The following is a 57,671-nucleotide window of genomic DNA, read 5'->3' as shown; positions in this document are numbered from 1 at the left end:
GGCGAGCCGTCGCGGGCGCGGTAGTGCCCGACGGTCACCGAGATCCCGGCCCGCTTGCCCGGGCGGGTGAACCGCATCACCCCGTTGGCCTGCCCCGCCGGCGTGAACCCGGCCGGCTCCAGCACGTCCCGGTACCAGTCCGCGTCCCGGTTAAAGTCCTTCCCTTCGAGGAACGCCTCGCGGGCGCCCTGGTCGGTCCACTCCGGGCTGTTCGGCCGGCACATCTCGGCGATCAGCCAGTCGGGCATCGGGGCCACCGGGCACGCGGCCAGGTCCCGCCCCTCGACCCACTCGTAAAAGCTCCCGCTCGGGTGCAAGCTGGGCGGCATCACGCACTGCCCGCCGGTGCTCTGAAACCGCACCGCCTCGGACCCGCCGAGCTGCACCACGCGGGTCACCGGCGGGGCCGGCAGGTCCGCCGGGACCGCGTACAGCAGCCGGTGCCCCTTGCCCGTCCGGAACAGCACGGTCCGCTCGACCGCGTCGCCGGCGAGCTCCTTGACCAGCTGCTCGCCGGCCTTCGTGTCCACGTCGATGGCGACGACCCCGGACTCCGGGCCGAGCGCCACCCCGACGTTCGCCTCGGGCCACGCCGCCCACCACGTGCCCACCTGGGCCGGGTCCGCGGACGCCTCCTTCTGCCACGCCTTGAGCCGCGGGTGCTTCCCCTGGCTGCCGCACTCCGGGTTCCCGCACGAGCACCCGATTGCTCCGTCGGTGCGGCGCTCGTCGGCGACGCAGGCGTGCAGCGGCACCACCCGCCAGCCGCGGCCGGCGTAGTCGAGGGCGGCGGCGAGGAGCGGGTTCTCGGCGTGCGACACGGCGGGCCTCGGCACGGAAGTCAGGTGGGCAAAACGCGGGACGCGGTCAGAAGAGCGGGCGGTCGGCGCCCAGGTCGTCGCCCTCGTCGCCGTCGTCCAGGTCGAGGTGGTGCCTCGGCCCGCCGCTCACGTCGATCGCGCTCGCCGCGGGCAGCTGTTTCGGCAGCTCCCACGGGCGCACCGGCTCGTGCTCGTTGGCGGCCGCCACGGCCCGGGCCGCGGCCTCGTCCACGAACGAGATCGCGTACACGCTCGACCCGTGGAACAGCTTGGTCGTGAACCCGTCCGCCGCCGGGATGTCGAGCCGGCCCATCTTGGTGCCGAACATCTCCACCTCGGACAGGCGGCCCGCGAGCCGCACGTGCCCCTTCAGCTCGACGACCGCCCACTGCTCCGGCGCGGTGGTGGTGGTGGTTTCGTTGCTCATGCCCGTCGTGCCTCCCGATCGAACGCGGCCCGCGCCGCCGTGACCTCGAACCAGAACTTCGCCGCCGCTTCCAGGATCCACTGCTGGCGGTCCGGGTCGGGCGGGACCGGCACCACCGCCAGCCACTCCGCCGGGCGCGGGGGGCGATCATTCACCGGTTTGTTCGACCACTTATTCCACCGGAGAGCGTTGCCCGGAGTGAACCGCTTCCCGGGGTTGAAGCTCGCGAAGTCGCACCGGGCGAGGCCGCACACGAACATCTGCCACTGGCACTGCACCTCGAAGTGCTCCGGGACGATCCCGTTCAGCGCCAGGTCGTGCGTCTCCCAGCCCGGGCACTTCAGCTCGAGGATCCACTCCTCCAGCTGGCTCGGGATCCGGGCCCCGTTCCCGCACAGCCCGTCGAGGCTGACCCGCGCCCACGGCAGGTCGGGGCGCTCGACGCACACCGGCGGGGCGTTGCACCGGCAGCGGTCCATGTACGCGGCCCGGGCGTGCGGCTCGAGCACCGTGCCCCGGTACATGGCCCCGTTCTGCGGCCGCTCGATCCCGTGGACCTTCGCGTTGAACACCGCCTCGCGGGTCGCGTCCTCGTACGGCGAGATGCCCAGGATCGCGGCGATGTCGCTGCCGCCCAGCCCCTCCCGGCGCCACGCGAGCCACTCGGCGGAGCCCTGGCTGAGGTTGAGCCGCTTCATTGCGGGCGCTCCTCGGGCGCGTTGATCGACTCGATGACGCCGCACCGGTGCAGCGTGTCGACCAACTGGGCGGCCCCGGAGAACCGGCCCACGTCCTCGCACACCCGGGCCACGAACGACCGGCAGCGGGCGACGAGCGCGGGGGCTTCCAGGTCGACGGTGCCCGCCGCGCCCACCGGCCCGAGCCGCAGGGAGCCGCAGCGGGGGCACCAGAACACCGCCTCGACCACGGTCTGCATCGTGTGCGCGCAGGTCGGACAGCTCACAGCGCCACCGCCTCTCTGGCGGCCTTATTCGCCGCCCGCTTCGCGGCCCGGGACTTCTTCTCCGCGACCCGCACCTCGAGCTCGGTGCGGAGCCGGGTGCGGAGCGACAGCGCCAGCTCGGGCAGCACCAGGCCGGGGGTGCCGTAGATCCCGCACGCCGCCGCGATCTCCTCGCCCTTGCCCTCGGCCCGGTCGCGGATCTCCGGCCACGACAGGTCGAGCTGGTGCATGAGCGCGAGCAGCTCCGCGACATCGGCCCCCGGAGCGGGCGGCGCGGTGAACCGGCGGCCGAACGCCGGGGCGGGTTTCGGGGCAGGGTCAGTCGTTAGGGTCGTGGGTTTGGCCACTGCCGTCGTCGAGTTCAGCGGGGCGTTCGGGGTGGCCGCCGTCGTAGTAGGCGTCCTCGTCGCCCCCGTGGTAGGGTCCGAGCGATCCTCACCCTCCACGTCGTCGGTCGCGGCCGGCAGGGGTGCGGGCGCCGGCACCGGCCCGGGAGGGGGCGGCGGGGGCGGGCTCGCCGGCGGCGGCGGGGGCGGGGCGTCGGGCTGGTTCCCGAGCCACGCGGCGTACAGCGCGACGTGCTCCGCGGACACGCTGGCGAAGTCCGGCTTCGCTTCGAGGTGGGTGGTGCCGAACGACTTGTCGATCCAGCTCAGCGCGTTGCGCCACGTCTTGCCCTTGCGGGTCAGCAGCGCCGAGAACTCCTCCTTCGACCACTTCCGGGCGGTCACGCCCCGGGCCTTGGCCTTGCGGTACTCGGCGTCGAACGCCCGGTACAGCGCCACCGCGTTCGGCGCGCTGGTGACCTCGTCGGGCAGCCCGTACCGGTTCCCGGCCACGATCGCCGCGGACGGCTGGACCCGCAGGTACCGCTCCTCCTTGTACGCCTTATCGTCCTTGTTCACCTGCACCCGCAGCCCGTAGAACCCGATCACGTCGGCCCACTTGTGGGTCAGCCCCCAGAGCCGCTCGTACCCCTCCGGCTTCCACTGCTCGTAGTCCTTGCCGGTCGGGTTGTTGAACTGCTTGGCCTTCGAGTGGTACAGCAGCACCACCGCCATCCGGCGCCGCACCCGCACCTGGTCGAGCAGGTTCAGGAAGCCGGCCCAGACCGGGGCGCACCGCCGCTCGCCGCGGCCGAACGAGTTGAACTCGCCCCAGTTGCCGAGGAACTCGGTGTCCGTGTCGCACACGTGCTGGGCGAGCAGGTTCTCGGCCCCGTTACCCGTGTCGACCAGCAGCGTGCGGTAGTCGTGCGGCTCGTTGATGACGGCCCGCACGGCGTCGGTCAGGTCGTCCCACTTCAGGAACCCGGTCGGGTTCTCCTCGGACGACGGGAGGTGCGCGGTCGGCCCCACCTGGCCCGATTCGATGAGGGTGAGCAGCCCGGTCTCACCGGCGGTCATCAGGAACAGCGGGTTCTCCCACTGCGCGCCGAAGCTGGTTTTGCCCGCCTTCTCGGGGGCGTACATGACGAACCGGGGCGGCAGGTTCGGCGCGGTCGTGGTGACGGACGAGAGGATACCCATGACAGGGCCTCGGGACGTGGAAACGAACTCACACACCACAGTCGCGGGGGCAGGAGTCGAACCTGCGACCTGCGGGTTATGAGCCCGCCGAGCTGCCACTGCTCCACCCCGCGAAACCGAGCGGATGCGCCCCGCCCGGCCGAACCGGTCACGTCTTCGCCTGAACCTGTGCGACCTTGGCGAGCACCAGGTCGAGGCCGGTGGTGTCGCCGGTGACCGCGGCCCGGAGCGTCTCGCTCAGCAGGAACGCGCTCACCCGGGCCTGCTTCGCCAGCAGCAGGCACTGCGGGCACCGGCACGCCTCGAGCGCGGCCGTCTTGGCGTGCATCACGTTCGCGCTCACGGCCACCAGCGCCAGGAACGCCGGCTCGGCGGTCGAGCGGTCCGGAGGGTGCGGGGTGCCCTCGGGCTTGGGCGCGTCGGCGTTCGGCATCACCATGAGGCTCTCCGTCGAGGGTTGAAGGGGAACGCGGGTCAGGCGGACGCGAGCTGCGCGTCGTCCGGGGCGGGGACGAACGGGATGGCCTCGGTCTCGGAGACCAGATCGCCCTCGGTCGGGTCGAACACGTAGCCGCCGGCGCGTGAGCGGCACGTACGGGCCGTCGTACCGCGACTCGGCGTCCGGCTCCCACACCCGCAGCCGGGGCAGGTCCAGGGCGACCCGGGCCGCCTGGAGCTCCTCCGCCCGGTACCGGCGGCGCTCGTCGGCCGGGCGGTGGGGCGGTGGGGCGGCGGGGGCGAGGATCTCCGCCCGCTGCTCCGGGGTGCATTGCGAGAGGATCGCGCGCCCCACGTCCACGAGGTCGCCCTCGGCCAGGGGGTGCGTGTCGGACGAGTCGGTGTACAGTTGCACGAGGCGTGCTCCGGTGAGCGGCCGGTCCGTGCCGCGAGGTTCTTAGGAAAAGCTCCCGTTCTGCGCCCCGCAACGCTCCGTGCGGGCGGGTCGCACCGACCACGAGCAGGCAGCGCCAACCCGGCGCTTCGAGGTGCCGCGAATCAGGTGGCGGCATCACCCTCCCGACGCCCGCCGTCCCTAGCGGGAGAATCAGCACCCGGCGGGCGCGTGTCTCAGTTCTGGTTCGTTCCCCACAGGTGCTGCTGCACCTGGGCGGCCTGGGCTTCCAGTTCCCGGAGCCGCTTGTTCTGGTCGCGGAGCTGCCGGTGCGCCCGCTCCAGGTGCGGCACCAGGTCGCTCGCCCGGCGCTCGGCGCGGTGGTCGGACCACGCGGCCCAGACCCACAGCGCGAGCCGCACGTCGATCAGCGCGCCGCCGGCGATCGCCAGCACCAGCACGGCCACCAGCAGCGTGTTCACGACCGCGCCTCCTGCGCCCGCCCGGCCTCCCGCCGGGCCGTCTGCTCCGTCTCGATCCCGCGCACCGCCACCTGCAGCTCCCCCAGGAGCAGCCGGGCCTCGTCGAGCGTCAGCCACCCGATGCCCTGGCCGGTCGCCATCCGCGTCAGCCGGACGACCGCGCCCGGATTCCGGCTCGTTCGCCCGGGGACGCCGCGGTCCGCCCTCACCCGCCCGAGTGCCATGGCCGCGCTCCTTAGTGTTTCGTGTGTCAAACCGGGTCGGGGCCGCCGTCTGCGGGTGGAGGGTGCGGCGACCGACGCCGTGGAGCACCCGCAGTTGGCACCTCGCTCCCAGCTCGGGGCGCGTCCGTTCGCGCACCCCGGCCCGGTGTGTCTGGCCCGCCCGGGGGAGTCACGGCCGGTCGCCCAACACGGCGGACTCGACCCCGGACGGGTGCTCTCAGGTGACCGCGCCTTCTTGGCGCGCTCGAGTCGCGAGGTACGCTCGTAACCCAGCAAGGGGGAACACGCGGTCGCGACCCTCTTTCCAAGAGGGAAACGCCTTCGCTCGGATCAACTCATGCAAACGCGTCTCGCCGCACGCGAGAAGTCGCATCGCTTCATGCTTCTTCACCACACCATCCGCAACCAACTGGTCAGGGGTGAGAGCCGCGGGTGTGGGATCAACCGGCGTGAGAACAGGGGCGCGGCGTGGCATGGTTATTCGCCCCCAACAGCTACTTCGGCCGCCTGCCCCAGCTTTGGAAGCGATGCGTGGCGCTTGCGAATCTGGTCGCCGAAAAGCACCGCGAGGACTTCACCCACGCTCTTCACTGGCTTTTCGCGACTGCCAATCTCCTGCGCCATTTGCTTGAGCCAAAACGGGAGCTTAGCGGGCACCATTCGCCCTTGGTCGTTGACGCTCATCGTCATCGCCCCTTATCGTTTACTTTGCAAAAGTAACTTTGCCACAATCATCAACGTCTTCACGTATACGATTAACACTTGTGACGCAAAAGATCAAGCTTGGAGTTGCGAACTAATAGGAAGTGGCGTGGGGAAGGGTATTCATGTAGACTTGTAGACAATGCCCGAAAGCGTTTCGGGTGAGGGGGATACGTGGCGAGGTTACCCGTGGCTAAACAGCCCAAAAAAACTGCGAACAAATCCTCTGGTACGCCGCCGTCGACAGGGCAGAAAGCAAATGTCCCCGACCAGGTCGTCGGTAAAACCGAGAGCGTTGCCAGCAACATGGTGCGGCTGAAACCTGTGTTTCAGAAGAGGTTGAAGCGAGTCGCGGAAAGCAAGGGAATGAAAGTCGGCGAGTTCATCGAGCACCAACTTGGCGAGATGGTAAATCGCGAGTTTCGCGAGATCGTTGAGCGCGAACTCGCCGAGCTTCGAGAGCAGGATGGGGAGTAATCGCCTATGCCCCCGAAGAAGAAAGGCCGCCAGCGGCGACCCAAAGGCACCGGCGGGTTCTTCTGGTCTGAATCGAAGCAGGTCTACATTGCGCGAGTGATTGTCGGCAAGAAGCCGGACGGTAGCCCTCACTACGTCGAGCGGTCCGACCCCACGGAAGCCGGCCTGGTCAAGAAGCTCGAAGAGGTCGCGCCGCCCAGCTCGGGAATTACGCTGAAGGCGTGGCTGGAACGCTGGCTCAAGAGCCTCGAAGGCACGGAGCTGCGTCAGCGTACCAAGGACGTGCGCAAAACTGCCACCGACTTGTACTTCGTCCCCACCCTGGGGCACATCCGCCTGACGGACCTGACGCACCTCCAAATCACCGAAGCCGTCAAGAAGTGGACCGCCACCCTCAAGAGTGCGAGCACCCGGCGCACCTACCTCGCGGCGCTCAGCACCGCTCTGAACGCCGCGAAGTACGAAGGGCTCATCACGGACAATCCGATCCTGAAGGTCAAGCGCCCGCCACAACCCAAGGCGGTGTTCGACCCGTTCACCGTTGCGGATCTTAATCGGATCATCGCCGACGCGGTCCAGCGGCCCGCAACGTACCCGTGCGCGCTGTACGCCGCGACCGGGTGCCGGATGGGAGAGGCCTTGGCTCTTGATGTCACGAGCTTCGATCCCGCCGCAGGCACGATCGCCATCACCCAAACGCAGGACGCACGGCGCGAACGCGGACCGGCGAAGACGTCAAACAGCATTCGCGTAATCGAGGTGCCGGCGGACGCCCGCCCTGCCCTAGTGAGCGCGATCGGCACGCGGACCGACGGCCCGCTGTTCACCACCCCCGCCGGGCGCCGACAGTCCAAGTCCAACGTCCGTAAGGCGTGGATTCGGCTACTCAACCGGTTGGGCCTGAAGTACCGCGCGCCGCACAAGTGCCGGCACACGGTGGCGACGCGGATGCTCGCGGCCGGCTACGGCATCCCCGACGTTGCGGCTTACCTCGGGGACACGGCCGAGACGGTGCTGCGGATCTACGCGCGACCGAGTGGTGCCAGTGTCGGGGCCGGAATGCAGGCCCTTCTTGATGCGGCGAAACCAGTTCCGTAAAGTGGCGATAAGGTGGCGAGATGCAGAAAGCCTATCGCAACCGCATCAATTGAAACGCTTTGCAACTAAGGGAAAAACTCTTCCCCAGAGTGCCGCCCCGGCGGGAGGTCCGCCGGGGCATTTTTGTTTGCACAGCTATTCAACGCACACTCACTATAACAAAATTGCGATCGACTGGCTAATAAAGTGATAAGGCAAAGTTCTGCGGGCGGTGATTGGGTGGCCAACTTCTGCTACCATCGATTGCAGGAATGACGCGTTAGACACCACCCAAATGACATAAAATGCGATCGCACAATTGATTCGATAAGCGATATACTTTTACGCAAAGATCGTTTCCGCTTGCGATCCGCAGCCGGGCCAGTCCGGTGATCCGGCTTGCGACGGAACAGATGCCGTAGCCACGCAAGCGGAGCGTGGGTGGCCGCCACGGTGGCAGGTGTAATTGCCTGCGAACTATCTAACCACAACCGCAAACCTGAACCCAGGGTTCGGACCCTCCGAAGTTGCCTCATGCACCACAGCCGCCAGGAGGAACGAACTCGGCCCCCATGGCTACAACCCCATTCGTACCCGACGACAGGAAACCAACTCAAGACCGGGCAGCCTCACTTCTTCAACGTGCAGGGCTTTGCCATCACCGCGATGATGAGTTGTTCGCCCGCTTTCGTGCGGTGCGGCGTGACCACCGGGAAGAACTTTTCACACGCGCACGCATAGGTGACCGAGTCCATAGCGGGCGGGTTGAGGGTCATACTGATCCGCCCGTTCGCGTCCTTCGCCTTGTCCACTTGGATCTTGAGTTCCTGCTTGTCGGTTAGCGTGATGACCTCGGACCCACCGACCGGGATCGACTTGCATTCGGTCGCGACCAGTTTGAAGCCGGTCAGCTTCGGGTCGCGTTTCTGCACTTCCTTCGCAAGGTCCTTCAGCTTCGCATCGACGACCGCGTTCTGGTTCGTCGCCAGAACGATCACGACCGTGACACGCACCGGCGGCTCGGCCTGGCACGTGACGAACAGGAGCGCGGCCAGCACGGCGGACATGAGTCACCTGGGCTTTGATGCGAAAATCACCGGCGCGTCTCCGGGCGATGGCGTCACCTGGGACCACGTCGAATCGGGATCGTCCAGTTCGATGTCCTGGTTGGTTGCCAGAACAAGCGCCGCCGGGAGGGGGTCATGTCCGACGGGGAGCCAACCGGAACCGGGCACACGGTGCAGGTCCACCTCTTCGGCACTCGCCAACGGCAGTACATCGAACCCTGCCAGGGGGTCGGCCGGCGGTTCCGGCCCGACCGGAACCACAGGTCCCGACTTGGTGACGCCGGCCGGGTTAACCACAGGCGCGAACGGAACCCACACGACCGCGGCGGCTACCGCCGCGAGTGCCACCGCACCGGCCACGAGCGCGGTGCGGTGCCAGCGCGGGGGCGCGGAACGAGCCGGCTCGGTAGCGGCGGCGAGCCCCACGCGCACACCGCCCAGCACAGCGCGCCACTGGTCCTCGCTGGGCTCGTCCGGGCGAACGGCGTCCACAGCCTCGCGCGCGCCGGCAATGTACCCGCCGAACGGGTCCGGGCGGTTCGGGTTGTCGTTCGGGAGGGTGGTCATGGCTGTTGGTAACCCGCGAGCAGTTCCTTCAACTTCTGGCGTGCGTAAAACAGGCGGCTCATCACGGTGCCGATCGAGATCCCCAGCGCGTCGGCCACTTCACGATAGGTCAACTCGCCCTCGACATGCAAGACGAACGTCCGCCTTTGAACCTCCGGTAGCCGGGCGAGCGCCGCATCAAGGATGCGGCGCAAATCGGCCCGAACCAGTCCGCCGTCGGCGGGGGGCGGGTCGGCCGCCCGGAGCTCATCGAACGAGAACTGAGCCGGCGCTTGAGGCATCCGCTCGTTCCGCTTGCGCTGTCGGCCGATGTCGTGGGCGGCGTTACACACCACCCGCAGCAGCCACGTCTTGAAGGAGCTGCGGCCCACGAAGCGATCGAGGTGCGTGAGCGCGTTCACGAACCCGTCTTGGACCGCGTCGAGCGCGTCGGCCTCACACCCCAGCAGCCGATACGCCACCCGGTACGCCACACCCCGGTACCGACGGAACAGGTCGTCGAGCGCCGAACGGTCGCCGGCCGCGAACCGCGCCAGCAGCGCGTCGTCGGTCGGTGCGATCGCGGGGGCGTGGGGCGCGGCGGGTGCCATGTCGGGGGTACGCGTGCGGGCAAGGTCGGACCGGACGCCGCGTATTCTACCCGCACCAGAGCGGCGACTTACAAGGCGCTTCTCGCGCCCGCGCCGTTCCCCGCGCCGCTCCATAGGAATCTAGACGCAACCCGGGCCGTGCCGATTCAGTTATTCGCATCCGGAACCCCATGATCACCGTCCGCCGTTGGAACGGCTCGTCCTGCAAGGAAACCGGCCCCGAGGGGCTGCCCGAATCGGCCGCCGGCATCGCCGCGGACGAGTTCGTTTGGGTCGACCTGAGCGACCCCACGCCCGAGGAAGAGGCCGCGGTCTTCCAGAAGTTCCTGCCGGTTCACCCGCTGTCGCTCGAGGACGTCACCCGCATCCGCCGCGAGCCCGACCGCGGCGCGCACTTCCCGAAAGTCGAAGAGTTCCCGGACTACCTGTTCGTGATCGTGAACCCGCTCCCGCCCGGGCTGGTCGCGATGGCCGCCGGCGCCGGGCGCCCGCCCGGCGCGGAACGGCTGCCGTCGGCGTCCCGGCTGCTGCACCGGCACCGCCCGCAGCTCAGCGCGGTGCTGTCGCACAGCGTCCTCATCACGCACTCGCTGGAGCGGCTCGCCTGTATCGAAACGGCGCACCGGTACCTGTCGCGACACGGCGACTCGGCCCGGCGCGGCCCGGACTACGTGTTCCACATCGTGCTCGACGCGATGGTGGACGAGTACGCCCCGGTGGTCGAGTGGGTGGCGACCAAGCTCGACCACCTGGAGGCGCGCATTTTCACTAACCCGTCGCCCAAGCTGATCCACCGCATTCTGCGGCTCAAGCGGGTGGTCACCGGGATGCGGAAGACGCTCATCATCGAGCGGGAGGTGCTGGCCCGGCTGATCCGCGGCGAGTTCGAGCTGGTGGAGGCCCGCGAGATCGTCTACTACCGCAACGTGTACGACCACTTGGTGCGGTACACGGAGCTGATCGAGGCGGCCCGCGAAATGGTGAGCGACATGGGCGAAACGCACCTCGCGGCGGTGTCGAACCGGCTCAACGAGGTCATGAAGGTGCTGGCCATGATCTCGACCACCATACTGCCCCTCACGCTGATCTCCAGCGTGTACGGCATGAACTTCAAGCACATGCCGGAGCTGGAGTGGGAGTACGGATACCCGGTCGCGCTGGCGGCGATGCTGGCCACCGGGCTGGCGTCGGTCGTGTTCTTCCGCTGGAAGCGGTGGATCTGACCCGCCCCGGCGGGGGGGCGAACCTTGTCAGTTCCCTCACCGTCACTTAGCTTAACGGTTGCAATACGCATTTCGTTCGGAGGGGCGCACATGGCGAGGGGTCGGAGCCGGAAAGACCTGCGGCGCGAGGCCGAGGCGCTGGAGGCGCGGCAGCGGGAGGAAGAGACCGAGGGCACAGAGGTCGAAGAGGAAGAGGAAGACGAGGACGAGGACTCTGAGGACGCGGAGGTCGACGCCGAAGCGGAAGTCGATGCCGACGCGGACGTTGACATAGATGCGGATCTCGACAGCGACGCCGGCGGGGACGACGACGCCGGGGACGATGACGACGAAAAGCCGAAGAAGAAGAAAAAGAAGGTCGCCAAAAAGGCCGCCACCAAGAAAGCTCCGACCAAGCGCACGCGGGTCGCGAAGGAGGTCCGCACCCGGGCCGTGTGGGTGGTGTTCGACAACGGCAGCAAGGTGGTCGAAAAGTTCCCGTACAACCAGAAGGTCGAAGCCGAGGCCCTGCTGGCCAAGAAGGTCGAGGAGAAGAAGGGTACTTTCTACATCAACTTGGTGAAGGAAGAAATCAAGGAGTAGGTTAAGGGAGCAAGCAGAGCGGGCGGTTAACAAACACGGGCGGCGCGACCACGATCGCGCCGCCCGTGTTCGAGTTTCTGGCCGGCCTCAAGCCGCCACCGTGGCCTTCTCGGCGAGCAACTGCTGGACCTCTTCCAGCCGCCAGCCGATCCACAGAACGTTCGGGAGCCGGATCGTCTCCTTTTCGGCACCGGACGTCCGCACGATCAGGTCACCGGAGAAGAACCCGAGCAGCCAGTGGCGGAACATGTCGTCCCGCTGCTTCTCGAACGACAGCCCGGTGGTGTCGAAGGTGCGGATCGACGCGCCCACGTGCTCGCACACACGGATCTGTCCCGGGGTCACGATGATGTAGGTGCGCTGGTCGAACAGGAACACCGACACGGCCCACAGGATGAACACCACCGTCGCGATGAACAGGTACCCGGCCATGTTGATGTAAATGTGCAGCCCGTTCAGCGTGCTCAGCAGCTTCTCCCAGCCGTCCGGGATCAGGGTGATCAGCAGCGCCACCACCAAGATCAGGAGCAGCACGAGGAACGACCACAGGCCGCGCAACTGCACGTTGGTTATGACCACCGTCAGCAGCAGCACCACACAGAACAGCGGCCCCATCCACGCGTGCCGCGACACGCGGGTGCGGAACGACGGCTCGGCGCCGGCCTTCTCGGTCGCATCGCGGGCCTTCTCGAGCGACTGCGTGGTCGGGTTCTTCACCGAGATCTTGTACGCCGTCGTATCGGATTGTGGGCCGCCCTCGACGATGGTGACCTTCGAGCCGGGCGGGACGATCGCCAGCCGGTGGTCCTCGTTCCACGTCCAGACGGCGAACAGGAACCCGAGCAGCCAGATGGGCCACCAGTAGAACAGCATCGAGTGGCTGATGAGCTTGATCTCCCGCTTCTTGGGGACCGGGCGGGGGAGCGACCCGACCGGCGGGGAGGATTCCGGGTTCGTGGAGCTGGACATCTTGGGACGGCTCTCGGTTTGGGACTGGGGTGCGCGGGGCCGTGCGGCGACTTGCAGATACTTCGCCCGCGACGGGACCGAATTTTGGCCTCGGAGCGCGCTCAAAGTAGGATGCCGGCAACCGCGTGTCAAGCAGCCACCGCTACCGGTCCTCCGGAAACGGGTCCACCCGCACCCCCACCCGGAACGACTGGTGGCACCGGTTGCACGCGTTCGCGACGCCGGCCAGAGCGGCCCGCGCCGGGAGGTACTCCTTCGCCGCGCTGGCTCTGGCGAGCGCACCCGCCTGTTCGCGGAGGTCCGCGGCGTGCGCGAGCCACGGCTCCAGGCCCTTTTTCGTTCGCGGCGGGCGCATGAGTAACAGGTTGCCCAGTTCTGCCAACAGCAGCGACTGTCCGCGGGCGAACGCCCATGCTTCCGCGTCCTTCGGCGTGGCCGCGAACAGCTTTCCGAGCGCGCGAACGTTGGGGTCCGCCAGACCTTCCATAAGCAATTTGGTGTCGGCAACCGGTTCGAGCTTCGGCGCCGCCTTTTTGAACTGAGCGGGTTGTGCCGGCTGTGACTGCGCGACCGGCACGAACGCGCACGCCGGCCCGAGCAGTACCGCCGCGAACCAAAACCGTGCGCGTCCCATGTGTCGCCCCCCCTTCGGTCACGAACAAGAGCTGGTCAATCCGGCAGTTCCAGTTGCACGCTGTCGCCGTCCACGTGAACCGGGTACGCCCCGAGCCTCACCTTCGGGTTGTCGGCCCAAGCACCGTCGGCGAGTTTGAACCGCCAGTAGTGCCACGGGCACGTCACGCACCCGTCCTCGACGAACCCGCCCGACAGCGAGGCGCCCATGTGCGGGCACAGGTCGTCCACCGCGAAGTAGGCGCCCTTCACGTTAAAGATCGCGATGTCCGTCTTGCGGACGTTCACGACGATGCTGGAGCCGTCCGGGATGTCCGCCACTTTCGCGACGCTGATCTTGTGTGGCACGCCTCACGCTCCTGCGGTTCGCGGATGTCCGTCCCTACTGTACCACTAATATGTTAGCCAGCGGGAGCGCCCCCAGAGGCTTGAAGGGTCACATGCTCGAAGTCGAAGTGAAGTACCGGAACGCCGACCGCACCGCGGCCGTCGCCACGCTCCTCGAATGGGGGGCCACGCTCGCCCAGGACCGCACCGACCTGGACCTGTACTTTCAGGCGCCCGACCGCGACCTGAAGGCGTCCGACGAGGCGTTCCGGCTGCGCCGTATCGGCCCCAAGAACTGCCTCACTTACAAAGGGCCGCGGCGCGACACCGAGACGAAAACCCGGCCCGAGATCGAGGTCCCGCTCGGGGACGGCGACACCGCCGCCGCGGACATGCAGCGCCTCCTGGTGGCGCTCGGCTACACGCCGGTTACCACGGTGAAGAAGAAGCGCCGGGTGTACCAGTTCGCCCGCGACGGCTTCGACCTGGAAGCCTGTTTCGATACGGTCGACGGGGTGGGCGCGTTTGTGGAGCTCGAAATTCTCGCCGACGAGGCGCAATACGACGCGGCCAAAACCGTTCTGCTGGCTGCGGCGACCGAACTCGGGCTAACGGAACAGGAACCGCGCTCGTACCTCTCAATGGTTCTCCAGACGCAGGGCTCGCCGCTCGCCTGATCGAATCGCGCACGGGACGGCCCGGGCCACGAGGCACAAACCATGCTGACGCCCATTGCACCGACCATCGCCGACGTGCGGAACGCCGTCTCCGGGGCTCGCGCCGCCGGCAAGACCGTCGGGTTCGTGCCCACGATGGGCGCGCTCCACGAAGGGCACGCGGCCCTGGTGCGTGCGGCCCGCGCCGCGACCGACTTCGTGGTGGTGTCGATCTTCGTGAACCCGACCCAGTTCGGGCCGAACGAAGACTTCGCCAAATACCCGCGCACCCTCGAAGCCGATCAGCGGGTGTGCGCGGGCTCCGGCGCCGACCTGATTTTCGCCCCGGGCGTCGCAGAGATGTACCCCGCAGGGGCGGTCACGTCCGTGGACGTGGCCAAGCTCGGCGACCACCTGTGCGGAGCCGCCCGCCCCGGGCACTTCCGCGGCGTGTGTACGGTCGTGCTGAAGCTGTTCAACATCGTGGCGCCGGACGTGGCGTTCTTCGGCTCAAAAGACTACCAGCAGGCCCGCATCATCGTGCAGATGGTCCGGGACCTCGACGTGCCGGTCCGGGTCCGCGTCGAGCCGACCGTGCGCGAGCCGGACGGGCTCGCGCTCAGTTCCCGCAACCGCTACCTGAGCCCCGCCGAGCGCGCCGTCGCGCCGCGCATCCAGCAGGCGCTTCGGGTGGCGCGTGAGCGCGTCCGGGCCGGCGAGGTCGACGCCGCCCGGCTCGAATCGGCGCTTCACGCCGAACTGTCCGCGATACCGGGCGCGCGGGTCGATTACGCGCGCGTCGTGGACGCCGAAACGGTCCAGCCCCTCGCACGGTTGGACCGCCCCGCGGTCGCGGCGGTCGCGGTGTTCCTCGGCACCACGCGGCTCATCGACAACCTTTCGCTCGCGGAATGCGGGACGCGGGACGTGGAGTAAGGAACCGCACCCGACCCGGCCTTCGTTCCGAGCCCCGCACTCCGAACTCCGCACTGGTGCCCGATGGTTCACCCGCTGTTCAGCCCCGAGATCCGGATGATGCTCGCGGAGAAGAACGCCATCGGGTTGCGGGAGTTCTGCGAGGAGTTGCACCCCGCGACGGTGGCCGAGGCGCTCGACGACGAGTTCAGCCCGGAGCAGATCTGGGAGGTCATCAGCAACGCGAACATCCGGACGCAGGCGTCGGTGTTCGAGTACCTCACCCCGGCCCAACAGGTCCTGATGGCCGAGAAGGCCCGCCCGCAGATGGGCGAGTTGCTCTCGAAGATGTCGCACGACGACCGCGTGGACCTGCTCCGGCGGCTCCCGGGGCGGGTGACGGAATCGGTCATGCGGCTGGTGGCCGAGGCCGACCGCAAGGACATCGCGACGCTGTTCCAGTACGGGGAGAACACGGTCGGCGCGCTGATGACGACCGACTACGCCTGGCTGCCGGGCACGCTCACCGCCGCCGAGGCCATCGACCAGCTCCGACAGGAAGCCCCGGACCGCGAAACCATTTACTACATCTACGTCCTGGACGACCCGAACCGGCGCGGCGACGGCTCACTCGCGCCGCGCCGGCTGCTAGGTGTGGTGTCGCTGCGGGACCTAATCCTAGCCCCCCGGCACGCCCTGATCCGCGAGCTGATGGAAACGGACCTCGTCACGCTCCGGCACGACGAGGACCAGGAGCAGGTCGCGCAACTGTTTGCCCGGTACGACTTTCTGGCCGCGCCGGTGGTGGACGAGCAGTTCGGGCTCCTTGGCATCGTCACCCACGACGACGTGCTCGACGTGGTGCGCGAGGAGGCCACCGAGGACTTACAGCGCCAGGCGGCGGTCGGGCCGATCGAGAGCGACTACCTGAACGCAAGTTTCTACCGGGTGTGGCGGAGCCGCGTCCAGTGGCTCGCGGTGCTCTTCGTGGCCGAACTGGCAACGTTCACGGTGATGGAGTTTTTCGAGGAACTGATCGCGACCGTAGTGGTGCTCGCGCTGTTCGTTCCGCTCTGCATCTCAACCGGCGGCAACTCGGGCACCCAGGCGGCCACACTGGTGACACGGGCGATGGCGCTCGGCTTCGCCCGCCCGCGCGACTGGAAGCGGGTGCTACGGCGCGAGCTGCTGATGGGGCTCGCGCTCGGCCTCACACTTGGGGTCATTGCGTTCGTGCGCGGGTCGCTCACTCCGAGCGACACGCGGAGCGGTCCGCGCAAGGTGAAAGAGGAGTTCACTGTTCGCGTGCCGGCGGGCACGGAACTGTCAGCACAAGAGGTCTCCTCCCTTTGGGGCGGTAAGAGTTGGGACGTGTCGCTCGCCAAAGGCACCCCGCAAACCGTCACGCTCGAAAAGAACGCCCGCGTGCGGCTCCCCGAGGGGGTTAAAACACTCACGCCGCCCGAACCGGTCGGGGGTGAATGGGTGTACCGGTTCCCGACCGAGTGCGAGGTGCGCACCGAGCCCGTGAGCCGGTGGCGGCTGGGGCTGACGGTTTCCATCGCGGTACTCGGCATCTGCTTGTGGGGCACGCTGATGGGCTGCCTCATCCCGCTCGTATTGCAGCGGTTCGGGCTCGACCCCGCGGTCGCGTCCGGCGCCCTCGTGGCGACGCTCGTGGACGTGAGCGGCATTTTCATCTTCTTCTCGGCTGCCTGGCTCATCCTGCTCTGAACATCGCACCAGTAATCTGGTCCGCACAATGTCCGGGGCAAACGGATCAGAATCGCGCCCTCTCTGAACGGCGCAGTGCCAGGAACCGAACCTTCCCTGAACCCAATTTCGGCCCTTCGGCATCGAATATGTACACAGGGCCGGTGTGCAACCGCGCTCGGGAAGGAAATCACCACTATGTTTAGCTCCTTAAAATTAGGAAAGGTACTCGGCATCGACCTGTACGTTCACGGAACGTTCTGGCTGCTGCCGCTACTTGTGCTCTTCTCCGGCCTCGACAGCAGCGTCGGGGAGCTGGCGTTCGAGTTGCTGTTCGTGTTCGCGGTGTTTGGTTGTGTGGCGCTCCACGAATTGGGTCACGCGCTGGCGGCGGCGGCTTACGGCATCCGAACGCGGGACATCACGCTGTACCCGGTCGGTGGGGTCGCCTCGCTCGAACGGATGCCGGAACGCCCAGGCCGCGAAATTGCTGTCGCGCTGGCGGGGCCGGCCGTGAACGTGATCATCGCGTCCGGGCTCTTCGTCGCGCTGGTGGTCGGCGGCTCGATGTTCGAGTTATCCTCGGTGTCCGGCGGCGACGTGGCCGGCGCGTTCTTGGGCCGCTTGCTGATCGCCAACGTGTTCCTGACCGTGTTTAACCTGCTCCCGGCGTTCCCGATGGACGGCGGGCGCGTGCTGCGGGCGCTGCTCAGCACCCAGATGCCGCGAGTACGGGCTACGGAAACGGCCGTGGGCGTGGGCACCGTGATGGCTGTCGTTTTTGGTGTCGCGGGCCTGTTGCTCCCGAGTCTGAGCCTGCTCGCGGTCGCCGTCGTGGTGTGGATGCTGGGTCAGGCGGAACTGGCGCACGTGCGCGCGGACGCGCGCCGGCGGCGGATCGAGCGCCAGGAGCGCGAGTTCTTCGGCGAGCCGGCGCGAGCGGATGCCGACAGTGACCTCGCCGAGCGGCGATTCACCGGGCTGGCGTGGAACGCGAACTACGGGGTCTGGGTGCAGTGGGTGAACGGCGTACCCGTTCGTGCCCTGCCCCGCTAACTGTTCTGCGGGTTTCAGGCGAGCGGCGGTGTAAATCGACCGCCCGCTGACCCGCTATTTGACCTGCCCTTTCGGTCTCAAGCGCGTTACAGTCGCGTTCATGTCTTTGCTCCCGTCACGCACGCAACTGTCAGCCTGGGTCGAGTGGGGCACCGAAGCCTCCATCGCGTTCGGCGACTGGTGGCTGTTCGCGTTCCGGTCGCTTGCCGGCATCTTCGGGCGCGCGTTCCGAGCGGGCGAGTTCCTCCGGGTCGCGGTCGAGGTGGGCACCAACAGCGTCGGGGTGGTGGCCATCACCGGGACGTTCATCGGGATGGTGCTGGCCGTTCAGGCATACGGGCAGTTCCACACCATCGGGATGGAAACGTCGCTCGGCGCGGTCATTCACATCTCAGTCGTCCGCGAACTCGGGCCGGTGCTGGCCGCGGTGATGCTGGCGGGTCGCGTCGGCTCGGCGATGGCTGCGGAACTCGCCACCATGCGCGTGACCGAGCAGCTTGACGCGCTCGCGTGCCTCGGCGTGGACCCGGTGAAGTACCTCGTCGGCCCCCGGTTGCTCGCGTGCTTTCTACTGCTACCGCTGCTCACGGTGCTGGCCGACGTGATGGGGCTGTTCGGCAGTTCGCTCATCTGCCTTCACGTGTATCACATCGACAGCCACCACTACTGGCGACACACACGCGAGTTCGTGAAACTGTGGGACGTGTCGGTCGGGCTCATGAAGGCGTTCGTTTTCGGCGCGGTGCTGTCACTGATCGCGTGTCACCGCGGGTTCAACAGCAAAGCCGGGGCGGCGGGTGTCGGCCGGGCCGCCACCGAAGCGTTCGTAATCGCGTTCGTCGCGATCCTCATTATCGATTTCTTGCTCGCGATGCTGGCGAACTCGGCTTACGCTCTCCTGTGGCCGCCCGCCGCCGCGAAGGTGATGTGAGCGGTTCCAAGTTGGCTACATTCCGGTCACCGGTTCTGAACAACCTGGGACTCGGCAACTGGACCCCGGAACTTCCTCATGACCACCCCAGTCTACTCTCCCGGCCTTGAAGGTGTCATCGCGGGCGAAACGGCCGTTTCGACCGTTGAAAGCGGTTTGAACTACCGCGGGTACGGTGTCGGCGAATTGACCGAGTATTGCTCGTTCGACGAGGTGGCGTACCTCCTTCTACACGGCGAGCTGCCGAACGCCGCTCAGCTCCAACAATTTCACGCCCGCGTCGCCGCGGCGCGGCAGCTTCCCGCTCCGCTCATGGGGCTGTTTGCCGCGCTACCCCAGAGTACGCTTCCGCTCGACGCGCTCCGCACGGCCGTCAGCGTGCTGGGGCACTTCGACCCGGAAGCCGCCGACTCCTCGCACGACGCGAACTTACGGAAGGCCGAACGGCTACTCGCCCAGATTCCGGTGGCCATCGCGGCCCACCATCGAGTTGTGAAGGGTCAGCCGGTCGTTCCCGCGCGCCAGGACCTCGGCCACGCGGCCAACTTCCTTTACATGCTCCGCGGGTCGGAGGCCGCACCGGCGGATGTCAAGGCGCTCGACGTGTCGCTCACTCTGTACGCCGAACACGAGTACAACGCGAGCACGTTCGCGGCCCGGGTGATCGTGTCCACGCTGTCCGACCTCCACAGCGGCGTGACCGGCGCGATCGGCGCGTTGAAAGGGCCACTGCACGGCGGGGCCAACGAAAAGGTGATGGACATCCTGCTCGCCGCGGGCGGCCCCGAGAACGCGGAAGTCTGGGTCCGGTCGGCGCTGGCGCGGAAAGAGCGGATCATGGGGTTCGGACACCGCGTCTATAAGGCCGGCGACGTGCGGGCGGGCATCCTCAAGAAGTACGCCCGCGGGGCGGCCGACACGGCCGGCACCCAGAAGTGGGAAGAGGCCGCCGACATCATCGAGCGGGTGATGGCCGCCGAGAAGAACATGTACCCCAACCTTGACTGGCCGGCGGGACGACTGTACCACGCGATGAAGCTTGAAATCCCGCTGTACACGCCGATCTTCGCGATGGCCCGTATCGCCGGCTGGGCGGCACACGTCGTCGAGCAACTCGACAACAACCGGCTCATCCGCCCACGCGGGCTCTACAAGGGACCGGCTGCCCGGAACGTGGTGCCTTTGGCCCGCCGCTCCTGAGCGAACCCTGCTCGCCGACCCCTCCATAAAGATGTGATGCCATAGGCCCTCGTCTCGGGCGATACGCACCGGGCGGAGATCATTCCGCTATAACTTCTTAAAATGTCCGGGTATCCCGGGCGAACAACGAATACGGACAGCCCGACGAGCCGGGCTCGTCGCCGTCCGGCCGCCGGCCTGTGTCGGCGCGTTCGCGCAACCGCGGTCACGAGGGGCACGATTCCTCGATACCTGTCGCACGGTATTCCAGCGCGAGTCGCGAGCCACGCCGGAACCCCGGCGAGTTCGCATCTCATTTGGGACTTGGGCCGGAGGCGTTTGGAAAGACGTTGTGGTCGGGCTGGAACGGTTGGCGCCTTCGCGATATTGACCAGTTTAAGCCACGCAGGACTGACGGTTAAATTGATACAGCGGGGGGATCGCAATGCGGTCTTTCAGACCGAGTGATAATGCACGTGGTCAGTTGGCGAGTTTGGGCGGGAGGACGAAAGCGGACACGAACCGCACGCCGGTCCCCAGTTCCCGTTGGATCGGCAGCGGCAACGCGTGGGAGGGCCGGCTGTGAGTGAACCGACGGCCGCTCTGCCGCTCTCGCACGCGGCCCCCCACCACGCCGCGCATGCCGAACATGCCGACCACCATCACGCGGCGCACATGCCGCCGTTCCGCCGGTTGCTGGGCCTGCTCCGGCCCGAGCGCGGCGAGTTGTGGCTGGTGCTCCTGTTCGCCGTGTGCGTCGGGGCGCTGACGCTCGCCACCCCGGTCGTTGCGATGGCGGTGGTCAACACGGTGGCGCTCGGCACACTGATCCAGCAACTAGTTGTGCTCTGTGTGGCGCTGTTCGTCGCGCTGTCGCTCGCGGCCGGGCTGCTGATCCTCCAAACGGTCGTGGTGGAGTTCATCCAGCGCCGCGTGTTCGTGCGAGTCGCGGCCGACTTGTCGTACCGGCTGCCGCGGGTCGACCTCAGGGCGTTTGACCGCCAGAACGGGCCGGAACTGGTCAACCGCTTCTTCGACGTGCTGACCGTGCAGAAGGCGTCGGCCACCCTTCTGCTTGATGGCATCACGCTCGCCCTCCAAGTGTTCATCGGGCTGCTGCTCCTCGGCTTCTATCACAGCTACTTGCTCGGCTTCGACCTGATCCTCATCGGCGCCCTCGCGTTCTTGTTCCTGGCTCTGGGCCGCGGGGCGGTGCGGTCGGCGGTGCGCGAGTCGGTGGCGAAGTACCAGGTCGCGGGGTGGATGGAAGAGGTGGCGCGGCACCCGATCGCGTTCAAGACGGCGGGCGGCCCCGCGCTGGCCGCCGCCCGCACCGACGAGCTCACCCGCGAGTACCTGGACGCGCGCGCCGCACACTTCCGGGTCCTCATGCGGCAGATCGGGTTCGCGCTTTTGCTCCAGGCGGTCGCCAACGTCGCTCTGCTCGCCGTCGGGGGCGCGCTGGTGATCCGCGGCGAACTGACCCTCGGCGAGTTGGTCGCGGCCGAGATCGTGGTGGCGCTGGTGGTCGCGACGTTCACCAAGCTGGGTAAGCAGTTGGAGGCGTACTACGACCTGCTTGCGGCGGTGGACAAGCTCGGTCACCTGCTCGACCTGCCTCTTGAGGCCGACGGGGCGGAGGCGCAGAGGCCCGCCGGCGGCGGGGCCGCGGTCGCGGTGCGGGACGTGTCGTTCGCTTACGACCAGCAGCCCCGCGCCGCCCTCGTCGGGCTGTCGCTCGAGCTGGCGCCCGGCGAGCGGGTCGCGCTGGTCGGGCCGAACGGGGCCGGCAAGAGCACGCTGGCGGACCTCCTGTACGCCCTGCGCATGCCGGACCGCGGCTGGATCGAGTTCGACGGCGCGGACATCCGGACGCTCCGCCGGGAGTCCCTCCGCGAGCAGGTCGCGCTGGTCAAGGGCGTGGAGGTGATTGAGGCCACGGTGCTGGAAAACGTTCGCGTCGGCCGGGCCCACGTGACCCACGCGGAGGCCCGCGCCGCGCTCCAGACCGTCGGACTTCTCGAGCCGGTTCTGGCGCTGCCCAAAGGCCTCGACACCGTCATGTGGTCCGGCGGCGCGCCGCTCTCGCTGGGCCAGGCGAGCCGGCTGATGGTGGCCCGGGCCATCGTAGGCCGGCCGCGGCTGATCGTACTGGACGAGGCCCTCGACCACATGGATGCCGACGTCCGGGCGACCGTCCTGCCCGCGCTCCTCGGCCCCGGCGCCCCGTGGACGCTGCTTGTGATCACCCACTCCGACGAAGTCGCCCGGTCGTGCGACCGCGTCGTTCGGTTGGACCGTTCGCCGGAGGTGCCCCATGGGAACGCCTGATGTGACCGCACCCGCGCTACCGTCGCTAAACGCCGCCCGCACGCCACGGCTCGTGCGGGTGCTGGCGTTCGCACTGCTCGCGGCGCTAGTGCTAGCGGTCCCCGCGCTGGCCGTCAGCCCGTGGACGCAGACGGTACACGGCACCGGCCGGGCGATCGCGTTCAACCCGGTGCAGCGGGCGCAGTTCGTCATTTCGCCCATTGAGGGGCGGGTCAAGAAGTGGCACGTGGTCGAGGGCGACCGGGTCAAGGCCGGGCAGTTGCTGGTCGAGTTGGTGGACAACGACCCGCTGATTCTGGAGCGATTGCGCGAGCAAGAGACGCTGGCGCTTCAGCGGCTCGCCCTGGCCGACGGCCGGGTGCTCGACCAGCAGAACCGGCTGGAGTTCGTTAAGGGCGAGCGCGAGGTGCTGGTGGCGGAGGCCGGGTATCGCGTCGAGCAGACCGAGGCGCAGGTGCTGGTCGTCAAGCAGGAGCTTCAGCAGTCGGCCTTCAACCTGCGGCGCGAAGAGCTGGCTTACGAGCGGCTGAGGAAGCTCAGCAAGAGTGCGGTCGGCGAGGTGGTCTCCGGGGACGCGGTCGAAGAGGCCGAGCGCAAGCGGGACCTGGCTAAAGCGCAAGTCCCCTTGGTCGAGGCGCGGCTGAAGCTGGCCGAGCGGACGCTCGACGGCGCGAAGGCGCAACGTGAGGCGACGGACAAGCGCACCGCCGGGCTCATCCAGACCGAAGAGGCCGCAGTCAAGGCCGCCAAGAGCGAGCAGGCGTCGGTCCGCCAGCAGTACAACGTGATCCGCACGCAGGTGGAGCGACAAACGAATCAACGAATTCACGCCGCCGTCGACGGCGTGATCTTTCGTGTCCTGGCGAACGCCGAAGCCGGTGGACAACTCGTGCGCGCCGGCGAGCGGCTTGCGGTACTTGTGCCGGACGTGAAAGCGGTCACTCCCGACTTGACGGGCGATTACCACCCCGGTATTGTCGCTGAACTCACGATCGATGGGAATGATCTACCGCTCGTTCGCGTCGGCGACCGCGTGCTGCTTCAGTTCGAAGGGTGGGCGGCCGTGCAGTTCGCCGCGTATCCGGAGGCAGCGGCGGGCACCTTCGAGGGCCGCGTGTACCTTGTGGATCCGACCGCGGACGGGGCCGGGGGCAGGTTCCGTGTGCTGGTCGAACCGGCGGCGGGAGCGGCATGGCCGGAGGAGCAGTTCCTGCGCCAGGGGGTGCGCGCGCAGGGCTGGATCGTGCTGAACGAGGTCCGGCTCGGCTACGAGGTGTGGCGGCTGTTAAACGGCTTCCCACCGGTGCGCGAGGTAAAAGCGCAGGACAAGCCGGCGGGGCGGCCGTTCGGTCCGGTGGCGAAATAGGTCGCAAACGGTACGGGGGAAACGAGATGCGGCCACGGACGGCCCTTGCACTAGCGCTTACGTTCTCAGGGGCCGGATGCGCCACGCGATCACCGCTGCCCGACGGCGCGTTCGTTCGCGAGCCGCTTCCGGCACCGCAGCTCCCGGCGGCTCCCAAACCGCAGCCGCTTCCCGCCCCCCCAGCGATTGCCCCGAGCGCCGGCTCGCCGCTCCAACTGACTGAGGTGCTCAAGAGCATCGACGCCGCGTTCCCGCTCCTGTACGCCATTGAGCAGGAGCGGGCGATCGCGGCGGGTCAGCGGCTGGCAGCGGAGGGTCAGTTCGACCCGACAATTCGGGCCGGCGCGGTCGACCAGGCGGGCACCTTTTCCAGCACCCGGCTCGACGCCGGCGTTCAGCAGGCCACCCCGTTCGGCGGGGTGACCACGTTCGCCGGCTGGCGCCAGGGGTTGGGGAACTTCCCCATCTACTACGGTGAGCGGAAGACGGCCGAGGGCGGCGAGTTCCGCGCCGGGGTGAACGTACCGCTGCTCCAGAACCGCGACATTGACGCGCGCCGCGCCCGCTTGCGGGCCGCGCAGATCGCCGAGCGCGCGGCCGACCCGACGATCCGCCGCGCCCGGTTGGACGCGTTCCGGGCCGGGGCGCAGGCGTACTGGGCCTGGCAGACGGCCGGGGCGCAGTATCGGATCGCCAAAGACCTGCTCGCACTGGCCCAGAAGCGCCAAGCCCTGCTCGACGAAAGTTTCAAAGCCCAGAACATTGGCGAAGCGGTGCCGACGCTCAACCGCCGGCTGGCCGCCGGCCGCGAGGAAACACTACTCGCCACCGAGCGCGCTTTGCAACAGGCGGCCCTCCGCCTGTCACTGTTCCTGCGCGACCCGGCCGGGGACCCGGTGGTGCCGCAAGCGGAATGGCTGCGTCCAGATTTTCCGGAACTGGTCCCGGCAAGCCCGACCTCGGCCCAACTGGGCGCCGATGTGGCCGCGGCGCTCGCGCAGCGTCCGGAACTGGTCCAGTTCCAGTTGGAAAAGGAGCGCCGCGCTGTCGAATTGCAACTGGCGACCAACCAGTTACAGCCGGCGCTGAACGCCTACGCACAAGTCGCACAGGACGTGGGCATCGCGAAAAAGACGTTCACCGGGAGCGGGCCGTTCGACACCGACCGCACGGCGGCCGAGGTCGGGGCCACGTTCGAGGTGCCACTCCCGTTCCGCAACGCCCGCGGGCTGAGCGCAACCGCCCGCGCGCAACTCGCCCAGCTCCTGGCCCGCGAGCGGTACGCACGTGACGACGTGACCGCACAGGTTCAGGACGCGGTAAGCGAGCTTCAGCAGGCGTACCTCCGGGTCGGCAAGGCGCGCGAGGAACAGCGGCAGGCGCAGCGGGTGCTGGAGCTGGACACTGAATCGTTCAAGGCCGGAAATACGAGCCTGATCGACCTGAACATTCAGGAAATCGCTGCTGCCGAGGCGCGGGTGAAGGTCGTGACGCTGCTCGGCAACTACTACCAGGCGGTCGCCAACTATCTCGCCGCGCTTGGCCTGGATGCAACCGGTCCGCAGGGCGGCGCGGTGCTCCCGAACACCGCACCACAGGCAGCACCGAAGCCGTAAGGGCTCGGTGTGAACGCAGAGCGCCAGCGTATCCGATAGACCACGTGCTGAGCCGTTCATGCGTCCGAACGGCGAAACGCGAACGTCCTCATCATCGGAATTCGTCCCGGCGTGCGAGGAGAACCGCGAGAACACAACCCGCTGGGACACCGAAATAAATTGCCCCACACGGGCTCCGCACTCCGAGCGCGAGCCCGTAAATGAGCGTGAGACTGCAAATGACCAGCGACGCATACCACGCACCGGCCCAGCGCATCTGGATGCCCAAGCCGACCCCGGCCCAAATAAACGTTCCCACAACCACGATAACCAAAAACGCCAGAGCCCGGAACGTTACACCAAGATCTCCGGCGACGGACGCGAAACCCGTACCGACACAGATCCCACCCGCGGCCATCAGGAAGTGAAGAGCCGCGACCACCGAGACGACCCGGCTCCGCGCACCGGTTGGTTCCGCGCGGGGGCGCACCGGCTCCGGTTCGAGCGGCGTCGGCGTGTCGCAGTTCGGACACCGCGGGACATCCGGGGGGAGCACGTGCGGCGGCACATACGGGGCGCCACAACCCGGACAACGAATACGCATGAACAACTCCCAATGAGTTGGGAGTATCGGCCCCCGCCGAGCTGGTGTCAACCGCTTGATTCGACACCCGGTTGCGGCTAACTTGTCTGATGACCGGACACGCTCCTCACGTGCGGGTCACCCGTCACATTTGGATTCCCGCAATGGCGTCCGACGCAAACCTGACGAACGAGTTTTTCCAGGTGAAGCGCCACGGCGACGTGGCGGTGATTGTTCCTTCCCCACAGATTGAGGACTTACCTGAGACGCTGCTGCAACCTGCGGCGGAGATGGTGCTGGCGCCGCTCAAGGAAGACCCGCCGAACAACATCATCGTGGACCTGTCGGCGGTAACGTATTTCGGCTCGGCGTTCATCACGTTTCTGCTACGTTGCCACCACTTGCTCGCGAGCCGCGGCAGCGAACTGGTGCTTGCCGGTGTGAACCCGAACATCCGCGAGTTGCTGCGGATCACCAACCTCGAAATGTACTGGGCACTCTACGACAACGCTGCTGAAGCGATCTCTGCCCTTAGCGGCACGGATTGAACTGAACGAGAGGCGTGTTGCTTCGCGGGCTGTTGCCGCACAACACGCCGTTTCTTTTCCTCTGCGTCACTTCACGCGCTCGAACATGACGGCCCTTTTCCCGCGGCTCACCTCTCGCCACTTCTCCGTTGCGCTCATTAAGTACTGCTCGATCGGCGGTTTATCCTGAGAAGGCGGGTTCGACAGCACAATGGCGCGATCGAACTTGTACCGCTCGGCCCATCCCTCGAACACCGGTCCGAGTTTTTCCGGCGTTTCGCCCAATGCGTCGGAGTACGCACGAATCCAGTCGTCGCCGTACAGTTCGCACCGGTCGTCCATGAAGATCTTGAGCCGCGGCGCGTGGTAGATCAGGTAGCCACCGAGATTCGCGTCGTTGAAGATCGGTGTTCCGGGGGGGACGTTCGCCGAGTATTCGGTCACCTCTCGCGTCAGGTCGGACGGAACGAAATCGGGATCGAGCCGCGCCCACCCGCAACCAACCACCGGCGCCTCGACACCGCGTACCTGGAGCGTGAACGCGGTCGCGACCAGCGCTACCGGCAGCACGCACGCGGCCCACAACGGCCCCCGGCGGCCCGCCGCCTCGGTCGCGTTTGCAGTGTCCCACGCGGTGGAACCGTCGCCGTGTTTCACCAGCAACCGGTGCCAGACGGTGTGCTGCCACAGGTCCGCAATGGCCACCCCAGCGCACACTGCGAACAGCGGCCCTTGACGGATGCCTTTGAAGCTCAACACCAGCCACACGAGCGGGACCAGCCACGACACACGCATCGCACGAGGCAGAGCCCCCGCCAGCAACACGAGGTAAAAAATGCCCAAGCCGATCACCGCCAGTCCGAGCGCCGACGAGGGGTCAAGCGGCATGTGCTCGTTGACGACTTCCGGGAGCACCTTCGACGCCACGATCCGCTGCCAGATGCGAATCATCTCCATGCCGTGCGGGTTCACGAACGGCGTGAGTCCGCAGGCGGCCACGATCGCGACCAGCAGGAACGCGGTGCGCCAGGAACGAATGGGGGTCGCCAGCGGGAGCTGGGTGCCCTGACTCGGGACTTGCGACTTGAAGACCTGTGACTTCAGAAAGACGAGTCCCCACCCTGCAACTGCCAAACCAAGTGTCATGGTGCCGCCGAGGACACCGCCGTGCAGGTTGGTCCACACAATGAAAAGCGGAATCAGTCCCGCGAGCCGCCACTCAGTGCAGCGCCCGCGCTCGTAGTCGATGACGCACATCATCGTCCAGCCGATGAACGCGATGGTAAACATGTGCGGCCGAACGAAGTAGTGGAACGCGCCGACAAACAGCACGCCGCCCACGATCAGGCCGGCCAGAATCGCCCCCATCCCCCCCTGCACCGCCCGCCGGAAGATGAGGGCGAATAGCGTTGCAACACCGGTCGCGAACCCGAGCAGCATCGCGTCGAGTCCGCCGCCGCGGTGCGCAAGGGCCATTAGCACTTCGGCCCCCCACTGCTGGGGAACCCAGCGCTGCCCCTCAAACGTGTAGCTGAACGGATCAGTTTGCGGCATTCCGCGGTCGATAATGATCTCACCGACTTTAACGTGCCAGAGCGCGCCGGGGTCGTAGAACCCGCGGTCACGGAACGCGACCATCAGGCCGAGCCAAGTGAGCAGGAAGAAAACCGTTTCGGGACGGACCAGCCGTTTCATATCGCGCTTCCGACCTCCGGATGTCTGCCGCTGGAAGCTTAGAACAGATTTCAGGCGGGGGTTGAGACGTGAGAATCGGGCTTCCCAAGCCTGGTCTGTGAAGCCGGTGCCAAGTGCTGCTCGTGCTATTCGAGACGTGGTTCGACAGTAAAGTTCTTCAGTTAGAGGCGTCCTGCGCCGATTAATCGTTACATGTCCCCGTTTCATAACAGCCCGATCTTCTCGAAACGCCTCTGGTTGTCGAACGTCTCATGAGTGCGTCGAGTACCTTCACGGGTCCGTTGTGAGTTTCGCGAGGTTGCGAAGGGTCCGCGGCCAACAAAACGGTGACAAGATGCGGAGCTTGGGATGAGTGTACGGTGTGCGACGCTGACGCAGATAAGCTCGAAAGTACAGCACCAGCGGGACACTGCACGAGGTTTTCATTAAGAGCCCTGGGTCGTCAGATCGGTTACCGGCGCCGCCCGCCGGACCGAACCACGTGGCCCGACCGTGGAGCCCTATGCGAGCGGTGGTATTACTCCTGGCTACGTGTCTGTTCTGCGGTTGCAGTCGGAGCCATTATCGCAACGCCGCCGATCGGGAAACGTACCCGATCGTGGCCGAGCGGTCCGCGCTCGGGCGCGGGTACGACATTGGCCGGCTCCGGTTGGAGCCCGCACCGGGATCGCGTCTGGCCGACCCGTTCGATCCGGACCGCCCGCCCAAGCCCCCGGACGACCCGGCGGCCGCGATCCTGATGGACCACCCGTACAAGTTCCGCGGCTCGAAGCGCTGGGGCAAGGACGGGTACGCAGACAGCATCGAACCGATCGGATGGGAGACGGCCCTCGCCCCGGACGACAAGGGCGTTGTCAAACTCGACCAGAATAAGGCCGTCGAGGTCGCGCTGCTCAACAGCCGCGAGTATCAGTCCGCCCTTGAGGACGTTTACCTGACGGCCCTGGGGCTGACGCTCAACCGGTTCGAGTTCGACCTCCGGTGGTTCGGCCGCAACGCCACCACCTACACCCACTCCGGCAACAGTTCGCTCCCGACCGAGTCGAACCGGCTGGCCTCGACCACCGACGTCGGGTTCGAACGCAACCTCGCCGCCGGCGGGCAGTTGCTGGTCGATTTCGCCAACAGCATCACTTACGAATACACCGGCGGGGCGGTCGGCGGGGTGCGGTCGAACCTGCTGCTCAGCCTGACCCAGCCGCTGCTCCGGAACTTCGGCCGCCAGGTCCGGCTCGAGGGGTTGACCCAGGCGGAGCGGGACGTGCTGTACGCGGTCCGCGACTTCGCCCGGTTCCGCAAGCGGTTCTATGTGTCCGTCGCCACCCAGAGCGGCGGGTACCTCGACCTCCTGCTGGCCGTCCAGACGCTCCGGAACTCGGAAGCCAACCTGAAGCGGCAGGAGGAAACGTACCGGCTGTATAACGAGCTGTTCCGCGGCGGCCGGGCGTCGGTGGTCGAGTTGGACCAGTTCTACCAGGGCGTCCAGGCGGCCCGGCAGGGCGTTATCGACACCCGCACCTCGCTGGAGAACGCCAAAGACCAGTTCAAGCTCACCTTGGGCCTGCCCCCGCGGCTCCCAATCGATCTGGACGACAGCCCGCTCGACCAGTTCATCCTGACCGACCCCGCGCTCGAACGGCTCCGGGAGCAGTTGGAGGAGTTCCAGCGGGTCCGTCTCCGCGAACTGGGCGCGCCGCCGTCGCTCGACGCACTCCGGAAGGCGTTCACCGACCTGCGGGAACTATCCGGGCGCGGACCAGCGGCGGTCCAATCGGCGGCGGCCGATCTGGACGCCTTCGGCCGGCAGTTCGACCGCCCGGCCCGGCCGGGGGATGACCCGGAGCAGCGGGACCGGGACAAGGCCACGTACACAAGCCTGAAAACCGCTCTGACCGAAGCCGGTGACGACCTGGCGAAGTTCACCAAGAAGATTGAACAAGACAGCGCAGCCGTGACCGAAGCAACCCGCAAGGAGGGGTGGGAGGCGGTGGTCCAGGACGCCAAGTTCCTGCTGGCCGCCCTAGACGGGGTGATCAGCGTCCAGACGCAGTCGCGGATCTACCGGATCGAGCTGCCGGAGATCGACATCCTGGAAGAACCGGCAATGGCCTTCGCGAAGGCGAACCGCCTCGACCTCCAGAACCGGCGAGCGCAGGCGACCGACGCGTGGCGAAAGGTGACGGTCGCCGCGAACGCCCTGCGCGGCGGGGTGAACGTGGTGGGCACCGCCAACCTTGTCACCGACGCGGACCACGACAAGCCGTTCAACTTCGCGGGCGAGGCCAGTTCGTACAGCGTCGGCCTCCAGTTCGACGCCCCGCTCAACCGGCTCGCCGAGCGGAACGTGTACCGCGCGAGCCTCGTCTCGTACCAGCGTGCCAAGCGCGCGTACGTCGCGCAGTCGGACCAGGTGGAGCTGCAGATCCGTCAAGACCTGCGCGAACTGGCGCGGCTGCGGCCGTCGTTCAGCATCGCCCGGCAGCAGGTGCTGTCCGCCGCCCGGCAGTACGAGAACACCCGGCTCACACTGCTCGGCCCGGGCGGCCGTAAGGGCGCAAACGATGCGACCAGCTTGCAGCTCCTCCAGGCCCTGAGTACCCTGTTGACACAACGCAACGCGCTGGCCGCGAACTTCATCCAGTTCGAGCAAAGGCGGCTCCAGCTCCTCCTGGACCTGGAAGAGCTACAGCTCGACGACCGAGGCTTCCCCACCAATGCGCAGCCCAGACCCCCTGCCCGCTCCGACGACCGCAACGGCCGCGGAACCGCTGCCCCCGGGCTCCCCGGCGCCCCAGCCCCCCGGCCGATCACTGCCCCCGGCCCGGTCGGCCCGTAAGTCCGGCCGGCTCGCGCGTGCGGCGCGATACGCGGCGGCGGCCGCGGTCGTCGGAGCCGTCGGGTGGCTGGCCGCCCGGCAATTTCTGCCCGGCCGGCACGTCGACGACGTGCTGACCGCCACCGCGACCGTTGGGGATCTGGAAATCGCGGTGGCCGACAAGGGGGAGCTGGAAAGTTCCGAGGCGGTCCAGGTGATCTGCGAGGTCGAGGGGGGCGGCAAGATCACCACCATCCTGCCCGAAGGGACGGTGGTCAAGCGGGGCGACGTGGTGGCCCGGCTCGACACCGACGCGCTCCAGAAAGCCATCAACGAGCAAGAAGTGAAGTGGGAGCAGGCCGAGGGAAAGGTGAAAGCCGCGATCAGCGAACTGGAGGTGCAGCGGAACAAAGCCGAGGGCGAGATCGCGAAGGCCGAACTCGCCCACGTTCTCGCGGACATCGACCGGGAGTCGTTCCTGGACGCCGAATACAAGGGCGAGCTGGACAAGAAGAAAGGTGCTCTGGAACTCGCCAAAAAGGAACTCAAGGAGGCCGAGGACAACCTGGAGTTCACCCGCGGGATGGTCAAAAAAGGGTTCGCCCAGTTGGAACAGATCCGGATCGTCGAGCTGACCCACGAGCAGAAAAGGTACGCCGTCCAACAAGGGGAGGCGGACCTGCTCCTGTTCACCAAGTACACCAAGCGGCGGAAGACGACTGAGCTGGAAGCCAAGGCGAAGGACGCCGTCCGCGACCTCGACCGGACGAAGAAGAGCCAGGCCGCGGCGACCGAGAAGGCGGCCAGCGAGGTGACCGCCGCCCGCAAAACCGCCGACCTGGAGAAGCGGCAGTTCGAGCGCCTCCGGGACCAGCTCGGAAAGTGCGAGGTGAAAGCCCCGGCCCCCGGCATCGTCATCTACTTCAAGCGCCCGTGGGACGAATCGGCCCGGATCCGCCCGGGCGGGCAGGTGTTCTTCCAGCAGCCGATCTTCACGCTCCCGGACCTGAGCCAGATGAAAGTCAAGATGAAGGTCCACGAGACGGTGGTGAAGAAGGTCAAGGCCGGGCTGGGCTGCACCATGAAGATCGACGCCCTGCCCGGTCAGGTGCTCCGCGGCAAGGTCATGTCCGTTGCCACCCTGGCCCAAGGCGACGACTGGCGCGGCGGTGGGGTGAAGGAGTACGAAACGACCATCTCAATCGAGGACATGCCGACCGAAGCGGGTTTGCGGCCGGGGATGTCGGCCGAGGTCAAGATCCTGGTCAAGACGGTGCCCGGCGCGCTGACCGTTCCGGTCCAGGCGGTGACCGAGGTCGGTGGCCAGCACGTCTGCTACGTCGCCACCGGCAACAAGGTCGAGCAGCGGGAAGTGACTATTGGGGACGGGAACGATCAGCTCATCCAGGTGGTCACCGGACTGGCCGCCGGCGACCGGGTCGCCCTCGACGCCCGCAACCGAGCCGCGGCCGAGTTGAGCACCGGGTCCGGGTCCGCACCCGCGCCAACCGCCGCGCTCGGATCACCGGCCCCGAAGTGACGGCCCCGGGCGGGCACAAAGAACCGCGGAGTTTACACCCGCCAGCCCACGCAGGCCGGTGTAAACTCATCAACGAGACTGCGTGCGAGATGGAAGCGGCTCCCGCGCAATGGGTTCCCTGCCGTTCTCAGTTGTGTGAACTGTTCGGCTCCGTCTCTCGGGTGGCCCGAGACGCGACCGAATCGCGTTGCAACCTCCGCGTGCCCTCGCGTTGAGCCGCCCTTATGCTCCCCTCCCGGTTCACCCACCCGCTCAAGCTCGGCCTCAGAAGCCTCGCCGCGCACCGGCTACGGACGCTGCTAACGACGCTCGGCATCGTTCTCGGGGTGGCGTCCGTGATCGTCATGCTAGCCGTCGGCGAGGCGGCCCGGTATCAGGCGATCAAACAGCTCGAAGACCTCGGGGCGACCACCATCCTTCTGCGGAGCGTGAAGCCGACCGACGAGCCGACCCAGAGACAGGGAGTGGACCTGCTCGCCTACGGGCTCACGTTCCGGGACCTGGAGCGGATCCGCACGACCGTCCCGACCGTGTCGAACGCGACCCCCATGCGGGAGTACCGAAAGACCGTCCGCCACCTGGACAAGAAAATGGAAGCCCGGGTGATCGGGGTGACCTCCGATTTTCTCCGTCAGCACAACATCCGCATGGCGTCCGGGCGGGGCGTCGAAGCGGCCGACGAAGAGGCGTTCGCGCCGGTCGCGGTCCTCGGGTCCGCCGCGGCCGAGGCCCTGTTCCCGGCCCAGAACCCCCTGGGTCAAGCCCTCACCGTGGAGAGCCCCGATCGGCAACGGTCGTTTACCGTCATCGGGGTGATCGCCCCGAAAACGCTGGCCGCCGGTGCCGACGGCGGGGACGCCGATTTGAACAAGGTGGTGTTCATCCCGTTCCAGACCGACCGGGTCCGGTTCGGGCGCGAGCTGATGACCCTCAAGGCCGGATCGTACTCGGTCGAACGGCTCGAGATCAGCCAGATGACGATCACGGTCGGGAACGTGGCCGACGTGCCGCGGACGGCCAAAGCCATTCAGTCCCTGTTGGACCAGTACCACCCGCGGAAGGACGTGGTCGTCACGGTCCCGCTCGACCTGCTGCGCAAGGCCGAGGAGACGCAGCGGCTGTTCACGCTAATCCTCGGATCGATTGCGGGCATCTCGCTGGTGGTCGGCGGCATCGGGATCGTGAACATCATGCTCGCCACGGTGACCGAGCGCACACGGGAGATCGGCATCCGCCGCGCGCTCGGCGCGAAGCAGCGCGACATCGCCGCACAGTTCCTGGCTGAATCGGTCCTCCTGTCGTGCTGCGGCGGAATCGTCGGGGTGGTACTCGGGGTCGGGCTGTCGTTCGCGATGAGCGGGCTGATCGGGCTACCGGCCATCATTCGGGTCTGGTCCCCTCTGTTGGCGTTCGGGGTCTCGCTCCTGGTCGGGCTAATCTCTGGTGTCCTTCCGGCCCGCAGGGCGGCCCGGCTCGACCCGGTAGAAGCCCTTCGACACGTCTGACGGCGTCTGGCCTTTGACGCACTCCGACCACATGTTCTGGTGCGTGCGCCCGATCACGGCGATAACTCTCAGGGTTTCCGGCGTATCCTATCCGAGGTACCGAACTTCGGAGGTGAATTGATGAGCGCGGGTCCGCCGACTCGCCCCAGCCTCGTCGGTCGGCTCCGGGACCGTAACGACCGGGCGACCTGGGCCGAGTTCGTGGGGCTGTACGCGCCCGTCGTGTTCGGGTTCGCCCGCAAGGCGGGCCTGCAAGACGCGGACGCCGCCGACCTCACCCAGGAGGTCCTCCGTTCGGTGGTCGGGGCCATCACCCGGTTCGATTACACCCCCGCGCGGGGCGGGTTTCGCGCCTGGCTGTTTCAGATCACCCGCAACCACGTCCACTCCTTTCGCCGGGGCACCGCCCGCGCCGCGCGCCTCACCGCGCGCGTCCCCGGCGCGGCGCCGGTACCGCTCGAAGAGGTGCCGGCGCACGAGGACGCGCTCGAAGCCGCGTGGGAGCAGGAGTGGCGGCGGGAGCTGTTCGCCCGCGCGTGCGGGCACGTCCGCCCGCTGGTCGAACCGGCCACCTGGGAGGCGTTCCACCAGACCGCGGTGCTCGGCCGCGCCGGGCAACAGGTGGCGGCGGAACTCGGCCTGTCGGTGGCCGCCGTGTACCTCGCAAAGAGCCGGGTGCTGGCGCGGCTCCGGCAGTTCGTCCAGGCCGCCGAGGAGGAATGACATGGTCGATCGGCTCGCGTGCCCGGAGTCGGTCCGGCTCCCGACACTCCTCGACGGACGCGATCCGCCCCGCGACCTGTTCGAGCATCTGGCGCAGTGCCCGCGGTGCCAGCACGCGCTCGAGTGTTTCGCGGCCGGGGACTGCGCGTGGCTCCGGTCGCCGCCGGCCGCGGACGCGGAGCGGCCGCCGCACCTGCGGCAACTGCTGGACGCGCTCACGCGGCTCACGACCGCGGCGGACATGTTCGCCGTTCCGCCCCGCAACCTGTCGCTGGACTTCCTGCTCCCGACGGACCACCCCGAAGCGCTCGGCGCCGTCGGACCGTACCCGGTGCTCGAGGTGGTCGGGCGCGGCGGGATGGGGGTGGTGTTCCGCGCGGTGGACCGCGCGCTCAACCGCGTGATCGCGGTCAAGGTGCTGGCGCCACAGTGGGCGGCGAACGGCACCGCCCGCCAGCGGTTCTTGCGCGAGGCGCGGGCGGCGGCGGCCGTCGCCCACGAGCACGTGGTGAGCATCCACGCGGTCGACGAGTCCAACGGGCTGCCGTATCTCGTGATGGAGTACGTACCCGGGCCGTCGCTCCAGGAGCGGATCGACCGCGACGGCCCGCTGGACCCGAAGGACGTGGCGCGCGTCGCGCTGCAGGTGGCCGCGGGGCTGGCCGCAGCCCACGCCCAGGGCCTCGTCCACCGCGACGTGAAGCCAGCCAACATTCTGCTCGAGAACGGGGTCGGGCGCGCGCGACTCACCGACTTCGGGCTCGCCCGCGCGGTCGACGACGCCGGCACCACCCAGCACGGCACGATCGCCGGCACGCCGGATTACATGGCCCCCGAACAAGCCACCGGCCAACTCGTGGACCACCGGGCGGACCTCTACGCACTCGGCTGCGTGATTTACGCCGCGAGCACCGGGCGCCCGCCGTTCCGCGCCGCGACCTCACTGGGCGTCATGCATCTCACGGTGACGGCCACCCCGGCGCCCATTCGCACGCTGAACCCGGACATTCCGCCCGACCTGGCCGCCGTCGCGCAGCGGCTCCTGGCGAAAGATCCGGCAAACCGGTTCCCGACCGCGGAAACGGTCGCTGCGGAACTCCGGGCGGTTCTCATCCGGATGCAACAGCCGGACCTCGCGCCGCGCCGCAGCAAATGGCGCATTCGGGCCGGCGCCGGGGTGACCGCTCTGCTCGCGCTGTTCGCAACCGCATTGGCCCTCCGTCCGCGGAGCGATCCCCCGGAAATCACGGCGACCGATCCGGGCGACAGCCCTCCCCCACTTCCGCCCGCGGTGCCTCCAGAACCGCCCGACGATCCGGCCCCGGCGATGGTCTTTGAAGGGCACCACGGAACTATTTCCGGCCTTTCGGTCCACCCGGACGGCACACGGTTCGTTTCCGTCGGCAGCACGTTAACCAAAGACGACGGGACCATTCGGCTTTGGAGTACGGCGTCCGGGAAGCGGACGCACCAGATTCGCGCCGGCGGGGTCCGCGCCGAGTGCGTCGCACTTACCGCCGACGGGCACACGATCGTCGCCGGGTTTATCGACGGAACGGTGCGCATCTACGAGTGGGATTCGGAAACGGAGCTCGTGCGCCTGAGGGCCGACCGGGTTGCCGTCACGTGTGTGGCACCGGACCCGACCGGCCGCCGGATCGCAATCGGCGATGCGCGCGGGCGGGTCCGGATGTGGGACCCCGCCACCGGTCGGGTCGGGCTGACGATCACGGCCCACGAGCCGCGCCCGTGCCGCGGGATCGCGTTCGCGCCGGACGGCAAGACGGTCGCCACCGTTGGCCTCGACGGGGCGCTGCGCACCTGGGACACGAGCACCGGGTACGAGCGTCTCGCACTCATTCTTGGCACGGACCTCGCCTGGGGCGTGTCGTTCACGAACGGCGGAAAGCAGATCGTTACCGCGGACCCGTTCGGCGGGGCGGTCTGGAGCGCCGAAACCGGGCACCGGCTCGCCGAACTCCGCGACGGACGGGTGACGCCCTCGACCGCCGTTGCGGTCTCAGCGGACGGCACGACCGTCGCAACCTGTGGCCCCGACGGGTTCGTGCGCGTCTGGCACACGCGCACGGGCGCGCTCGTGTTGCGGGCCGCCACGGGCGGCCCCGCGTGGTCCGTCGCACTGACCGCGAACGGTAGGCACGTCCTGGCCGGCTGTGGCGGGCCGAGCAAACGGGAGAAGCCCGATGCCGACAACACGTCCGTGATTCGGATGTGGCCCGTTCGCGCACCGGCCGGTCCATAACCGCCCGGTGCGATTTGTAACGGAACGGATTTCACGCGATAGGTTCCCGCGGGTGAAACGTATTCGGGTGGGCGGCGCGTACCGGACCTCCGAAGTCGACCTACCAGGGAGTCCCGATGAAATACGGCGTGGTGTGGCTCGCGGTCACGTTCGCGGTCGGGTTCGCCTCGGCCGCACAGGACGAACCGAAACAAGCCAAGAGCGCACCTGCGAAAGCGGCCCCCGCTCCAAGCAGAGCCCCGCGGTTCCACCCGACGCCGGTTCCGCTGTCCGGCTCGAGCGGTGAGGTCCACACCCTGGCCGTTTCGCCTGACGGAAAGCGGGTCGCCTACGGCGGCCCGACCAGCCCGTCGGGCGGGTTCGTTGCGGTCCGGGAGTTGGACACGAAGAAAGAGCTGTTCACGCTGGCGCTGCGGCTGCCGCCCAACTCGGTCGCGTTCTCGCCCGACGGCCGCCGCGTGCTGATCGCCGGGACCGATCCCGAAGCGCGGCTGGTCGAGGGCGACACTGGCGAAGCCGTCTTCAGCCTCAAGCTCAACGACAGCACCCGCGCCGTATTCAGCCCCGACGGAAAGACCATCGCCACAGGCACCGCGGCCGCAGCGGTCCAGCTCTGGGACGCCGCAACGGGCGACGAGTTGGTGAAGCTACCCGGAGCAACGGGACGACTGTCCAGCGTGGCGTTCTCCCCGGACGGCAAAAAGCTCGTCGCGTGCAGTGCGGAACAGGCCATGAACATGACCAGTCGGGGTAGAGTGTTCGTCTGGGACGTTCCCACCCAGCGGCTGACGACAAAACTCGACACCGGTCCTGGGTTCGTCCTCACCGCCGCGTTCACCACCGACGGCAAAACGATCGCCACCGGCGGGGGATCGACCCAGGTGCGGCTGTGGGATCTGGCAACCGGAACGGAACGGGCCGTACTTGCGGGACCCGACGTGCCGTTTGACGGTGTAGCGTTCGCTTTTAACGGCGATATTATCGCCGGTCTGTTCGGTAACGGAACAATCTATGTTTGGAACACGGCAACGCAAAAATCACTCTCCACCCTGATCACACCCCCGGGAACCTGTCGCGCGGTCGCGCTCGCTCCGGGGGGCAAAACTCTCGTGACGGGCGGAACGCGGAGAGCGGTGAAGGTGTGGGATCTGGCGGGTGGCAAGGAACTTGCCATGCTTCAACAGGACCCTTTGCCGCGCGACCTGCCCACCCCCCTCGCCCTGGCGGCCGCACCAAACGGTTCACTCGTCGCGGTCGCGACCGAGGAACAGGGTGTCACGCTCCGCGACGCCCGGAGCGGTGAACACCTGGGCGATTTGAAGGGCCATGAGGACGCGGTGACCTGTCTCGCGTTCTCCGCAAACGGTCGGGCGCTCGCGTCCGGGAGCGCGGACAAGACGGTGCGGTTGTGGGACAGCGTAACCCGCAAAGAACTTGCGGTCCTGAAAGGGCACACGAACTGGGTTTACGCCGTTGCGTTCAGCCCGGACGGCAAGACCGTGGCAACCGGCGCGTACGACAAAACGGTTCGCATGTGGGACGTGGCAACCGGTAAACAGATACGTTCGATCGACGCCCACCGCGGGTCGGTCCGTGCGGTCGCCTTCTCCGCCGACGGCAAGACGGTTGCGTCCGGCGGGAGCGACCGAACGGTCAAGTTGTGGAACGCGGAGACCGGAGCGCTTTTAACCGCACTGCCGGGACATCAGGGTTCGGTGCGCGGGGTCGCGTTCTCGCCGGACGGCAAGACGCTGGCTTCGGGTTCCGAGGACGGTACGGTGCGGGTGTGGAGCGTCAGCGAGGCCAAGGAGTTGATCGTGCTCCGGGGACACACCGACGAAGTCGTGTGCGTCAGCTATACCGGACCCGACGGGTTGGTGAGCGGTGGGGCCGACGGCACGGTGCGCGTGTGGGACGCGACGACCGGAACGGCAATCATGAACGCCCTAGCGCACCCGGGCGGGGTGACCGGATGCGCGGTTTTGGGCGGCGCCGGCTTGGTATCCGTGGGGCAGGACAAGGTGCTCAAGCGCTGGCGCGCGGACGCGCCGGGGCCGGTTCGGGTGCTCGCCGGTCACACCGGGGCGGTTCACGCGGCCGTATTCTCACCCGACGGCAACCGGATCGTGTCGGGCGGCAACTGGCCGGAAGGCGATAAAACGGTGCGCGTGTGGGACACCGCGACCGGTCAGGAAACACTCAAGATCGACCTCCCGACACAGGTCGCGATGGTCGCGTTCTCGCCGAACGGGAAGTTCGTTCTTGCTGCGGGCGACGACCACAGTTCATACCTTCTTGATGCCTCAACGGGTCAAGTGGTGCGCAAGTTCCGGGGGCACGCGGACGCCGTACACGGAGTCGCCTTCTCACACGACGGCAAACAGGTTCTGACCTGCGGGGCGGATAAAACCGCCCGCCTCTGGGACACGGAAACCGCCAAGGAGTTAAAGCCGTTCACCGGCCACACCGGACTGGTTCGGCGGGTGGCGTTCCACCCGGACGGGCGGCACGCACTGTCCGCCGGGCGGGACGGCGTGGTACGGATGTGGGAACTCGATACCGCAAAGGAGGTCCGTCAGTTCCGCGCGTCCGGGAACTGGGCCGACTGCCTTTCCGTCTCTCCAAACGGCAAGTTGGTGGCGGTCGGCGGGAAAGAAACGAAGGTGTACGAGGTCGAGACCGGAAGGCTCGTCCACACTCTCGACGCCCACCCGTACGGCGTCACCACCGTAAGCCACTCCACCGACGGCAAGTACGTGCTCACCGGCGGCTACGACGGGTCCGCCAAGTTGTGGGACGCGGGGACCGGAAAAGAGCTGTATCAGTTCCGCGGGCACAGCAACTTCCTCTGGTCCGCGACCTTCTCCCCCGACGGCAAATGGGTCCTCACCGCGTGCGGCGGCGTCAGCACGGACGGGTCGTTTAAAAAGGGCAACGATTTCCTCATCAGGCTGTGGGCGATGCCGGACGCACAAACGATGGCCGAATTTGGTTCCGCGAACTGACGCCGCGTCACAACCTGATCTCGGTAGTTTCAGGTTTCATTTTCCATGTGCGTCTGAAGACACACGAATGGCCCGGGGCGTGTGCTCCGCGGGCTTTCACCTTGGAACCCGGAAACGACTGTACTTGACCTAACACTCAATCCGGGCATTCGTGCCTGCGCCGCTGAACCAAAGAGCGGAGCAGTGGCGAGCTACCGAACCGTGAACGAGGCCGTTGTCATGTACCATTTGCTGTTGGGTTCGGTTACGGGCGCACTGCTCGCGGCCCCGTACCCTGCGGTCGGCGCGGAGCCGACGAGGCCGGCGCGACCGGGACCTCCGTCCGTACCCGCTCTCGCAACGAAAATCGACCGCGCGCTGGAATCGGCGTGGGCGAAGAACAATATCACCCCGGCCGCACCGGCAAGCGACACGGAGTTCCTTCGCCGCGTGTACCTCGACCTGGCCGGGCGCGTGCCATCGGTGGCCGAGGCGCGTGCGTTCCTGGAGGGCGCGCGTGCGGACAAGCGGCGCGCCCTGGTCGCCGAGTTGCTCGCCCGCCCGGCCTACGCCCGGCACTTCGCGGCCGTGTGGCGCCATTTGCTGCTGCCGGAAGCCGACACCAACTTCCAGGTTCATTTCCTGGCCCCGGGGTTCGAGCAGTGGTTACGGCGGGAGTTCGAGCGGAACGTTCCGTTCGACCGGATGGTCCGCGACGTTCTGACAACGCCCGTCGACCGTGACACGACGCAGCAGGCCTTGAGGGGCGACAGCGTAACGAGTCCGGTCGCGTTCTACCTCGCAAAAGAGGCGAAGCCGGAGAACCTTGCGGCGGCATCGGCGCGCGTATTCCTCGGCATCCGGCTGGAATGCGCCCAGTGCCACGATCACCCGTTCGCGACCTGGACCCGAGACCAGTTCTGGGGCCTGGCGGCGTTCTTCAGCGGCATCCGCTCGCAGGAGCGGGGCGTTGGGTTCGCGGTACCGGACAAAGAGATCTTGGACCGGCGCGAGCTGATCGTTCCGGGGAGCGAGCGGGTCGTTCAGGCGATGTTCCCGGACGGCACCGAGCCGCGGTGGCGGTTCAAGGTCGGAGCGCGCCAAACCCTCGCGGAGTGGGTGACCGGAGGGGAGAACCCGTACTTCGCCCGGGCCGCGGTGAACCGGGTGTGGGCGCACCTGTTCGGCGTCGGATTGGTCGAGCCGGTCGACGAGTTGACCGGCAGCCCGGACGCAGTGGCCCATCACCCGGAACTGCTCGACGAACTCGCCAAGGCGTTTGTGGAGAGCGGGTACGACCTCAAAGGGCTGATCGAAGCAATCACGGGCTCGCGGGCGTACCAGCTCACGAGCCGCGGCCGCGCGGCCGCAGCGCCCCTGTTCTCGCGCCAGCAGCTCCGCGGGCTGACCGCCGAGCAGCTCTTCGACAGCCTCGCGGTCGCGACCGGGCAGCCCGACGACCTCCGCGACGACCCGCGGTTCGGGGCACGCAACACCCCCCGGACCGAATTCGTAATGAAGTTCGGCCAGCAGTCCGGGCGCCCCGTCGATCACGAGATGACCATTATTCAGGCACTCACGCTGATGAACGGACCGTTCGTGACCGGCGCAACGAGTCCGGAGCGGAGTGAACTGCTCTCCGCGGTGCTCACCGCACCGTTCTTGACCGAGCGGGGGCGTATCGAGACGGTGTACCTAGCCGCATTGGCCCGCACGCCGACCGCGCACGAGATGGAGAAAGCCATGGCGCTCGTGGCGAAAGCCGCGGCTGGTGGCGGCCAGAAGGCGCGACGCGACGAGGCCGTTGCTGACATCTTTTGGGCGCTATTGAACAGCGCAGAGTTCTTGTTCAACCACTGACCCCAGGCGACTCGCGTCGACATCCCTGTATGGTCCGAACCGCGCACCGGGAGGTTCCGATGTCTTCACGCCACGGCTCACGGTTAGACCGCCGGCACTTCTTGCGGGCCGGCGTGGCGAGCGTCGGGGTCAGCCTCTCCGGCTGGCTCGGGCGGCTCGCTGCCGAAGGGGGCGCCGACCCGGCGCGCAAGCGGGCGTGCATCCTCCTGTGGATGAACGGCGGGCCGAGCCAGCTCGACACCTTCGACCCGAAGCCGGAACACGCCAACGGCGGGCCGGTGAGACCGATCCGCACGAAGGCCCCCGGCGTCCGCATCAGCGAGTACCTCCCGAAGCTCGCTCAGCGGGCCGACAAACTCGCCATCGTCCGGGGCATGGTCACCAAGGAAGCCGACCACAATCGCGGGAGCTACCTGATGCGAACCGGGCGCGTGCCCGGCGGGCCGCTCCGCTACCCCACGCTCGGCTCGTTCGTCGGCAAGGAACTCATCCGGCCCGGCGCCGAAATGCCGGCGTTCGTCAGCGTCGCGCCGTTCCGGCAGCTCAGCCCCGAAGCGTACGCCCCCGGGTTCCTCGGCCCGCGGTACGCGCCGCTCGTCGTGGCGGAGAACGCCGCCGATCCCCCGGCCGATGACATCAGCCGGGTGCTGCGCGTGCAGGACCTCGACCGCCCCGCCGAGGTCTCCGCGGAGCGCGGGGCCGCCCGCTCCGCGTTCCGGGACGGTATGGACGCGGAGTTCCTCGCCGACCACCCGGACGCGGCCGGGGAGGCGCACCGCACCGCGTACCGGCGGGCGGCGGCGCTCATGCGGGCCGCCGGGGGCGAGGCGTTCAACCTGACTCAAGAAAAAGACGCGCTCCGCGACCAGTACGGGCGCAACCTGTTCGGCCAGGGGTGTCTGCTCGCGCGCAGGCTTGTGGAGCGCGGGGTGCCGTTCGTCGAGGTCACGCTCTCGTCCGCGCCGGGGGTGAACAACGGGATCGGCTGGGACACGCACGACAACAACTTCGACGCCGTGAAAAAGCTGTGCGGCGTCCTCGACCCGGCGTGGGCCGCGCTGATGGACGACCTGGAGGCCCGCGGGCTCCTCGACACCACCACGATCGTGTGGATGGGGGAGTTCGGGCGCACCCCGCGCATCAACTCGAACACGGGCCGCGACCACTGGGCCAACGCGTGGTCCACCGTTCTCGCTGGCGGCGGGATCAGGGGCGGGCAAGCGGTCGGCGCGACGAGCGCGGACGGGATGGAGGTTAAGGACCGCCCGGTATCGGTGCCGGATCTGCTGGCGACGGTCTGCACGGCGCTCGGTCTCGACCCGGCGAAACAGAACCTCTCGCACATCGGCCGGCCCATCCGGCTGGTCGACTCGGTCGGGGTTCCGCTAAAGGAGGTGGTGTCGTGAGCACGCGCGTCACTTTCATTCCGGTGATCCTGCTCGCGACCGCGCTCTCGAGCACCGCGGCCGAGCAGAAGTCCGAGCCCCTCAACCTCGTGTGCATTACGGCCACGCGGCCGGTGCTCGTTCGGCTAGATGTCGCGGTGGACGGCAAGCCGTTGGTTGTGGAGTGGGAGTCCTTCGCGCGAGCCCTGTTCACGCACCTCGACGCGAACAACAACGGCACGCTCGAAGGAGCGGAACTGGCTCGCCTTCCGCCGACGCTCACGCTGTTGACTGTCCGGACCGGTTTCCCGCTGCCCGCAGCGCCCGCGTTGACCCGCGACGGGCTTATGGAGTACTTGCGGGCGAACGATCTCGGACCGCTCCGCGCGCTCATTTCCGGTGGCGTCGCGCCGGTCTTCCGGCGCCCGGTTCGAGGAAATGCGGTCGGAGCGGGCCAGGCGCTCGACAAAGCGCTGTTCGAGGCGCTCGATTCCAACGCGGACGGGAAACTGTCCCCGGACGAGCTGACAGCCGGACCGGCTGCGCTGGGGAAACTCGATACGGACGAGAACGAACTGATCAGCGCCGCAGAGGTGCGCGGGTGGCTCGGCCGAACGGACCCGCCGGTAACTCTGAGCCACGAGCCGGGTGCGAGTTCGTTCCCCCGGTTCGGGTTGCGCGTGGCATCGCGGAAAAGCGATCCCGTTCTCGCGAAGCAGTTGCTCAGTTGGTACCAGCCCAAACGGAAAGACGACGTCCCGGCCCGACGGCTCACGAAGGCCGATCTGAACCTCACGGCCGAAGCGTTCGCCGCGCTCGATCGGGACGGGGACGACGAACTCGATCCGGAGGAACTGGCGCGGTTCGGGGGCGGGTGCCCGCCCGCGGCCGACCTCGCATTGCAACTCGGTCAGGTACCGCCGGACAAATCCCCGGCAGCCGTCCTCTCGGTGGGAAAAGCGGACCTTACCGTGACCATGGGAAACCAAGGAGCAAACGTTTCCTTGGCGGGACCGGGTATACGAATCGACTTCGTGCCGACGAGCGCCGGCGCCGACCCGCGCGGCCTGTACGTAAATACGTTCCGTCAATTCGATCGCGACGCCAACGGGTACCTGGACGCCGCCGAGATCCGAAGGAGTGACCTCTTCCGCGACCTGCTCCCTCTGATCGACGCCGACGGCGACGGCAAGGTCTTCGAGAAGGAACTGCTCGCGGCCCTGGACAAGATCCAGCCGCTGGCGACTCTGGCGGCGCGTGGGCTGGTCGCCGCAAACGTGACCGAGGCGGGGCACGGCTTGTTCGGAATCATCGACGCGGACGGCAACGGGCAACTGTCGCAGCGCGAGTTGCGACAGTTGCCGAAGCTGACAAAGCACTTCGCCACCGCAAAGAACGGGTCGTTCCGTTTGGCGGATGTACCGCAGCACTTACGGGTGACGCTCGCGAGCCACCCCGCCGGCCCGTGGTTGATCGAGGCGCCCATCGACCGGCCCCGGGAACCGCGATCGGCAGTGGGTCCGACCTGGTTCCAGAAGATGGATCGGAACCGCGACGGCGACGTGTCCCGGCGCGAGTTCCTGGGATCGGAAGACGACTTCCGGCGTCTCGACCGCGACGGCGACGGGCTGATCGACGCCCACGAAGCCGAAGCCGCCAGCAAGCCCGAAACGCGGTAAGGGCTGGGGGCTTGAAGAGGCGGATAGTCGCGGCTTCGTTTCGGCCCGCGTGCCTCATACTCGTGAAGACATATTTTCACAGGATCGACAGGATAAACAGGATTTCAAACTGATTTGTCTTTATCCTGTTTATCCTGTCGATCCTGTCAAAATCTTCTCGGCCCTCCATCGGGCTTTGGGTGCCACACGCCCTCGTCTCGGGCTCACCATGCCCCCAAGCGGGACACTTTCCGCCCGGCGTTCCACGAGCGTTACCCGCGCGAACGGCTCGGGGTATTCGATCGTTTCGTCAGTGTGAACCGTCGCGCTGACGAAGCACTGGTCGCTGATTTGTCCCGTCGCACCACCAACACGTCGAGCACGTCTCGCCGCTCTACTCTGTTGCACTCTCACCTCGCCTCCGTCACACTAATCGCCATCGGCCCTGCCCTCCTCTGGTGGTCTCATGTCACGATCCGCACTCACTCTCCTCGCGCTATTCGGCGCGCCACTCGCCGTTCTCGCTGGCGATGAAATTCCGGCCAACAAGCAGTACCAGGCGTTCGTTCTCAAGCAAGCCGCAGAACTACGAAAAGGCGACAAACCTCCGGCCACGATCGCCGAGTGGGAGAAGATCGAAACCGAACTGCGCAAGAACCTGTTCGATGCATGGGGTGGAGAGGCGTGCTTCCTGCCGAAGCCGTGCGACCTTGACCCGAAGCGACACGGGGAGCCGCTCACGCGCGACGGGTACACCGTCGAGAAGCTCACCATCCAGACGCGCCCCGGTGTCCGTATGACCTGCAACCTGTACGTCCCCGATTCCGCGAAAACGAAACCCGCGCCCGCGATCTTGCAGGTCCACGGCCACTGGAAAGGCGCCAAACAGGACCCGGTGGTACAGTCCCGGTGCATCGGCGCCGCGAAGCTCGGGTTCGTCGTGCTGTGCGTGGACGCGTTCGGCGCCGGCGAGCGCGGGGTCGGGACCGCCCTGGGCGAGTACCACGGCGACATGACCGCCGCCACGTTGCTCCCCATCGGTCTGCCGCTGTCGGGGTTGCAGGTGTACGAGAACATGCGGGCGGTCGATTACCTCGAAACCCGCACGGAGGTGGACAAGACGCGCATCGGCATCACCGGCGCCAGCGGCGGCGGCAACCAGACGATGTACGCCGGAGCTTGGGACAAGCGGTTAAAAGCCGTGATGCCGGTATGCTCGGTCGGTAGCTATCAGGCGTACCTTCAAACGGCGTGCTGCATGTGCGAGGTGGTCCCCGGCGCGCTGAAGTTCACCGAGGAGTGGGCCGTCCTCGCGCTGACCGCCCCGCGCGCGCTGTGCGTCGTGAACGCGACGAACGACGGCATCCAGTTTTCGGTCAGCGAGGCAAAGAAGACACTCGCCTTCACTGCGCCTGTCTTCAAGCTGCTCGGGAAGCCGGACAACCTGCAACACGCGGTCTTCGAGGGGCCGCACGACTACAGCAAGTCGATGCGCGAGACGATGTACGGCTTCATGACCCTGCACCTCAAGGGCGAGGGCAACGGCGAGCCAATCCCCGAACCGAAGATCGCGACCGAACACCCTGAAGACCTCCGCTGCTACCCCGGCGACACGCGGCCGAAGGACTTCGTGACGATCCCCAAGTTCGCGGCGCGAGAGGGGAAGAAGTTACGTGACTCGGTGCCGGCGCCCCGCACACGGGAGGAATGGAACCGAGAGTCAGAGACCCGGCGCAAGGCACTGGCAGAACTCATCCGTCCCCCACACGACTTCAGCGCCTCGTGGCGACTTTCGAACACACTCCGTATCGACCCAGAGGAAGGGTTGACCCTGCACTGTCGCATTGACGGCAGGATCGGTACGCCGGCGGTCGTGCTGCTGAACCTGGAAGGGGCCAAAGCGGCGCAACAGGGGGAGTTGTACGCTGCACTCAAAACCGCGGGCGTAACTGTTGTCACTTTCGACCTCCGGGGAACGGGTACACTGGCTGGCATCGGTGAGCGTGTCGGCCGGGCACCGGATCACAACACCGCTGAATGGGGCCTTTGGCTCGGTCGCCCCCTGTTGGGGCAGTGGTGCATTGACCTTCACCGAGTGCTGTCGATTTTGCGGAGCGAAGCAGGGCTGAACTACATCACCGTCATAGGCGAAGGTCCGGCTGGGATCGTCGCGCTCTCAGCAGCGGCTCTTGATGTCAACGAGAAGCGCATCTCCGCGGTCGTTGCGATCAACACCCTGACCAGCTTCGTGACGGACGAACCGTACACGAACCAGCGCCTCGGGGTGATGGCGCCCGGCTTGCTCCGCGACATCGGGGACGTGGCGCACCTCGCCGCCCTCTGCGCCCCGAAGCGCGTTGTCATCGCCGGTGGCGTGTCGGGCGGTGGGACCGCGCGGACCTTGGACCAACTCGCGACCGCCTACGCGCCGGCGTCTGCCGCGTTCGAACTGATTGGTCGAAGAAACGATTTCGTCATCACCACCCCGGACAGGGTACTGAAGGAACTAGGCCTTCTTGCAAACGCCGCCAAAGATGAACCAATCTTTGAGCAGGGGGCGAAGCTCATCACACTCGCGGGCAAAGGGGCGGCGGGCGAGGGGCCGGCGTGGGACGCCGACCTCGGCGTGCTCACCAGCGGCGAGAAGGGCATTCACCAGTTCACCCCGAAGGGCGAAAGCACGGTGTGGCGCGAGAAGGCGGGCACCAACGGGCTCCTCTTCGACCGCACAGGCACTCTCGTGTGCTGCGAACCGGTGTCGCGCTCGGTGTCGCGCGTCAACCGCGACGGCAAACGCACCGTACTGACCGACTCGTTCGGCGGCAAGAAATACAACCAGCCCAACGACCTGACCATCGACTCCAAGAACCGCATCTACTTCAGCGACCCGCGCTACGGCCCGCGCGACGACATGCAGCAGAAGGACGCGGACGGCAAGACCATCGAAGGCGTGTACCGCCTCGACACCGACGGCAAAGTGAGTCGCGTCATCGGCCGTGAGCTCGAGCGCGCGAACGGCGTGCTCGTGTCCGCCGACGATAAGTACCTGTTCGTGGCTGACAACAACAACGACAAGGGCGGCGCGCGGAAGCTCTGGCGGTTCGACCTGAAGACCGACGGCACTGTGGACCTCAAGTCGCAGAAGATGCTGCACGATTGGAAGACGGGGCGCGGACCCGACGGCATCAAACAGGACGCCAAGGGTCGGTTGTATGTCGCGGGCGGATTGAACAAGCCGACCGCGGCCGAACCCGCCGAGGACGTGAAGGGCGGCGTCTACGTCATCGACCCCGAGAGCGGAAAGTTGCTCGCGTTCCTGGCGGTGCCGACGGACGAGGTGACCAACTGTGCGTTCGGCGGCCCGGACCTGAAGACGCTTTACATCACCGGCGGCGGCACGCTCTACAGCACCCGCACGACCACACCCGGGCGCGTGATCTGGCCGAAGAAGTAACCACACCGACCGCGCGCCGCACTGGTGGCGCGCGGCCGCACGATCTCACCGGCGGGCGAGGGCCGCTTTGGCCTCGCGGGTCAGCCGGGCGCCCGGGTCGCCCTGGGAAATGCTGGTCAGAACCTTTTGGGCGGCTGGTGTTCCGATCAGTTCCAGCACCCACATGCCGCGCAACTCCCTGCGGCGGTCCGGCGGCGGTGAGTTGCGGAGCGCGGTCAGGAGGGCCTGGACCCGGCGAACCGCTTCCGGTGAGACGTCTGCCAGTGCCTTCTCCAGGTCCGGCTCGACGTCCTCCCCACGTGCGGCGAGTTCGCGCGAGGCGGCCTCTCGCACCGCGAACGTGTCGTCCTTCAGGTCCGCGATCCACTTCCGAACCTGCGCCGCGTCAAGCTTCCCAGCCGGTTTGAGAGCGTCCGCCAGGAAGGGCACGCTCTGCTCTGGTGATCCGGCCAGAATCCGCACCGCCTCGTGCGCAACGCGGGCGTCACTCCCGCTGAGATCGTTCCACAACGCGGCCAGTTCCTTCGGACCCAACTTCCGCCCGGGTTTCGAGGGCACTGGCTTGATCGCCGCGGGCGCCTCCCAAACCAGCGCGGTTCCGTTGCTCATTCCGGCGACGAGTTGCGTCCCGTCCTTCGAGAATGCCAGAGACGTAACGTTCGAGTGATGACCGCCGAGCCGGGCCAGCTCCTTTCCGCTGCCGACATCCCAGAACCGAATCGTCTGCGGTCCCGGCGGCAGGGAGGGTAGATTGTCGTCACCGTCCGCGGTAGCCAGGACCCGTCCCCCCGGCGCAAACGCCAGCGCCGTCACCGTCCGCTCGTGACCGGCCAACTGTAGCACTTCGCGGCCGGTGCTCACCTCCCAGATCCGTGGCCGGTGGTGCGTCCCTCCTCCGACCACGTGCTCGCGATCGATGCCCCCGGTTGCCAGGAGGCGACCGTCCGGGGAAAATGCAACGCCCTTGACGGTGTCCCAGGGGGTGTACGAGAGGCGGCGCTCGTGGCCGCGTGCGATGTCGCACAACCAGAGGGGCGCCTCCCCCTGCCCCCCGACCGCTGCCAGTCTGCCGTCTGGTGACAGAGCCAGAACGGTGTTCCCCACCCCCGGCAAGCTCGCTTCCCGAATCCGTTTCCCGGTCGCAGCGTCCCATGTACCGAAGAGGCCGATAGTCCGCGGAGCGTTGGGAACGGGCTTTTCACCGTTCCACCGCCAGGAAACAGTCACCACCGTCTTCCCCTCCCGCGCAAAAGCCGCAGCGGGAAGCCGCTCGCCTTCGACCGGGCCGAAGTCCAGCAGCTTATTGCCCCGGTTGATATCCCACACGCGGGCGGACTTGCTCCAGTCCCACGCGGTCAGCAGCCGGCTGCTGTCGGGGGAGAACGCGACGTGCTGGGCGCTATAGCCCTTGAGTTGCCCGACGGGCCGTAACCTTGCCGCATCCCACACGCGGATTTGCTGGTTCTCACCGCCGGTAACGAGGGTTCGACCGTCGGGCGAGAACGCGACCGCGCGGACGGGGGCGTCGTGGCCGTCCGCTTGCTCGGAGAGTTCCCTGCCCGTGTCCAGGTCCCACACCCGGACCACGTTGTGTACGCTCCCCAGCGCGACCGTCTTGCCGTCCGCAGAAAGTGCCATCGACCGTCCGAGCCACCCCCTGCCGTCGAGCACGCGGCGCTCCCTCTTGGTGGCCACGTCCCACACACGCACCTTGCAGTCCTCGCCCACCGAAACCAGTGCCTTGCCGTCGGGGGCGAAGGCCACGTTCAGCACCTGTTTCATTTCCATTCGCCCGAGTTCTTTGCCGGTGACTGCGTCAGAAAGAACGATCATGTCCTTTCCCCCTGTTGCGATCACTTTGCCGTCGGGGGAAAAGGCCAAGCACAGCGCGAACCGCTGGCCCGGGTCGAACCCGCCGGCCCGCTTACCGGTGGCAGCGTCGAAGAGTTGCACAACGGGGTTTTGAGTAGCAACAGCAAGGTGTCGGCCGTCACGGGAAAATGCCATAGACGGGTTGGCGTGCTGGTGTCCCGTTACGGTCACCGCGTGTTTGCCCTTTACGGCGTCCCAGATCGCAATCAGATTCGGCCCAGCAGAGGCGGCCAGGAATTTCCCATTCGGGGAGAACACGACCGGCGACCACCGCCCAGGGCCCTCCCCGCCAACGGACTTCAGGGTGTGGACGAGCTTTCGGCTCTGCGCGTCCCACAGGTAAACGGTCCCGTCCCCTCCACGGCATGCGAACAGCAACCCGTCTGGCGAGAAGGCCACAACGCTCGGGTCAAACGTTCCGTCCGGAAAAGCAATGCGGTGAACAGTCTTTCCGGTCGTGGTCTCGAACAAGGAAATGGAGTGATCGTTGAGGCTGAGGACGGCCAGCGTCTTGCCGTCCGGGGCGAAGGCCAGCGACTCGGCCTCGCCCTCGTGCCGCCAGCGCGCCGACCCGAGCCGCGCGACGGCCCCCACCGGCAGCGGGTCACCCCGCACGTCCCGAGCCGCCGGACGTTCGACCGACTTTTCGGCCGATCGTGGTGCCGGCACGTCGGCCGGGCGCGGCGGGTCCCCGGTTGCCAACCCGGCCGCCACTACGACGCACGCCACCAACCCCAGCGCGGCGCCCAACACCGTCCGGGCGCGCAGTACATCCGCCACCACAGCAAGAACCGGTTTTACTTGTCGCGCCGCACCGACTGCAACGGCCGCGCGCACCGCGGCCGGTGGAGCCGCCGACGCCGCAAGGTCGTTGAGAGCGAGTGCTGCCGCCAGTTGAACCCCGCGCTTCGCCAGCCGGGCGCGCAGCAAGAGTCGTGCGCGGGCGAGCCGACCGGACAACGTGCCCGGGGCCACGCCCAACTCGGCCGCCGCATCGGCCCGTGACAGGCCCTCAACCACACACAGCAAGAACGCCACCCGGTAAACCTCGGGCAACCGGCCGACCTCGTCGTCGAGCGCCGCCTGAAGTTCATGGAGAGCGGCCTCGGCCGACGGATCGGCACCCGCTCCGGGTTCTGGGGCCGGCGGGCGCGCCGCCCGAGCCGCGGTTTGCGCCCGCATCTTCAGTGCGACCCGACGGGCCACACCGAACAGGAACCCGGACGCGGTGCCCGCCCGGCGCGGCTTGTGGGGGTTCCGGGCGAGTACGAGGAACGTCGCCTGGAAGGCGTCCTCGGTGTCCTGGGCGTGTCCCAGTGCGCGACAGCACACGCCCCACACCAGCCGGGCGTGCCGACGGACGAGCGCCTCGAACGCCGCCTCGTCGCGGGTGTCGGCGAACCGCCCCAGCAGTTCCGCATCGGTCGCCCCGGTGTCGGGGCCGGGTGCGTGGAGCGCCGCCAAGATGTTACGGGTGATGGGCATACCGGCTTCCTCGGGGGTATTCTCTCCCAAGGAATGCCGCCGCGAGCTGAAAAAGTTCCGTCTGCTTCGGAATCATGCGGCCTGGGTGAGACGCCCTGGCTACACCCGCCTGCTGACGCAGGCGGTTCGACAAGTCACGGTCGAACCGCCTGCGTCAGCAGGCGGGTGGCGCGCACCACTCGCAAAACACCGAAGCAGATTGAGTTCGCGTGAGCGACCCACCCCCCAGCCCCCTCCCTGCAGGGAAGGGGCGTTCTGCGGCAGCCCCGAGCGAACGCAGTGCGCGAAGCGATTCCGAAGTGCCTTGCTCCCCCTCCCTGCAGGGAGGGCGCCGGGGCGGGTGGTTCACGCACCGGATTACTTCTGCTTGAAGTCACCGGAGTACGGCTTCGTGCCGACCTTGCCGCTGATGGTGCCCACCAGCTTTTTGTCGGTCTTGAAGGCGTCACTCTTACCCGTGAACACCGACGACTGCCCCTTGGGGTCGTCCTTGGCCGGCTTGGCCTCCAGCTTGACCGTCGTGGCCGGCTCGGTGGTCTTTAGCGCGAGCGTCAGCGCCTTGGCATCGATCGGCATGGCCCGGCCCTTGTGAAGGTCGTTGTGGTTGCCGTACACGTACACCGTCACGTCGCCCGTCTTGGCGTCGGCAACGACCTCCAGGTGGAACTCCTCGTCGCCCCACTCCACGACCGGCCCCTTGTGCGGGCCGACCTCGTCCTCGGCCCGGCTCACACCGCCGAACGCCAGCCCGAGCACCGCCGCCAGCCCCAACCCGAACATCGTGCGCATCTCGTCGCCCTCCTAGTCGAGAAACACCGTCGTCACGGCCCCTGCGGGGCGGCCGCGCTCACTGCCCCCGCCGCACCGTGCGGCGGGTGTGGTTCGTGTGACGCGGCGGGCGGGTCGTCCAGCCCGTCGGCGTCCGATTCGTTCCCGGCGAGCCGCACCGCGTCGCCGCCGCTGAACCGCCAAAACAGCCCGGGCCGCAGCAGGAACTCGCAGAACGTGCTGGTGATGAGGCCGCCGAGGATCACCGTCGCGACCGGATACAGAATCTCGCGTCCCGGCTGCTGACCGGCGACCACAAGCGGGATCAGCCCGATGCCCGCGGTGAGCGCCGTCATCAGCACCGGCGACAGCCGCTCCAGGCTGCCGCGCAGGATCATGTGCTCGGTGAACCCCTCGCCTTCGTGCCGCATCAGGTGCAGGTAGTGGTTGACCAGCAGGATGCCGTTGCGGGCCGCGATCCCGCCCAGCGAGATGAACCCGACCAGGCTCGCGACCGTCAGCGTCTGCCCGGTCACGACCAGCGCGAGCACCCCGCCGATGAACGCAGCCGGCACCGCGTTCAAGATCTGCAACACGACCCGCGGGGACGGGAACAGCATGTACAGCACGAAGAACATGCCCACCACCGACAGGGCGGCCAGCGCCGCGATCAGCCGGGTGGCCCGCTTCTGGCTCTCGAACTGCCCGCCGTACTCGACGAAATACCCCTCCGGCATCGGCACGTCGGACCGCACCACCCGCTCGATGTCCCCGACCACGGAGGCGAGGTCGCGCCCGGCGGCGTTGCACCGGATTACGATCCGGCGGCGCACGTTCTCGCGCTTCACCTGGTTCGCGCCGCTGTCCCCGCCAGTCAGCGGCGTCACGTCGGCCAGATCTTTGAGTCGGACCTGACCGCCCCCGTTGGGCAGATCCAGCCGCAGCTCCTTCAAGTTGCCCACATCGGCCCGGTACGGCTCGTCCAGCCGCACCACCAGGTCGAACCGGCGCTGCCCCTCGACCACCTGCGACACCACCTCGCCGTTGAGTGCGGTTTGGACGAACGCGCCGACGTACGCCCGGTCCACGCCGTAAAAAGCGAGCGACTCGGGGTCGAGTTTGATGTGGATCTCGTCCACCTTGCGGATCGGCTCCACCGCCAGCGAGCTGATGCCCGGGATGCCGCCGACCGACGCCTTGATCGCGTTCGCCAGCTTTTCCAGCGTGTCGAGGTCGTCGCCGTACACCTTGATCGCGATCTGGGCCGTGCTGCCGGAGATCATGTGGCTGATCAGGTGGGCGAGCGGCTGCTCCACCTCCACGTCCACCCCGGGCACCTCCTCCTTCACCTCGCTCTGAAGCAGGGCAATGACCTCTTTGCGGGACTTGCCGGACGCCGGGTTGATGGCGACGAAGTACTCGTTCACGTTCGGCGGCTCGGCGTGCTCGTCCAGCTCCGCGCGGCCGGTGCGGCGGAAGAACACCAGCACCTCCCCGTCGGGCCGGGCGCCCGACTTCTGCATCGAGCGCAGTTTGCCGTCCACCAGTTTGGCCACGGCGTTGGACGCCTCGAGCGACGAGCCGGGCGGGAGCGTGACCCCCACCTGCACGGTGCCCTCGTCGAACGGCGGCAAGAAGTCGGCCCCCAGTGTGGTCACCCGCCACCCGCAGTACGCGACCATCAGCCACGTGAACAGCAGCAGCAGCGCGGCCCGACGCATACTCAGGCGGACGAGCCCCGCCGCCCCCCACTTCAGCAGCCGCACCAGCAGCCCGTCGGTTTCCGCGTGGACGGCTTTCGAGTGCGCCAGAAGGTAGTACGACAGGACCGGCGTCACCGTCAGCGAGACGACCAGCGAAGCCAGGATCGACACGATGTAGGCGACGCCGAGCGGGGTGAACAGCCGGCCCTCAACCCCGGACAGGGCGAACAGCGGCAGGAACACCAGAATCACGACGGCCGTGCCGAACACGATCGATGAGCGGATCTCGGCGCTGGCCTCGTACACCACCCGCAGCGCGGGCTTCGGGTCGGGCGCGTGGGCGTTCTCGCGGAGCCGGCGGTAAATGTTCTCCACGTCCACGATGGCGTCGTCCACCAGTTCGCCCATCGCCACGGCGATGCCGCCCAGGGTCATCACGTTGATGGACAGTTCGGTGCCGGTCAGCGCGCCGAGCAGTTTGAACACTAAAACGGTGATGACCAGCGACAGCGGAATCGCCGACAGCGAAATGAACGTGGTGCGGAAGTTCAGCAGGAACAGGAACAGCACGACGAGCACCAGAGCCGCGCCGATGACCAGCGCCTCGCCGACGTTGTAAACGCCGCGGTCGATGAACTCGCGCAGCTCGTACAGCCCGGGCTCCAGCACCACGTCGGCCGGCAGCGACGGCTCCACTCCGGCGAACGCCGCCTTGACCCGGTCGCTCAACTCGCGGGTGTCGGTGTGGGGCTGTTTGGTGACCGTGATCGCGACCCCGGGGTGCCCGTTGATGCTGGAGTCGCCGCGCTTGATCTGCGCCCCTTCGACCACCCGGGCCACGTCTTTGAGCAGCACCGCGCGATCGGGTCCCTTGCCCGGCTCCGGCTTCGCCGGCGGTTTGACGACGATCAGCCGCAGGTCGGCGACCACCTGTTCGGGCCGCGGCCCGAGCCGGCCGATCACCCGCACCGGTTGCTCCACGCCGCCAAGGTCGGCGAACCCGCCGGTAAAGTTGACGTTATTCGCGCGTAGCGCCACGTCCACGTCCCGGAGCGTGACGCCGTTTTTCTGTAACGACGCCGGGTCCACAAGCACCTGGTACTGCTTCCGGCCGCCGCCCATCGTGATGACCTGGGCCACGCCGGACACCTTGAGCAGCCGGGGCCGTACCACCCAGTCCGCGAGCGTGCGAAGCGCCAGCGCCCGCTGCGTCTCGGACGGGAAGGTCACCTCGTAATACCGCCCGCCGACCGTGGCCCGCGCGCGTTGCTCGCCATCGGCCGCGCGCTCCCCCCACCGCGCCCCGGTCACCGGAACGGACTCCCAGGCGGCCAGGTTCTTCCGATCGGTCACCTTCCACGCAAACAGGTCGGGCGGCCCGTCCCCCTTGGCAACTCGTTCGGCATACAGCGGCGAATCCGGCACCTGGACCAGATCGCCGCCGTTCGGCCCCGGCTGGCGGCGCATCCCGGCGATCAGGAACTGCCCCATGATCGAACTGATCGGGGCCATCTGGGGCTTCACGCCCTCCGGCATGTCGCCGGTCACCGTCGCGAGCCGCTCCTGCACCGTTTGGCGGGCGGTCTTGATGTCGGTGCCCCAGGCGAACTCGACCGTCACCACCGACAGCCCGAATCCCGACTGGGTGCGCACGTCTTGTACGCCGGTGGCGCCGAGCATCGCGGACTCGAGCGGGTAGGTGACGAGCGTCTCCACCTCTTCCGGCGCGAGCCCCGGCACCTCGGTCATGACGGTGACGCGGGGCCGGTCCAGGTCCGGGAACACGTCGATCGGCGTGACGGTCCCCAGGTAGCCCCCGTACAGAAGGGCAACCAGACACAGCACCACGACGAGCGGGCGGTGGCGGAGCGACAGCTTGATAACGGCGTTGAGCACCGCGGCCTCCGGTTAGTCGTGTGAGTGCCCGGCGTGGGGGTCGGCGCCCGCGCCCGCGGCAGCCGCCTTGAGGGCACGATTGAGCGCGGCCGCCTGGTTCCGCACCACGAAATCGGCCTCGCTCACGCTCCCGTCGCTCGCGACAACGACCTCCCGGCGGTCCTCGTACAGCACCCGCACGGGCTTGCGTATGAACATGTCCCCGTTCTGCACGAACAGGTACGCCTCCGCGCCCTCGCGGACGACGGCCCCGGCCGGGAGCACGAACGGCAGGAGTTCGGTGCGGCCGTTCGGGGCGAGTGTAACGAGCTTCTCCACCGGCAACCGCAGCCGCACCCGCTGGCCTGGCCGGTACCGCCAGACGTAGTACGTGCGGCCGTCGCGCTCGAACGTGCGGGACTGGTTGTCGAGCGGCAGGTAGAAGGCGAACGTGCGGGCGGCCGGGTCAACCTGGTTGGACAGGTGATGGACGGTGAGCGGCCCCTGCGCGGCCCACGCGCCGGGCGCCTCGTCGGAGAACTCGGCCCGGATCGGCGTCCGGTTCTCGGCCGCGGCAGCTAGAGCATCGGCCTCGGACTTGAACGCCTGCCCCTCAACGAACAGCCGCTGGTGATTCGCGAGCAGGCAGAGCGTCTGGCCGGCCTGTACCTGCTCGCCGAGCGACACCTTGAGTTCTTGCACCTCGTACAGCGGTTCCGCGATCGCTCCCGCGGCGGGCGCGGGTTGCGGCGACCGGCCGGGGACGGCCACCGTCACCTCGGTCACGATTTTGCCCTTCTGGACCTCGTCCACCTGCGCCTGCGTGAGCCCGAACACCTGGAGCTGACGGCGGCCCGTCTCCAGTTGCGTGTTCAGCCGACTCACCGCGTTCTGCTGCTTAATCAGCTCGGCTTCCGATGTCGTGCCTTGCTTGACGAGGTTGGCGACCCGGTCCCGCTCGGCGAGTGCGAACTCAATCTCCTTGGCGGTCTTGGACAGGTCCGCCTGCGCGCCCTGAAGGAACTCGCTGGCGAGCTGCAGGGAGAACAGCGGTTGCCCGGCCTTCACCGTATCGCCGGGGCGGGCGGTGATCGCCGTCACCACGCCCGCGACCTTGGTGGTGACCCCTCGGTCGCTCTCGCCGGGGCGGTCCACGACGATCCCCGGCACCATCATCGTCCGCCAGTATTCCTGGGGGGTAAGTTGGTCCACGTCGAGCGCAAGGTTCCGTTGCGCCTGCGGGGACAACTTCACACGATCGTCGCGGGCGCCGTGGTCGTGACCGGCGTGATCGTGCCCGGCGTGGGCGTCCGCGCCCCCCTTCCTTTCACCGTGTCCGCCGTGCCCGTCTGCCTTTGCCGCGGGTCCGGCCGGGAACACGTGCGGCACCCACCGTTCCCGGGTGCGATACGCGGTGTACCCGCCCGCACCGAGAACGGTCAGCACGACCACCAGCGAAACGAATCTGCGCAGGTTCATGGCGCACCCGTAAACGCACCCACGCCACACGGCGCGGGCCATCAGAGAAATAAGGAAGAGTCGACCAGGCGCGGGAAACCGCGGGCCGACGAACAACCGCGCGGTCGGGTGCCTAGTTCCGGAGGGTGCAGAGCGAAAGGAATAGGGGAACGTGAGAGGTGAAATGGGACCTGCTGACGGCCACGCCCAAGGAAACGCGACCGGCTGTTACCGGCTCAAACGGCGCGATCACCTCTGCCGAGCTAACATCTGGCCCCAGCGA

44 protein-coding genes and 1 tRNA gene (1 of these 45 cut by a window edge) are annotated in these 57,671 nt (G+C 67.6%); 24 read left to right on the top strand and 21 right to left on the bottom strand.

The genetic code is table 11. From position 1 onward, the window contains the following. The 10 genes from GobsT_RS18080 to GobsT_RS18035 all read right to left on the bottom strand — a co-directional run. A protein-coding gene (locus GobsT_RS18080) for a DUF3987 domain-containing protein (protein ID WP_148087786.1) crosses the window boundary here: on the bottom strand, positions 1-821 show its 5' end (the start). The gene continues 1,642 nt to the left of window position 1, outside the view; 821 of the gene's 2,463 nt are visible here — the first part of the coding sequence; its start codon is at positions 819-821; its stop codon lies beyond the left edge, outside the window. 46 nt (positions 822-867) lie between these two features. Then, complete coding sequence (locus GobsT_RS18075; RefSeq protein ID WP_010046697.1) at positions 868-1,248, bottom strand: hypothetical protein; 381 nt, start codon at positions 1,246-1,248, stop codon at positions 868-870. Continuing rightward, positions 1,245-1,946: a lambda-exonuclease family protein gene (locus GobsT_RS18070; RefSeq protein WP_010046695.1), complete on the bottom strand. Its 702-nt coding sequence runs from the start codon at positions 1,944-1,946 to the stop codon at positions 1,245-1,247. Before GobsT_RS18070 ends, GobsT_RS18075 begins: the two co-directional genes overlap by 4 nt. Then, on the bottom strand, positions 1,943-2,212 hold the full coding sequence (locus GobsT_RS18065) for a hypothetical protein (RefSeq protein WP_238323595.1): 270 nt from the start codon (positions 2,210-2,212) through the stop codon (positions 1,943-1,945). The genes GobsT_RS18070 and GobsT_RS18065 overlap by 4 nt, the downstream gene beginning before the upstream one ends. Then, positions 2,209-3,741, bottom strand: coding sequence for an AAA family ATPase (locus tag GobsT_RS18060; protein WP_010046690.1), 1,533 nt, complete (start codon positions 3,739-3,741; stop codon positions 2,209-2,211). Before GobsT_RS18060 ends, GobsT_RS18065 begins: the two co-directional genes overlap by 4 nt. 41 nt (positions 3,742-3,782) lie before the next feature. Continuing rightward, positions 3,783-3,854: transfer RNA gene (locus tag GobsT_RS18055), tRNA-Met, on the bottom strand. A gap of 35 nt (positions 3,855-3,889) precedes the next feature. After that, positions 3,890-4,594 carry a hypothetical protein gene (locus GobsT_RS39730; protein WP_232068373.1) on the bottom strand — a complete coding sequence of 235 codons (705 nt, stop codon included), beginning with the start codon at positions 4,592-4,594 and terminating at the stop codon, positions 3,890-3,892. A 215-nt stretch (positions 4,595-4,809) separates the two neighbouring features. Continuing rightward, positions 4,810-5,055 (bottom strand): hypothetical protein, encoded by a 246-nt coding sequence (locus tag GobsT_RS18045; protein ID WP_010046683.1) that lies wholly within the window; start codon positions 5,053-5,055, stop codon positions 4,810-4,812. Further along, entirely contained in the window at positions 5,052-5,279 is a 228-nt protein-coding gene (locus GobsT_RS18040; RefSeq protein WP_010046681.1) for a hypothetical protein, read from the bottom strand. Before GobsT_RS18040 ends, GobsT_RS18045 begins: the two co-directional genes overlap by 4 nt. A gap of 477 nt (positions 5,280-5,756) precedes the next feature. Continuing rightward, positions 5,757-5,963, bottom strand: a complete 207-nt coding sequence (locus GobsT_RS18035) for a hypothetical protein (protein WP_148087785.1) — start codon at positions 5,961-5,963, stop codon at positions 5,757-5,759. Positions 5,964-6,170: 207 nt separating this feature from the next. Here GobsT_RS18035 and GobsT_RS18030 point away from each other — a divergent pair, with 207 nt between their 5' ends. Together GobsT_RS18030 and GobsT_RS18025 are read left to right on the top strand one after the other, a co-directional pair. Then, a complete protein-coding gene (locus tag GobsT_RS18030) occupies positions 6,171-6,458 on the top strand; it encodes a hypothetical protein (protein ID WP_148087784.1) in 288 nt (95 codons plus the stop codon). A gap of 6 nt (positions 6,459-6,464) precedes the next feature. Next, positions 6,465-7,556, top strand: coding sequence for a tyrosine-type recombinase/integrase (locus GobsT_RS18025; RefSeq protein WP_010046671.1), 1,092 nt, complete (start codon positions 6,465-6,467; stop codon positions 7,554-7,556). Between the two features lie 608 nt (positions 7,557-8,164). Here the strand turns inward: GobsT_RS18025 and GobsT_RS18020 are convergent. Genes GobsT_RS18020 through GobsT_RS18010 form a run of 3 tightly spaced genes read right to left on the bottom strand, consistent with a single transcriptional unit; the run spans position 8,165 to position 9,759 of the window. Then, the gene (locus GobsT_RS18020) at positions 8,165-8,602 is read right to left on the bottom strand and encodes a hypothetical protein (protein ID WP_010046669.1); all 438 of its coding nucleotides are present in this window, start codon (positions 8,600-8,602) and stop codon (positions 8,165-8,167) included. Between the two features lie 3 nt (positions 8,603-8,605). Continuing rightward, positions 8,606-9,169: a hypothetical protein gene (locus GobsT_RS18015; RefSeq protein ID WP_010046667.1), complete on the bottom strand. Its 564-nt coding sequence runs from the start codon at positions 9,167-9,169 to the stop codon at positions 8,606-8,608. Then, positions 9,166-9,759 (bottom strand): RNA polymerase sigma factor, encoded by a 594-nt coding sequence (locus tag GobsT_RS18010; protein WP_010046665.1) that lies wholly within the window; start codon positions 9,757-9,759, stop codon positions 9,166-9,168. Before GobsT_RS18010 ends, GobsT_RS18015 begins: the two co-directional genes overlap by 4 nt. Before the next feature lie 170 nt (positions 9,760-9,929). Between GobsT_RS18010 and corA the strand changes: the two genes are divergently transcribed. Together corA and GobsT_RS18000 are read left to right on the top strand one after the other, a co-directional pair. Further along, positions 9,930-10,982 (top strand): magnesium/cobalt transporter CorA, encoded by a 1,053-nt coding sequence (gene corA / locus GobsT_RS18005; RefSeq protein WP_010046663.1) that lies wholly within the window; start codon positions 9,930-9,932, stop codon positions 10,980-10,982. A 90-nt stretch (positions 10,983-11,072) separates the two neighbouring features. Continuing rightward, positions 11,073-11,564: a hypothetical protein gene (locus GobsT_RS18000; RefSeq protein WP_010046661.1), complete on the top strand. Its 492-nt coding sequence runs from the start codon at positions 11,073-11,075 to the stop codon at positions 11,562-11,564. Positions 11,565-11,651: 87 nt separating this feature from the next. Here GobsT_RS18000 and GobsT_RS17995 read toward each other — a convergent pair whose 3' ends face one another. The 3 genes from GobsT_RS17995 to nirD all read right to left on the bottom strand — a co-directional run bounded on the left by GobsT_RS17995 (position 11,652) and on the right by nirD (position 13,514). After that, on the bottom strand, positions 11,652-12,533 hold the full coding sequence (locus GobsT_RS17995) for a hypothetical protein (RefSeq protein ID WP_010037969.1): 882 nt from the start codon (positions 12,531-12,533) through the stop codon (positions 11,652-11,654). Positions 12,534-12,675: 142 nt separating this feature from the next. Then, the gene (locus GobsT_RS17990) at positions 12,676-13,167 is read right to left on the bottom strand and encodes a cytochrome c (protein WP_010037967.1); all 492 of its coding nucleotides are present in this window, start codon (positions 13,165-13,167) and stop codon (positions 12,676-12,678) included. Between the two features lie 35 nt (positions 13,168-13,202). Next, a complete protein-coding gene (gene nirD / locus GobsT_RS17985) occupies positions 13,203-13,514 on the bottom strand; it encodes a nitrite reductase small subunit NirD (RefSeq protein ID WP_010037965.1) in 312 nt (103 codons plus the stop codon). Positions 13,515-13,606: 92 nt separating this feature from the next. Here nirD and cyaB point away from each other — a divergent pair, with 92 nt between their 5' ends. The 10 genes from cyaB (at position 13,607) to GobsT_RS17935 (ending at position 26,366) form a co-directional block, all read left to right on the top strand. Continuing rightward, entirely contained in the window at positions 13,607-14,170 is a 564-nt protein-coding gene (gene cyaB / locus GobsT_RS17980) for a class IV adenylate cyclase (RefSeq protein ID WP_010037962.1), read from the top strand. Between the two features lie 42 nt (positions 14,171-14,212). Then, positions 14,213-15,085 carry a pantoate--beta-alanine ligase gene (gene panC, locus GobsT_RS17975; protein WP_010037960.1) on the top strand — a complete coding sequence of 291 codons (873 nt, stop codon included), beginning with the start codon at positions 14,213-14,215 and terminating at the stop codon, positions 15,083-15,085. A 63-nt stretch (positions 15,086-15,148) separates the two neighbouring features. Continuing rightward, positions 15,149-16,798 carry a magnesium transporter gene (gene mgtE, locus GobsT_RS38825; RefSeq protein ID WP_010037958.1) on the top strand — a complete coding sequence of 550 codons (1,650 nt, stop codon included), beginning with the start codon at positions 15,149-15,151 and terminating at the stop codon, positions 16,796-16,798. 177 nt (positions 16,799-16,975) lie between these two features. Further along, positions 16,976-17,833, top strand: coding sequence for a site-2 protease family protein (locus GobsT_RS17965; RefSeq protein ID WP_010037956.1), 858 nt, complete (start codon positions 16,976-16,978; stop codon positions 17,831-17,833). 100 nt (positions 17,834-17,933) lie between these two features. Then, positions 17,934-18,764, top strand: a complete 831-nt coding sequence (locus tag GobsT_RS17960) for an MlaE family ABC transporter permease (protein WP_010037954.1) — start codon at positions 17,934-17,936, stop codon at positions 18,762-18,764. Between the two features lie 78 nt (positions 18,765-18,842). Next, entirely contained in the window at positions 18,843-19,964 is a 1,122-nt protein-coding gene (locus GobsT_RS17955; RefSeq protein WP_010037953.1) for a citrate/2-methylcitrate synthase, read from the top strand. Positions 19,965-20,525: 561 nt separating this feature from the next. Further along, the gene (locus tag GobsT_RS17950) at positions 20,526-22,274 is read left to right on the top strand and encodes a peptidase domain-containing ABC transporter (protein ID WP_148087783.1); all 1,749 of its coding nucleotides are present in this window, start codon (positions 20,526-20,528) and stop codon (positions 22,272-22,274) included. Then, positions 22,261-23,640: an HlyD family secretion protein gene (locus GobsT_RS17945; RefSeq protein ID WP_010037947.1), complete on the top strand. Its 1,380-nt coding sequence runs from the start codon at positions 22,261-22,263 to the stop codon at positions 23,638-23,640. The genes GobsT_RS17950 and GobsT_RS17945 overlap by 14 nt, the downstream gene beginning before the upstream one ends. 26 nt (positions 23,641-23,666) lie before the next feature. Beyond that, the gene (locus GobsT_RS17940; protein WP_081471562.1) at positions 23,667-25,256 is read left to right on the top strand and encodes a TolC family protein; all 1,590 of its coding nucleotides are present in this window, start codon (positions 23,667-23,669) and stop codon (positions 25,254-25,256) included. 726 nt (positions 25,257-25,982) lie between these two features. Further along, on the top strand, positions 25,983-26,366 hold the full coding sequence (locus GobsT_RS17935) for an STAS domain-containing protein (RefSeq protein ID WP_010037939.1): 384 nt from the start codon (positions 25,983-25,985) through the stop codon (positions 26,364-26,366). Between the two features lie 66 nt (positions 26,367-26,432). Here GobsT_RS17935 and GobsT_RS17930 read toward each other — a convergent pair whose 3' ends face one another. Continuing rightward, positions 26,433-28,040: a hypothetical protein gene (locus tag GobsT_RS17930; protein ID WP_010037934.1), complete on the bottom strand. Its 1,608-nt coding sequence runs from the start codon at positions 28,038-28,040 to the stop codon at positions 26,433-26,435. Between the two features lie 598 nt (positions 28,041-28,638). Here GobsT_RS17930 and GobsT_RS39725 point away from each other — a divergent pair. The 10 genes from GobsT_RS39725 (at position 28,639) to GobsT_RS17880 (ending at position 48,227) form a co-directional block, all read left to right on the top strand. Next, the gene (locus GobsT_RS39725; RefSeq protein ID WP_010037928.1) at positions 28,639-30,876 is read left to right on the top strand and encodes a TolC family protein; all 2,238 of its coding nucleotides are present in this window, start codon (positions 28,639-28,641) and stop codon (positions 30,874-30,876) included. Positions 30,877-31,438: 562 nt separating this feature from the next. Next, on the top strand, positions 31,439-32,395 hold the full coding sequence (locus GobsT_RS39720; RefSeq protein WP_232068476.1) for an efflux RND transporter periplasmic adaptor subunit: 957 nt from the start codon (positions 31,439-31,441) through the stop codon (positions 32,393-32,395). Positions 32,396-32,619: 224 nt separating this feature from the next. Further along, the gene (locus tag GobsT_RS17915) at positions 32,620-33,900 is read left to right on the top strand and encodes an ABC transporter permease (RefSeq protein WP_010037924.1); all 1,281 of its coding nucleotides are present in this window, start codon (positions 32,620-32,622) and stop codon (positions 33,898-33,900) included. 120 nt (positions 33,901-34,020) lie between these two features. Then, entirely contained in the window at positions 34,021-34,623 is a 603-nt protein-coding gene (locus GobsT_RS17910; RefSeq protein ID WP_010037920.1) for an RNA polymerase sigma factor, read from the top strand. A 1-nt stretch (position 34,624) separates the two neighbouring features. Further along, positions 34,625-36,886: a WD40 repeat domain-containing serine/threonine protein kinase gene (locus GobsT_RS17905; RefSeq protein WP_010037917.1), complete on the top strand. Its 2,262-nt coding sequence runs from the start codon at positions 34,625-34,627 to the stop codon at positions 36,884-36,886. A gap of 116 nt (positions 36,887-37,002) precedes the next feature. Further along, the gene (locus tag GobsT_RS17900) at positions 37,003-39,891 is read left to right on the top strand and encodes a WD40 repeat domain-containing protein (RefSeq protein WP_010037915.1); all 2,889 of its coding nucleotides are present in this window, start codon (positions 37,003-37,005) and stop codon (positions 39,889-39,891) included. Between the two features lie 219 nt (positions 39,892-40,110). Next, positions 40,111-41,730 carry a DUF1549 and DUF1553 domain-containing protein gene (locus GobsT_RS17895; RefSeq protein WP_029600797.1) on the top strand — a complete coding sequence of 540 codons (1,620 nt, stop codon included), beginning with the start codon at positions 40,111-40,113 and terminating at the stop codon, positions 41,728-41,730. Between the two features lie 59 nt (positions 41,731-41,789). Next, positions 41,790-43,136 carry a DUF1501 domain-containing protein gene (locus GobsT_RS17890; protein ID WP_029600796.1) on the top strand — a complete coding sequence of 449 codons (1,347 nt, stop codon included), beginning with the start codon at positions 41,790-41,792 and terminating at the stop codon, positions 43,134-43,136. Beyond that, positions 43,133-44,794 (top strand): calmodulin, encoded by a 1,662-nt coding sequence (locus GobsT_RS17885; protein ID WP_010037909.1) that lies wholly within the window; start codon positions 43,133-43,135, stop codon positions 44,792-44,794. The genes GobsT_RS17890 and GobsT_RS17885 overlap by 4 nt, the downstream gene beginning before the upstream one ends. Positions 44,795-45,239: 445 nt before the next feature. Next, positions 45,240-48,227, top strand: coding sequence for an SMP-30/gluconolactonase/LRE family protein (locus tag GobsT_RS17880; RefSeq protein ID WP_010037905.1), 2,988 nt, complete (start codon positions 45,240-45,242; stop codon positions 48,225-48,227). A gap of 45 nt (positions 48,228-48,272) precedes the next feature. On the opposite strand, the gene GobsT_RS17875 is transcribed toward GobsT_RS17880, so the two are convergent. The 4 genes from GobsT_RS17875 to GobsT_RS17860 form a co-directional block, all read right to left on the bottom strand. Beyond that, positions 48,273-51,584, bottom strand: coding sequence for a sigma-70 family RNA polymerase sigma factor (locus GobsT_RS17875; RefSeq protein WP_010037901.1), 3,312 nt, complete (start codon positions 51,582-51,584; stop codon positions 48,273-48,275). A gap of 357 nt (positions 51,585-51,941) precedes the next feature. Then, positions 51,942-52,373: a hypothetical protein gene (locus GobsT_RS17870; protein ID WP_010042714.1), complete on the bottom strand. Its 432-nt coding sequence runs from the start codon at positions 52,371-52,373 to the stop codon at positions 51,942-51,944. 32 nt (positions 52,374-52,405) lie between these two features. Then, positions 52,406-55,951, bottom strand: coding sequence for an efflux RND transporter permease subunit (locus GobsT_RS17865; protein ID WP_010042712.1), 3,546 nt, complete (start codon positions 55,949-55,951; stop codon positions 52,406-52,408). 12 nt (positions 55,952-55,963) lie between these two features. Continuing rightward, positions 55,964-57,409, bottom strand: a complete 1,446-nt coding sequence (locus GobsT_RS17860; protein ID WP_010042710.1) for an efflux RND transporter periplasmic adaptor subunit — start codon at positions 57,407-57,409, stop codon at positions 55,964-55,966. Positions 57,410-57,671 lie beyond the last annotated feature (262 nt).

It is taken from the genome of Gemmata obscuriglobus (assembly GCF_008065095.1).
Classification (GTDB): domain Bacteria; phylum Planctomycetota; class Planctomycetia; order Gemmatales; family Gemmataceae; genus Gemmata; species Gemmata obscuriglobus.
Note: the sequence above shows the minus strand (reverse complement) of the source record. Positions and strands in the feature narration are given on the sequence as shown.

What these genes read in the sequence shown, in the direction of transcription:
- GobsT_RS17995 (WP_010037969.1), bottom strand. Translation starts at nt 12,533, where the DNA reads ATGTCCAGCTCCACGAACCCGGAATCCTCCCCGCCGGTCGGGTCGCTC.
- corA (WP_010046663.1), top strand. Translation starts at nt 9,930, where the DNA reads ATGATCACCGTCCGCCGTTGGAACGGCTCGTCCTGCAAGGAAACCGGC.
- GobsT_RS17945 (WP_010037947.1), top strand. Translation starts at nt 22,261, where the DNA reads ATGGGAACGCCTGATGTGACCGCACCCGCGCTACCGTCGCTAAACGCC.
- GobsT_RS17890 (WP_029600796.1), top strand. Translation starts at nt 41,790, where the DNA reads ATGTCTTCACGCCACGGCTCACGGTTAGACCGCCGGCACTTCTTGCGG.
- GobsT_RS17930 (WP_010037934.1), bottom strand. Translation starts at nt 28,040, where the DNA reads ATGAAACGGCTGGTCCGTCCCGAAACGGTTTTCTTCCTGCTCACTTGG.
- GobsT_RS17955 (WP_010037953.1), top strand. Translation starts at nt 18,843, where the DNA reads ATGACCACCCCAGTCTACTCTCCCGGCCTTGAAGGTGTCATCGCGGGC.
- GobsT_RS17935 (WP_010037939.1), top strand. Translation starts at nt 25,983, where the DNA reads ATGGCGTCCGACGCAAACCTGACGAACGAGTTTTTCCAGGTGAAGCGC.
- cyaB (WP_010037962.1), top strand. Translation starts at nt 13,607, where the DNA reads ATGCTCGAAGTCGAAGTGAAGTACCGGAACGCCGACCGCACCGCGGCC.
- GobsT_RS18000 (WP_010046661.1), top strand. Translation starts at nt 11,073, where the DNA reads ATGGCGAGGGGTCGGAGCCGGAAAGACCTGCGGCGCGAGGCCGAGGCG.
- GobsT_RS17900 (WP_010037915.1), top strand. Translation starts at nt 37,003, where the DNA reads ATGAAATACGGCGTGGTGTGGCTCGCGGTCACGTTCGCGGTCGGGTTC.
- GobsT_RS17895 (WP_029600797.1), top strand. Translation starts at nt 40,111, where the DNA reads ATGTACCATTTGCTGTTGGGTTCGGTTACGGGCGCACTGCTCGCGGCC.
- mgtE (WP_010037958.1), top strand. Translation starts at nt 15,149, where the DNA reads ATGGTTCACCCGCTGTTCAGCCCCGAGATCCGGATGATGCTCGCGGAG.
- GobsT_RS17880 (WP_010037905.1), top strand. Translation starts at nt 45,240, where the DNA reads ATGTCACGATCCGCACTCACTCTCCTCGCGCTATTCGGCGCGCCACTC.
- GobsT_RS18060 (WP_010046690.1), bottom strand. Translation starts at nt 3,741, where the DNA reads ATGGGTATCCTCTCGTCCGTCACCACGACCGCGCCGAACCTGCCGCCC.
- GobsT_RS18020 (WP_010046669.1), bottom strand. Translation starts at nt 8,602, where the DNA reads ATGTCCGCCGTGCTGGCCGCGCTCCTGTTCGTCACGTGCCAGGCCGAG.
- GobsT_RS18035 (WP_148087785.1), bottom strand. Translation starts at nt 5,963, where the DNA reads ATGAGCGTCAACGACCAAGGGCGAATGGTGCCCGCTAAGCTCCCGTTT.
- GobsT_RS17870 (WP_010042714.1), bottom strand. Translation starts at nt 52,373, where the DNA reads ATGCGCACGATGTTCGGGTTGGGGCTGGCGGCGGTGCTCGGGCTGGCG.
- GobsT_RS17940 (WP_081471562.1), top strand. Translation starts at nt 23,667, where the DNA reads ATGCGGCCACGGACGGCCCTTGCACTAGCGCTTACGTTCTCAGGGGCC.
- GobsT_RS17965 (WP_010037956.1), top strand. Translation starts at nt 16,976, where the DNA reads ATGTTTAGCTCCTTAAAATTAGGAAAGGTACTCGGCATCGACCTGTAC.
- GobsT_RS17860 (WP_010042710.1), bottom strand. Translation starts at nt 57,409, where the DNA reads ATGAACCTGCGCAGATTCGTTTCGCTGGTGGTCGTGCTGACCGTTCTC.
- GobsT_RS39720 (WP_232068476.1), top strand. Translation starts at nt 31,439, where the DNA reads ATGGTCAAAAAAGGGTTCGCCCAGTTGGAACAGATCCGGATCGTCGAG.
- GobsT_RS17915 (WP_010037924.1), top strand. Translation starts at nt 32,620, where the DNA reads ATGCTCCCCTCCCGGTTCACCCACCCGCTCAAGCTCGGCCTCAGAAGC.
- GobsT_RS17960 (WP_010037954.1), top strand. Translation starts at nt 17,934, where the DNA reads ATGTCTTTGCTCCCGTCACGCACGCAACTGTCAGCCTGGGTCGAGTGG.
- GobsT_RS18025 (WP_010046671.1), top strand. Translation starts at nt 6,465, where the DNA reads ATGCCCCCGAAGAAGAAAGGCCGCCAGCGGCGACCCAAAGGCACCGGC.
- panC (WP_010037960.1), top strand. Translation starts at nt 14,213, where the DNA reads ATGCTGACGCCCATTGCACCGACCATCGCCGACGTGCGGAACGCCGTC.
- GobsT_RS17910 (WP_010037920.1), top strand. Translation starts at nt 34,021, where the DNA reads ATGAGCGCGGGTCCGCCGACTCGCCCCAGCCTCGTCGGTCGGCTCCGG.
- GobsT_RS18040 (WP_010046681.1), bottom strand. Translation starts at nt 5,279, where the DNA reads ATGGCACTCGGGCGGGTGAGGGCGGACCGCGGCGTCCCCGGGCGAACG.
- GobsT_RS17990 (WP_010037967.1), bottom strand. Translation starts at nt 13,167, where the DNA reads ATGGGACGCGCACGGTTTTGGTTCGCGGCGGTACTGCTCGGGCCGGCG.
- GobsT_RS18070 (WP_010046695.1), bottom strand. Translation starts at nt 1,946, where the DNA reads ATGAAGCGGCTCAACCTCAGCCAGGGCTCCGCCGAGTGGCTCGCGTGG.
- GobsT_RS17875 (WP_010037901.1), bottom strand. Translation starts at nt 51,584, where the DNA reads ATGCCCATCACCCGTAACATCTTGGCGGCGCTCCACGCACCCGGCCCC.
- GobsT_RS18075 (WP_010046697.1), bottom strand. Translation starts at nt 1,248, where the DNA reads ATGAGCAACGAAACCACCACCACCACCGCGCCGGAGCAGTGGGCGGTC.
- GobsT_RS17905 (WP_010037917.1), top strand. Translation starts at nt 34,625, where the DNA reads ATGGTCGATCGGCTCGCGTGCCCGGAGTCGGTCCGGCTCCCGACACTC.
- GobsT_RS18015 (WP_010046667.1), bottom strand. Translation starts at nt 9,169, where the DNA reads ATGACCACCCTCCCGAACGACAACCCGAACCGCCCGGACCCGTTCGGC.
- GobsT_RS18010 (WP_010046665.1), bottom strand. Translation starts at nt 9,759, where the DNA reads ATGGCACCCGCCGCGCCCCACGCCCCCGCGATCGCACCGACCGACGAC.